Genomic DNA, 56,473 nt, shown 5'->3' with positions numbered 1-56,473 from the left:
ATTGAGCGAACCCACCACCAGCCCGGCGACCAGGAAGGCCAGCAGGACCAGCAGGCGAAGGATGTTCATGATGATCCGCTCTCCGGAGACGGCCGCCGGCAAGCTTAGCCGACGACGGGCGGATCGCGGGAGACGCTCAGGCGGCGTCCTGCGGCTCGGCCGGCGACGGGATCACCTCGCTGACCTTCTCGCGCAGTTCCTTGCCCGGCTTGAAATGCGGGACGTGCTTGCCCGGCAAAGCCACCGAATCGCCGGTCTTGGGATTGCGACCCAGGCGCGGCGGGCGGTAATGCAGGGAAAAGCTGCCGAAACCGCGGATCTCGATCCGCTCGCCCGAGGACAGCGCACCGGCCATCATCTCCAGCAGCGACTTGACGGCCAGGTCCACGTCCTCGGCCTTCAGGTGCGACTGGCGGCGGGCCAGGATCTCGATCAGTTCGGACTTGGTCATCTCGGGCGGCTGCGGCAGGACGATGCGCCACGGCGGCCCGGGATCCCGGGCCGCCGTGGTACCACTTCACACGACGGGTATTACTCGGACTTGTTGCCCAGCTGCGCGCGCAGCAGCGCACCCAGGCTGGTGGTGCCGGCGGCGGCCTCGGCGGCCGTCTTGTTGTACTCGGCCAGCGCCTCGGCGGTCTCGGCTTCGTCCTTGGCCTTAATCGACAGCTGCAGGCTGCGGCCCTTGCGGTCCATGCCCACGAACTTGGCTTCGACCTTGTCGCCGACCTTCAGGTGCTGGGTCGCATCGTCCACGCGGTCGTGGCTGATGTCGCGCGCCGAGACGTAGCCCTCGATGCCGTCGGCCAGCTCGATGACGGCGCCCTTGGCGTCGACTTCCTTGACCGTGCCCTCGACCTTGGAGCCCTTCGGATTAGCGGCCATGTACTGGCCGAACGGATCCTGCTCCATCTGCTTCAGGCCCAGGCTGATGCGCTCGCGCTCCGGATCGACCGCCAGCACGACCGCATCGAGGGTGTCACCCTTCTTGTAGTTGCGCAGGATGTCCTCGCCGGTGGTGTTCCAGCTGATGTCGGACAGGTGGACCAGGCCGTCGATGCCGCCGTCCAGGCCGATGAAGATGCCGAAGTCGGTGATCGACTTGATCTGGCCGGACACCTTGTCGTTCTTCTTGTGGATCGCGGCGAAGGTCTCCCACGGATTGGCGGCGACCTGCTTCATGCCCAGCGAGATGCGGCGGCGCTCCTCGTCCACGTCCAGGACCATGACCTCGACCTCGTCGCCGACCTGCACGACCTTGGACGGGTTGACGTTCTTGTTGGTCCAGTCCATCTCGGACACGTGCACCAGGCCCTCAACGCCCGGCTCGATCTCGACGAACGCGCCGTAGTCGGTGACGTTGGAGACCTTGCCGAACACGCGGCTGTTGGCCGGGTAGCGGCGGGCGATGTTGTCCCACGGATCCTCGCCCAGCTGCTTCAGGCCCAGCGAGACGCGGTTGCGCTCGCGGTCGAACTTCAGCACGCGCACGTCGAGCTCGTCGCCGACGTTGACCACCTCGGACGGATGGCGCACGCGCTTCCAGGCCATGTCGGTGATGTGCAGCAGGCCGTCGATGCCGCCCAGGTCCACGAACGCGCCGTAGTCGGTCAGGTTCTTGACCACGCCCTTCAGCACGGCGCCTTCCTGCAGCTTCTCCATCAGCTGCTCGCGCTCCTCGGAGTGCTCGCTCTCGACCACCGCGCGGCGGGAGACGACCACGTTGTTGCGCTTGCGGTCCAGCTTGATGAGCTTGAACTCAAGCTCCTTGCCTTCCAGGTAGGCCGGGTCGCGCACGGGGCGCACATCGACCAGCGAACCGGGCAGGAACGCGCGGACGTCCTTGATGTCGACGGTGAAACCACCCTTGACCTTGCCGCTGATGCGGCCGGTGATGGTCTCGTTCTTCTCGAGGGCTTCCTCCAGCTCGTCCCACACCATCGCGCGCTTGGCCTTCTCGCGCGACAGCACGGTCTCGCCGAAGCCGTTCTCGATGGAGTCGAGCGCGACCTTGACCTGGTCGCCCACGCCCACGTCGATCTCGCCGGCGTCATTCCGGAACTGCTCGATCGGCACGATGCCTTCGGACTTCAGGCCGGCGTTGATCACCACGACATCGCCGCGGACTTCCACGACGGTGCCGACGACGATCGCGCCCGGCTTCAGCTTGGCCAGGTTGGTCTGGCTCTGTTCGAACAGTTCGGCAAAAGATTCGGTCATTGTTGATTACTCGGTTGAACACACGGACGGGACGCCACCGGTCGGTGGCCTGGATTCCCGTCCCCCTGTCAGGCCCGTGCAGGCGCCTTGTGTGGTGGGTTGGAATTACCGCCGTGGTCGTCCACGACGGCGCCTTGGCGCCTGCGCGCCGTTCTGTACTGCGGTGTTGCCTGGCTGCTGCGTGCGATCGAACCGACCCGCGGCGGTCAGCCGGCGCGCGCGGGCACCAGGGCCAGCACGCGTTCGACCACCTGGTCGATGGACAGGCCGGTGGTGTCGATGAGGACGGCGTCTTCGGCCGGCTTCAGCGGCGCCACGGTGCGCTGGGCATCGCGGGCGTCGCGGGCGAGGATCTCCCGCAGCAGACCGTCAAATGTAACCGAAACCCCTTTTTCGCTCAACTGCTTATGGCGCCGGTGGGCACGCTCGTCGGCGCTGGCGGTCAGGAACACCTTGGCCGTGGCGTCGGGGAAGATCACCGTGCCCATGTCGCGGCCGTCGGCGACCAGGCCCGGGAGCCGGCGGAAGGCCCTCTGCCGCTCCTTCAGCGCCGCCCGGACCTCGGGGATGGCGGCGATCGCCGAGGCCACGGTGCCGGTGGTCTCCAGGCGCAGCTCGCCGGTCGCGTCGGTGCCGTTGACCAGGACCCGCAGGCCGTCGGCCTGCTCGCGGAACTCGACGGCGGTGTCGAAGGTGCAGCGGACCAGCGCCGCCGGGTCGGACAGGTCCAGGTCGGCCCAGCTGGCCGCCACTCCGACCGCCCGGTACAGGGCCCCCGAATCCAGGTAGTGCCAGCCCAGGCGGGACGCCACCAGCCGGCTGACGGTACCCTTGCCGGCGCCGGAGGGACCGTCGATGGTGAGGACCGGGATGGGGGACGACATGGACGGCTCCGGCGCGGTGAAGGCCGGCGATTGTAGCCGCCCGCCCCCGCCGCCCGCCGTGGTCCGCGCAACCACTTGAAACGGCAAAGGAAACCCCGCTAGAATGGCGGGCTCGTTTCCGCGCCTTGGCCAAGACGGCCCTGGCTTCCCATCCGTCGTCCTCCGAGGTGTGTCATGAAAGTCCTGTCCTCCCTGAAGTCGGCGAAGACCCGTCACCGCGACTGCAAGGTGGTCCGCCGCCGCGGCAAGGTCTTCGTGATCTGCAAGTCCAATCCGCGTTTCAAGGCCCGCCAGCGCTGATGCCGGCAGCCGGTCCACAGCGGGCCGCGGATTGACGGGAAGGCCGCAGCGATGCGGCCTTCCGCGTTTCCGGGCCCAGGCTTCGGTCCGCCACACAGCGGCCCCGGATCCCGCGACCGGCCATCCCTCCGCCCGCCCTTTCCGCCAGCGGCCGGAGCTTGACCGCGGCCACAGCGCACCGGGGCCGTTCTGCTTACAATCGCCGGCAGTTCACGGCCTCTTGGCCGCCGCGGCACCCACCACCCCCGGGGAGACACCACGATGAAGCACCGCCTCTACGTCCTGTCCCTGCTGGCCCTCTCGGGCCTGTCCGCCGCCGCCCAGGCCGACACCCTGCTGATCGAGCGGACCCAGGAACCCGCCGTCGCCCAGCCCGCCCGCGGCCTGAGCATGGCCGAGGTCGAGGCCCGGTTCGGCGCTCCGCAGCAGAAGCTGGATCCACGCGGCGGCCAGAAGCGCCAGTGGCCGACCATCAACCGCTGGGTCTACCCGGACTACGTGGTGTACTTCGAGAAGAACAAGGTCATCGACGTCGTCGCCACCAAGGCCAGCCCCAACGAGGTCGGTCCGAAGCCGCCGATCCGTTGATGATGACTGACAGCCTGCGTTTCCCCGCGGAATGGGAGCCCCAGTCCGCGATCCTGATCGCCTGGCCGCACGCCGGCACCGACTGGGCCGAGCGCCTGGGCGAGGTCGAGGAGACCTACATCGCCCTGGTCTCCGCCATCACCCGCTTCCAGCCGGTCTGGATCTGCGTGGCCGATGACGACCTGGAGACCTACGCCGAGGCGCGCCTGCGCTCGAACCGGATCGACATGGACAGGGTCCGTTTCGTCCCGTTCGACTACGACGACACCTGGCTGCGCGACTCCGGTCCGATCACCCTGCGCCAGGGCGAAGGCTTCCGCGTGCTCGACTTCCGCTTCACCGCCTGGGGCGGCAAGTTCGAGGCCGGGCGCGACGACCGCCTGGTCGAGAGCCTGGGCGAACAGGGCGTGTTCGGCGCCGCGCCGCGGCAGAGGATCGACTTCGCCCTGGAGGGCGGCGGCATCGAGACCGACGGCGCCGGCACCCTGCTGACCACCTGGCACTGCCTGCACGAGCGCCACCCGCAGGCCAGCCGCGAGGAACTGGACGCGAAGCTGCGCGGCTGGCTGGCTCAGGACCGGGTGCTGTGGCTGGACCACGGCTACCTGGAGGGCGACGACACCGACGCCCACATCGACACCCTCGCCCGCTTCGCCCCGGACGACGCGATCGTGTTCCAGGCCTGCGACGACCCGGCCGACAGCCACTACGCCGCGCTGCAGGCGATGGCCGCGCAGATCGCCGGCCTGCGCACCGCCGACGGCCGGCCGTACCGGTTGTTCCCCTTGCCATGGGCCGCACCGGTGCTGGACGGGGAGCGTCGCCTGGCCGCGTCCTACGCCAACTTCCTGATCGTCAACGGCGCGGTGCTGATGCCGGCCTACGGCGATCCTGCCGACGACCTGGCGGCCGCGGTGCTGGCGCAGGCCTTCCCCGGCCGCGAGATCGTGCAGGTGCCCTGCCGCCCGCTGATCTGGCAGAACGGCAGCCTGCACTGCATCACCATGCAGCTGCCCCGTGGGCTTTCCGGCTGAAGCCGGCAAGCCCCCCGAAGTTCGCTGCGCAAACTTCGGCCCCGACTTCGTTCTTCCAATCCCCATTCGTGCCATACGGCACGAATCGCCCCTTACCAAGGGGCTTATCCCCCTACAATCCCCCCCATGAAGACCAAGACCCTTACCGTCGCCCTGGTCCAGGAGCGCAACCACGGCGATGCCGAGGCCAACCTGGCGGTGATCGAATCGCGCGTGGCCGAGGCCGCCGCCCAGGGCGCGCAGCTGGTACTGCTGCAGGAACTGCACAACGGCGCCTATTTCTGCCAGCACGAGTCGGTGTGCGAGTTCGACCTGGCCGAACCGATCCCGGGCCCGAGCACCGAGCGCCTGGGCGCACTGGCGAAGAAGCACGGCGTGGTCATCGTCGGCTCGCTGTTCGAGCGCCGTGCCGCCGGCCTGTACCACAACACCGCCGTGGTCCTGGAGAAGGACGGCAGCCTGCTCGGCAAGTACCGCAAGATGCACATCCCGGACGACCCGGGCTTCTACGAGAAGTTCTACTTCACCCCGGGCGACCTCGGCTTCCGGCCGGTCGACACGTCGGTCGGCCGGCTCGGCGTGCTGGTGTGCTGGGACCAGTGGTATCCGGAGGCGGCGCGGCTGATGGCGCTGGCCGGCGCCGAGATGCTGCTCTACCCCACCGCGATCGGCTGGGACCGAGAAGACGCGCAGGACGAGCAGAACCGCCAGCGCGACGCCTGGGTGCTCAGCCACCGCGGCCACGCCGTGGCCAACGGCCTGCCGGTGCTGTCCTGCAACCGGGTCGGGCACGAATCCTCGCCCCTCGCTTCCGACAAGCACGTGGGTGCGTCGGGCATCCAGTTCTGGGGCAACAGCCACGTGCTCGGCCCGCAGGGCGAGTTCGTCGCCGAAGCCGGCGGCGAGCCGACCGTGCTGGTGTGCGAGGTCGACCTGCAGCGCAGCGAGCACGTGCGCCGGATCTGGCCGTTCCTGCGCGATCGCCGGATCGACGCCTACGGCGACCTGCTCAAGCGCTACATCGACTGATCCATGCGGCGCGGCCGTCCGGCTGCACGCAGCCGGGCCCCGCGTCCGCCACCGAAGCCGCCGCGGCCGATCCGGCCGCCGGCCGGCCATACCGAGTCCCTGCATGACCATCGACGACACCGCCCCTCCGTCCCCCGCCGAGACCGGCACGGTCGCGGCCGACCCGCTACACGGCCAGCCGCACCAGGTGGTCGAGCGCGACGGCGTGCGCTACACCCTGCTCGGTACCGCGCACGTATCGCGCGCCAGCGTGGACGCGGTGCGCGCGGCGGTGGCCAGCGGCGCCTACGACGCGGTCGCGGTCGAGCTGGATCCCGGACGGCTGCAGTCGATGACCGACCCGGACGTGCTGGCCAGGATGGACATCGTCCGCGTCCTGCGCGAGGGCAAGACCCACCTGTTCGCCGCCAACCTGGCCCTGTCGGCCTACCAGCGCCGGCTGGCCGAGCAACTGGACGTGGAGCCGGGTGCCGAACTGAAGGCGGCGGTACTGGACGCGCGCGAGCGCGGCCTGCCGGTGCAGCTGATCGACCGCGAGGTCGGCCTGACCTTCCGCCGCGCGATGCAGAGGCTGGGCTGGTGGGGTCGTGCCAAGACCGGCGCCGGGATCCTGGTGGCGATGTTCGGCGACGAGGAAGTGGGCGACGAGGAGATCGAGAAGCTCAAGCAGGGCGACATGCTCGAGGCCAGCTTCGGCGAGTTCGCCTCGCACAGCCCTGAGCTGTACGAGAGCGTGATCGCCGAGCGCGACCGCTACATGGCCGCGCGCCTGCGCCAGGAGGCCGGCGCGCCGCGCAACGTGCTGGCCGTGGTCGGCGCCGGCCACCTGCCCGGCCTGGCCCGGCACCTGGCCGCCGACACCGGTGCGCCGGCCGAGATCCTGGGCGAGCTGGAAACGGTGAAGGAGAAATCGCGCTTCCCGTGGATGGAGGCGATCATCGCCACCTTCCTGCTCGGCGGCTTCGCCTGGGGCTTCTGGCAGGGCGGCGTGGACGTGGGCTCGGACCTGATCGTGCAATGGGTGCTGGCCACCGGCGTGCTCGGCGCGCTGGGCTGCGCGATCGCCGGCGGCCATCCGCTCAGCATCCTGGCCGCGTTCATCGCCTCGCCGCTGACCCCGCTCCACCCGGCCCTGGCGTCGGGCACGGTCAGCGCCCTGGTCGAGGCCAGCCTGCGCAAGCCGACCTATGCGGACTTCATGGCCCTGCGCGACGACGTCCAGCACCTCAAGGGCTGGTGGCGCAACCGGGTCGCACGGACCCTGCTCAACTTCTTCCTCACCAGCCTGGGCACCGCGATCGGGGTGTGGACCGGCGGGCTGCGGATGCTGGGCAAGCTGATCGGCTGATCCCCTCGCGTCGTCCCGGCACAGGCCGGGACGACGGGCTGCACCCTCACTCCGGATGCAGCGCGGTCAGGCTGGCCGCGGCCGGCGCCGCCTCCTGGCCGCGGGCGCGGCGCAGCAGTCGCGCCGCGCCGTTGCGCAGGTCGTCCAGGATCGCGTAGATCGTCGGCAGGAACAGCAGGCTGACCGCGGTCGAGAACGCCAGGCCGCCGGCCACCGCGCGCGCCATGGGCGAATACTCCAGGCCGCCCAGGACCACGGTGTCGCTGAGCGAGATCGGCACCATCGCCAGGATCGCCGTGCCCATGGTCATCATGATCGGTCGCAGGCGCTCGCGGCTGCCTTCGACCAGCGCGTCGGTGCGCGACAGGCCACGGCGGCGCAGGTTGTTGATGTGCTCGACCATGATGATGCCGTTGTTGACCACCACGCCCATCAGCACCAGCACGCCGATGAAGGCCATCACCGTGAACGGGGTGCCGGTGATCCAGAACAGCCAGTACACCCCGAACACCGAGAACAGCACGCAGCTCATGATCGCCGAGGGGAACAGCAGCGATTCGAACACCGCCGCCATCAGCACGTAGATCATGACCAGGGCCAGCAGCAGGTTGAACATCATCTGCTTCATGCCCTCCTCGTCCTCCTGGAAGCCGGAGCCGTCGAACGAGTAGCCGTAACCGGGCGGGAACTGCACCGACTTCAGGGTCTCCTCCATGGCCTTGCGCGCGTCGGGCATGGTGGTGCCGTCGGTCAGGTTGGCCTGCAGGGTGATCATGGTCTGGCGGTTGTAGCGGCTGATCTGGTTGGCCGACGGCAGCACCGAGATGTCGACCATGCTCAGCAGCGGGATCGTGCGCCCGTCCTTGCTGCGGACCATGAAGCTGGAGATCTCCTCCAGGCCGTAGTGCTCGGCGCCGGAGAAGCGCACCCACACCGGCACCTCGGTCTGGCCGCGGCGGAACTCGCGCAGCTGGGCGCCGCGCAGGGCTAGGCCGATGAAGTTGGACACCTCCTGGGCGCTGAAGCCGTAGGCGGCCGCCCGCTCGCGGTCCACCCACACGTTCAGCTCGGTGTTCTTGTCGCCGCCTTCCACCCGCACGTCGCGCAGCTCCTTGCGCCCGGACAGCACCGGGATGATGCCGTCGGCCAGTTCGGCCAGGACCTGGGTGGAATCGCCGACCAGTTGCACCTGCACGTTCTGGCCCGGGCTGCCGCCGCCCTGGCCGCCGCCGCCCTCGACCCCGCGCACGCCCAGCATCGCCCGCGCCGACTTCGGCAGCTCCTTGCTGATCGCATCGCTCAGCGGCTTGGTGTCCTTGACCTTGTCGTCGAAGGTCACCATGGTCCCGGCCTCGCCGTCCTCGCCGAAGAACGAGTACACCTGCACGATCCGGAAGCGCTCGCGGTTGTCCTCGAGGAAGCGCTCGACCCGGGCGACCTCCTCCGACATCTGCGGCAGGCTGTAGCTACCGTTGAACTGGTACCAGACCTGGATCTCGCCGCTGTCGCCGCCGCCGAAGAAGTCGGTCTTGGTGTGCATCATCGGCACCACGCTTAGGGCGACCACCAGGACGATGCCGACCACGCTCCAGCCGCGGTGCTCCAGGCTCCAGCGCAGGATCCCGGCGTAGCGCCTCTGCAGGCGCGGGATCAGCCCGCGCGGGTTGTGCACGGCGGCGGGGGTCTTCATCCGCGCCGACAGCATCGGGATCAGGCTCACCGCCACCAGCCAGGAGGCCAGCAAAGAGACGGTGATGGTGATCGCCAGCTGCGACATGAAGATGGAGATGTTGTTGACCTCGCCCAGCAGGTTGGGCAGGAACACGATGCAATGCGCCAGGGTGCCGGCCGACAGCGCGATGGCGACGTGGCGGGTGCCCAGGATCGCCGCCAGGCGCGGCTTCTCCGGCATGCGCTCGCGCTCCTGGTAGATGCTCTCCACCACCACCACCGCGTTGTCCACCAGCATGCCCACGGCCAGCAGAAGGCCCATCAGGGTCAGCACGTTCAGGGTTACCCCGGCGAAGTGCATGAAGCCCAGGGTGACCACGAAGCAGATCGGGATCGCCAGGGTCACCATCAGGGTCGAGGGCCAGTGGCGCAGGAAGAAGAACAGCACCGCGATCGACAGCACCAAGCCGATGCCGCCGGCCTCGGCCAGTTCGGTCAGCGAGTCGGTGACCTCGTCGCCCATGTTCTGGATGACCTTGAAGTCGATGTCGTCCAGCCCGGGCTCCTTGCGGATCGCCTCCACCTCCTTGAGCACGTTGCGCGACACCTCCACCAGGTTGGCGTTGCGCTCCTTGAAGATGTCCAGGCCGACCGCGGTGCGCCCGTCCAGGCGGCGGCCGTAGGGCATCCGGCTCGGCTTCAGGCGCACGTCGGCCACGTCGCCCAGGCGCAGGCCGCTGGCGTTGAGGACCAGGTCGCGCAGCTGCTGCAGGTCGGTCAGCTCGCCCACCGGCTGCAGCCGCAGGCGGCGGCCGTTGTCCTCGATCTGCCCGGCCGAGACCGAGAAGTTGACCTGGCGCAGGCGCTCGGACAGCTCGTTCAGGCTCAGGTCGTGCGCGGTCAGGCGGTCCGGGTCGATCGCGATCTCGACCTCGTTCGGCGGCGCGCCGCTGATCTCCACCCGGGCCACGCCGGGAATGCGCTCGATCCGCCGCTTCATGTCGCGGTCGATCAGGTCGTAGGCGCCGGTCAGGTCCATGTCCGCGGCCAGGCGCACGCGCAGGACCGCCTCGTCGCTGGTGGACCACTTGAACACGTAGTAGCGCTGGAAGTCGTCCGGCAGGTCGTCGCGGATCGCGTCCAGGCGCTCGCGCGCTTCGGAGGCGGCGATCGAGATGTCGCGCTCCCAGTCGGAGAACTCGACGAAGATCCCGGCGCCCTCGGCGGTGGCATTGCTGCGCATCCGCTTGATCCCGGTCATCGTCGCCAGCGCTTCCTCGGCCGGGCGCAGGATGGTGCGTTCGACCTCCTCCGGGGTGGAGCCGGAGTACGGCAGCTGCACGAACATGAAGGGCGCCGACACGTCCGGCAGGGCCTCCAGCGGCAGGCGGAAGGCAGCGATCAGGCCGACCACGAACAGCGACACGAAGCACATGATCGTGGTGATCGGCCGCTTGATGCTGAACTCGGCGACGCTCATGCGCCCTCCAGGCCTTGTTCGCCGCCGGCCGGGCCGTCGTAGCCGTCATAACCCCCTTGGGCCTCGCTGGCGCGGCTGCGGCGGCCGCGCTCGACGTAGTAGGCGTCGGCACGGCGGTCCAGCAGGTCGTAGACCACCGGGATCACGAACAGGGTCAGCAGGGTCGACACCAGCAGGCCGCCGATCACGGTGATCGCCATCGGTGAGCGCACCTCGGCGCCGTCGCCCATCGCCACCGCCAGCGGCAGGAAGCCGAACAGGGTGGCCAGGGTGGTCATGGCAATCGGCCGCAGGCGCGAGCGCGCGCCCTCCACCAGCGCCTCGCGCTTGGCCACGCCGGCCTCGCGCAGCTGGTTGACCTTGTCGATCAGGATGATCGCGTTCTTGGTCACCAGGCCGACCATCAGGATCAGGCCGATGAACACCACCACCGAGATCGTGTTGCCGGTCAGCAGAAGGGCCAGCACCGCACCGACCATCGCCAGCGGGATGGTGAACAGGATCACGAACGGATGCAGCAATGACTCGAACTGCGAGGCCATCACCAGGTAGACCAGGAAGATCGCCAGGGCGAAGGCGAACAGCAGCGAGCGCACCGACTGCGCCAGTTCCTCGCCCTGGCCGCCGATGTGCAGGCCCAGGCCGGCGCCGAGCGGATCGGCCGCGACCATCGCCCGCACCTCCTCCATCGCCGAGCCCAGGTCGACCCCGCGCAGGTTGGCCGAGATCACCGCCACCCGCATCTGGTCGGCGCGGTGGATCTCGCTCGGGCCGGTGGTGGCGACCACGTCGGCGACCGCCGCCAGGCGCACCGCGCGGCCGTTGCCGGGATTGACGATCAGGTTGCGGATGTCCTCGACCGAGGCGCGGTCGGCCTCGCGGGCGCGGACCAGCACGTCGATCTTGCGGTCGCGGAAGTTGTAGCGGGTCGCCACTTCGCCGCGTACCTTCTTCACCACCGCGTCGGCGACCTGGCGGGTGGTCAGGCCCATCGCCCCGGCGCGCTCCTGGTCGAAGCGGATCTGGATCTCAGGGAAGCCCTGCTCCACCGTCGACTTGACGTCGGTGTAGTGCTCGTTGCCGCGCAGCATCTCGGCGAGCTTGTGCCCGGCCCGCTCCAGTTCTTCCAGGTCGTTGCCGCGCAGCTCGATCTCCAGCGGGGTGGAGAAGCTGAACAGCTGCGGCCGGCGGAAATCGACCTGGGCCTCGGGCCAGCGCGCCATGCTCTGGCGCATGCGGTCGCTCTGCTCGGCCTCGAACTCGCGGCTGCCGCCGCCGGCCATGACCACGGTCAGCTTGGCCACGTTCTCGCCGCTTTCGGTCGGGTTGGCGTCCAGGCGGGTGCCGGTGCCGCTGACCCCGTACAGGCTCTCCACCCCGGCGTCGCCGGCGTGGCGCTGCTGCAGGTCGCGGACCAGCAGGTCGGTCTCGCGCAAAGGCGTGCCCGGCGGCAGCTTGACCGTCATCTCGAAGCGGTCCTGGGCCAGCTGCGGGATCAGGTCGGTGCCCAGGAACGGCAGGGCGGCCAGCGACAGCACGAAGGCCAGCGCCGCGAACAGCATCACCCGGCCCGGCTTTTGCAGGGCGGCCGGCAACAGCGCCATGTAGCGGCGCTCGGCGCCGTTGTATGGCTTCATCGCCAGGTCGCTGAGCCGGCGCATCAACGGCGCGACCAGCGCCACCAGCCCGCGCCAGATCCGCACGAACAGCCAGGCGACCGCGAACAGCGCCCCGCGCACGCCCGCGCCGATGCCGCGGCCGGCCAGCGCCACCGGCTTCTGCAGCTTCGAGGACGGCTGCCAGCGCGGGTGCGCCTCCTCCTCCGGGAAGCCCAGCGGCGACTGCGCCTTCCAGGCCGACAGCATCGGGATCAGGGTCATCGCCACCACCAGCGACACGCCCACCGCGATCGCGATGGTCAGCGCCTGGTCGCGGAACAGCTGCCCGGCTACGCCCTCGACGAACACCAACGGCAGGAACACGGCGATCGTGGTCAGGGTCGAGGCGACCACCGCCATGCTCACCTCGCGGGTGCCCTCGATCGCCGCCTGGAGCACGCCCAGGCCGCGCTCGCGCGCCTTGGCGATGCTCTCCAGGACCACGATCGAATCGTCCACCACCAGGCCGGTGGCCAGGGCCAGGCCGCCGAGCGACATCACGTTCAGGCTCAGGTCCAGCTGGTCCATGAAGAAGAACGTGGCGATGATCGACACCGGCAAAGACAGGCTGATCACCAGCGTGCTCCAGCCGTTGCGCAGGAACAGGAAGATCACCAGCACCGCCAGGATGCCGCCCAGCACCGCGTCCTTCTTCACGTCGGAGATCGCGCTGCGGATGAACTTGGACTGGTCGTCGATGACGGTCAGCTCCATGTCCGCGGGGAACTGCTGGCGGATCTGCTCCAGCCGCGCCTGGACCGCGTCGGCGGTGGCCACGGTGTTGGCGTCGCCTTCCTTGTAGATCGCCAGCTCGACCGCTTCCCGGCCGCCCAGGCGGATGATCGCCTCGCGCTCCTTGTAGCCCTGGCGCACGTCGGCCACGTCCTTCAGCCGCACCGGCATGCCGCCGGCCACCGCGCTGGAGCTGCCCGAGGACGCGCTCTGGACCGAGGCGGCCGCGGCCAGCACGCTGGCGTTGCCGGATGCCGCTGCAATAGCCGCCATCTGCTGCGCCGCCGAGGCCGCGGCGTTGTCGCCGCCGCTCTGGGTGGTGACCAGCATCTCGCGCATCTGCTCCACCGCGCTGAACTGGTTGACCGTGCGCACCAGGTAACGCTGGCTGCCCTGCTCCAGGCGGCCGCCGGACAGGTTGATGTTCTCCTGCTGCAGGCGCTGGATGACGGTATCGATCGGCAGGTTGAGCTGGGCCAGCTTCTGCTGGTCGATGTCGACCTGGACCTCGTCCTCCAGGCCGCCGCCGACCTTGACCGCGGCCACGCCGGCGACCGGCTCGAGCTTCTTCTTCAGGTCGTCGTCGGCGTAGCGGCGCAACGCGGTGAGCTGGCGCACCGACTCGGCCGGGTCGCCGGCGGCGGCCTTGGCCGACAGGGCCAGGCGCATGACCGGCTCGGTCGAGGGATTGAAGCGCAAGAGCACCGGGGCCTTGGCCTCCAGCGGCAGCTGCAGCGCCTCCATCTTGTCGCGCACCTCCAGGCTGGCCTGGTCCATGTCGGTGCCCCAGGCGAACTCGAGCACCACGTCGCTCTGCCCGGTGCGCGAGACCGACTTGAGCTTGCGCAGGCCCTTGGCCACGCCCACGGCTTCCTCGACCGGCTCGGTGATCAGGGTCTCGATCTCGGCCGGGGCGGCGCCGGTGTACTCGGTGCGCACGGTCAGGGTCGGATAGCTCAGGTCCGGCAGCAGGTTGACCTTCAGCCCGCCCAGGGCGAGCAGGCCGAACAAGACCAGGGTGACGGTGCACATCGCGACCGTGACCCGGCGGCGCACGGCGAAGCCGACCAGGCCGCCGCGGACCGCGTCCTGCCAGCCGTGGCCGTGGCCGTCGGCTTGTCCGTGCCCGGAAGATGGAGGCGTGTCGGCGCCGCTCACTGCTTGGCGCCCGCGCTGGCGGCGTCGGCGGCGGCGACCTTCTTCGCCGGCGCCTGGCCGATCGCCTGGACCGCGCTGCCGTCGCGCAGGGCGACCTTGCCGGCGGTGACCACCTTGTCGCCTTCCTTCAGGCCCTCGCGGACCTCGGTCCACTCGCCGTCGGTATAGCCCAGCTTGACCGGCACCCGCACTGCCTTGCCTTCGCGCACGGCGTACACCGCCGGGTCGTCCTGGTCGTCGAGCAGGGCGATGCGCGGCACCACCAGGGCGTCGGCGCGCTGGTCGTAGTCGATCCGCAGGCGGCCGAACATGCCTGGCTGCAGCAGGTCGCCGCCGGAGAAGGCCGCGACCACGCGGAAGGTGCCGCTGCCCGAATCCACCACCGGCGCGACCCGGTCGACCACGCCGGTGAACTCCTTGCCCGGCACCGCGTCGGCCAGCATCAGCACCGGCTGGCCGGCCTTCATCACCGCCAGCTCGCGCTCGGGCACGTTGAGGGTGGCCTCCAGGCGCGAGTCGTCGACGATGCGGATGATCGGGGTGTTGATCTGGACGAAGTTGCCCGGCTTGATCGAACGGCTGGCAACCACCCCGGAGATCGGCGCCACCACCGTGGCATAGGACAGCTCCAGCCGCGCCAGGTTGTGGACGGCGCGGGCGTTCTCCAGGTCGTAGCGCATCTGGTCGACCTCGCCGGCGCTGATCAGCTGCTGGGCGACCAGCTGCTGGGCGCGGCGGTAGTTGTTCTCCAGCTTGCGCAGCTGGGCCTCGCTCTGGGCCAGGGCCAGGCGTGCGCGGTCCGGATCGAGCCGGACCAGCGGCTGGCCGGCCTTGACCACCTGGCCTTCCTCGACCAGCACCTCCAGGGCCACGCCCGAGGTCTTGGCCACCACCTGCGACTCGGCCCGCGGCTCCAGCGCGGCGGTACCGGTGTAGCTGGCGGCGATGGCGCGGCGGCTGGCGGCGGCCACTTCCACCGGGATCGCATCGGCGGCCTTGTCGGCCGGCTTGGCCTGGGCCTCGCCCGGGTTGCCGCCCTTGCAGGCGGCCAGCAGGGCGGCGGCGAGCAGGGCCGAGGCGGCCAGGCGCAGGCCGGGGTGGAAGGGGCGGGAAAGGGAGCGATCCATGACGGTGTCCATGCGCGAGGGCGGTTCCAGGGGGCGTGCTGCGGTGTTGTATTCAAGTAAATCACCAACACAACGACCCGCCATGCGCCGAAGGTCATGGTGACCGCGGTCAGCGGAGCCGCAGGCGGCGGGTTCCCGTGGCCTGCCACGGACCAGCGCGACGATGCATGGGGCCTCTCCCGATACACGCCGATTGATCCGGCGCATGGACACGAGTTTCCGGTTGTGATGGGCCGCGGCTATACTGCGGCGGTTTCGTGTCCGGAGGGGTTGACCGGGCACGACCGAATCCAACACGCCGATCCGGACCACAGAATGATGCGCCGCCCGCTGCCGCTAGCCGCCTGCCTTGCCCTGGTCACCGCCCTGCCCCTCGCCACCGCCCTCGCCCAGGACGCCGCCCCGCCGGCCGCCCCGGACGCGGCGCAGCCGGCCCCTGCCGCCACCGCGGCCCCGGCCGCCGTCACCGGCAACGCCGAAACCGGCCGCCAGCTGACCTACACCTGCCAGGGTTGCCACGGCATCACCGGCTACAAGAACGCCTATCCGAGCTTCAAGGTGCCCAAGATCGGCGGCCAGTCGGCCGAGTACCTGTCCCAGGCGCTGCACGAATACCGCGATGGCCAGCGCAAGCACCCGACGATGCGCGCCCAGGCCGAGAGCTTCTCGGACCAGGACATCGCCGACATCGCCGCCTTCCTGTCCACCCTCAAGTAAGCAGCCCCCGCCAATGACGACAGCCGTGTACGCCCAGCGTCTCGCCATCGCCCTGACCGCCCTCCTGGCCCTGGCGGCCTGCTCCGGAAAGGAAGATTCCCACGCCGCCGAAGGCGAAGGCCATGCCGCCGCCAGTTCCTCGGCCGGCCTGCCCGCCGGCCGGATCGCCGTCGGCGAGCAGCTGGCCAACGCCAAGGGCAAGGCCACCGGCCAGAGCTGCATCGACTGCCACGGCCCGGACGGCAACGCCCCGATCGACGCGACCTATCCCAAGCTCGGCGGCCAGTACGCCGACTACCTCGCCCACGCCCTGCAGGAGTACCGCAAGGGCGATCGTCAGCACGCGCTGATGACCCCGCAGGCCGCCGACCTGAGCGACCAGGACATCGCCGACCTGGGCGCATTCTTCGGCTCCCGCGCCTCGCAGCTGCGCGACCTGCACGGCGCGCACTGACGCCCGGCGCCCTGGCGCCGATCAGGTAATGCGAAGGCCCGCGCAAGCGGGCCTTCGTTCGTACGGCACAATGCGGCCATGGCCGCTTCCCCGTCCGCACCGCCCAAGCCGCGCCGCGAGCGCGCCAGTCCCAGCCTGCGCGAGCGCTTCGACGCCATGCGCAACCTGCCGCCGTTCCTGCGCCAGATCTGGGCCACCAGTCCCGGCCTGACCCTGACCAGCCTGGGCCTGCGCCTGGTCCGCTCCCTGCTGCCGGTGGCCACCCTCTACATCGGCAAGTTGATCATCGACGAGGCCATCCGCCTGGTCGGCCTCGGCCTGCAGTTCGACGGCCTCGGCGAGGCCCTGCGCGGCGGCCAGCTCTCCCACCTGCTCAGCCTGCTCGCCCTGGAACTGGCCCTGGCGGTCGGCTCCGACCTGCTCGGCCGCCTGGTCAGCTACGCCGACGGCCTGCTCTCGGAGCTGTTCACCAACGCCAGCAGCGTGCGCCTGATGGAGCACGCCGCCACCCTCGACCTGGAGGACTTCGAGGATCCCGACCTGCAGGACAAGCTCGACCGCGCCCGGCGCCAGACCATGAGCCGGATGAACCTGATGAGCCAGCTGTTCGGCCAGGTCCAGGACGCGATCACCGTGGCCAGCTTCGCCATCGGCCTGCTGGTCTACGCGCCCTGGCTGATCGTGCTGCTGGCGGTGGCCCTGGTGCCGGCCTTCGTCGGCGAGTCGCACTTCAACGCCCTGGGCTACTCGCTCAACCACCAGTGGACGCCCGAGCGCCGCCAGCTCGAGTACCTGCGCCAGACCGGCGCCAGCGTGGAGACGGCCAAGGAGGTGAAGATATTCAACCTCCATCGCTTCCTGATCGACCGCTACAAGGTCCTGGCCGAGAAGTTCTACCTGGCCAACCGCGCCCTGGCCCGGCGCCGGGCCCTGTGGGGCACCCTGCTGGCCGCGCTGGGCACCCTGGGCTACTACGTCGCCTACGCCTACATCGCCTGGCGCACGGTCAGGGGCGATTTCTCAATCGGCGACCTGACCTTCCTGGCCGGCAGCTTCCTGCGCCTGCGCCAGCTGCTGGAAGGGCTGCTGATCGGCTTCTCCCAGGTCGCCGGACAGGCCCTGTACCTGGACGACCTGTTCTCGTTCTTCGAGATCGAACCGGAGATCGCCTCCCGGCCGGACGCCTTGCCGGTGCCGCGGCCGATCGCGGCCGGGTTCGCGTTCGAGAACGTCGGTTTCCGCTATCCGGGGGCCGAGCACTGGGCCTTGCGCGGACTGGAGTTCGAGCTGCGCGCCGGCGAGGTGCTGGCCCTGGTTGGCGAGAACGGGGCCGGCAAGACCACCCTGGTCAAGCTGCTGGCGCGGCTGTACGACCCGGACGAGGGCCGGATCCTGCTCGACGGCCGCGACCTGCGCGACTATGACCTGGACGACCTGCGCGCCAACACCGGGGTGATCTTCCAGGACTTCGTCCGCTACCACCTCAGCGCCGGCGAGAACATCGGCGTGGGCCGGATCGAGGCGATGGACGACCGCGCGCGGATCGCCGATGCCGCCCGCCGCGGCATGGCCGAAGAGGTGGTCGCCGCCCTGCCCCTCGGCTACGACCAGCTGATCGGCCGCCGCTTCAAGACCGGGGTGGACCTGTCCGGCGGGCAATGGCAGAAGCTGGCCATCGCCCGCGCCTGGATGCGCGACGCCCAGGTGATGATCCTGGACGAGCCGACCGCGGCGCTGGATGCGCGCAGCGAATTCGAGGTGTTCCAGCGCTTCAAGGAACTGTCGCGCGGCCGCACCGCGGTGCTGATCTCGCACCGTTTCTCCAGCGTGCGCATGGCCGACCGGATCCTGGTCCTGGCCGGCGGCAAGGTCGAGGCCAGCGGCACCCACGAGCAGTTGATGGCCCAGGGCGGCCGCTATGCCGAGTTGTTCGAACTGCAGGCCGCCGGCTATCGTTGACGGCCCATCGCCCGCCAAGGAAACCGACGCATGCGCCTCGCACGTGCCGCCCTCAGCCTCGCCCTGATCGCCGCCTTGGCCGCATGCAAGCCCGGTGCGGATACGACCGCCGCGCCCGGCCCGGCCAAGGCCGAACCGGCGCGCGAGATCGCCAGCGAACAGGGCCAGGCCCGGCTCACGGTGATCGCCCGCGGGCTGTCGCATCCCTGGGCGGTGGCGCCCTTGCCGGAAGGCGGCTTCCTGGTCACCGAGCGCGGCGGCACGTTGCGCCGGGTCGGCGCCGACGGCGAGGTCTCCGCGCCGCTGGCCGGGGTGCCGGCGGTCTCCGCGCGTGGCCAGGGCGGACTGCTCGACGTGGTCCTGGCGCCGGACTTCGCCCGCAGCCGCCGCATCTACCTCAGCTACGCCGAGCCCGACGGCCAGGGCCTGTCCGGTACCACGGCCGCCTACGCCACCCTCGGCGAGGCCGGCCTGTCCGAGGTGACCGTGTTCTACCGCCAGGAACCGAAGGTGGACACCGAGAACCACTACGGCTCCCGCTTCGCCTTCGACGGCCAGGGCCACGTGTTCATCAGCCAGGGCGAACGCACCCTGCGGCCGCTGGCGCAGGAACTGGACAAGCTGCAGGGCAAGCTGGTCCGGCTGGACCTGGACGGCGGCGTGCCCGAGGACAACCCCTTCGTCGGCCAGGCCGGCGCCCGCCCGGAGATCTGGAGCTACGGCCACCGCAATTCGCAGGGCCTGGCCTTCGACCCGCGCACCGGACGGCTGTGGGAGAGCGAGCACGGCCCGCGCGGCGGCGACGAGGTCAACCTGCCGCAGCCCGGGAAGAACTACGGCTGGCCGATCGTCACCCACGGCATCAACTACTCCGGCCAGCCGATCCCCGAGGCGGTGGGCAAGGAGCAGGAAGGCATGCAGCCGGCGCACTACGTGTTCGAGGTCTCGCCCGGCCTGTCGGGCATGGCCTTCTACACCGGCCGCCCCGGCAAGCCCTGGAACGACAGCCTGTTCCTCGGCGCCCTGGCCCAGCGCCAGCTGATCCGGCTGCAGCTGGAGGGCGACCGCGTGGTCGGCGAGGAACGCCTGCTGCAGGACTTCGGCGAGCGCATCCGCGACGTGCGCGCGGGCGCCGACGGCAACCTCTACCTGGTCACCGACGAGGGCGACGGCAAGCTGCTGCGGCTGGAGCCGCCGCAGGGCTGAGCGGGGCGCGGCGAAGGCGCGCCCGTCTTGATGAGATCAATTCTCATCGGGACGGGCTACAATAGGCGCCTCCCCCCTCCCGCCGCCGCCGTCCGAATGTCCTCCGCCTACGGCACCGAAACGGTGCTTGATGTCCGTCACTGGACCGACGCCTACTTCAGCTTCACCACCACCCGCGACGACGGTTTCCGCTTCGAGAACGGCCAGTTCGTGATGATCGGCCTGCCCACCGAGAGCGGCAAGCCGATCCTGCGCGCCTACTCGATCGCCAGCGCCAACTGGGAAGAACAGCTGGAGTTCTTCTCGATCAAGGTCCAGGACGGGCCGCTGACCTCGCGCCTGCAGCACATCAAGCCCGGCGACAGCATCCTGATCGGGCGCAAGCCCACCGGCACCCTGCTGATCAGCGACCTGCATCCCGGCCGCAACCTGTACCTGCTGGGCACCGGCACCGGCCTGGCGCCGTGGCTGTCGGTGATCAAGGACCCGGAGACCTACGAGCGCTTCGAGCGCGTGGTCCTGTGCCACGGCGTGCGCAACGCCGAGGACCTGGCCTACCGCGACTACTTCGAGAAGGAGCTACCGCAGCACGAGATCCTCGGCGAGCTGATCCGCGACAAGCTGCTGTACTACCCGGCGGTCAGCCGCGAGGACTTCCCCAACCGCGGCCGCCTGACCTCGTTGATGGAAAGCGGCGAGATGATGCGCAGCCTGGGCATAGAGGCCCTGGATCCGGAGCAGGACCGCGCCATGATCTGCGGCAGCCCGCAGATGCTGGCCGACTTCCGTACCCTGCTCGATGGCCGCGGCTTCACCGCCTCGCCGCGGATCGGCACCGCCGGCCAGTACGTGTTCGAGCGGGCGTTCGTCGAGAAGTAGAACCCCATGCCGTCGTCCCCGCGTAGGCGGGGACCCGGTGGCGTTGCCTGCTCCCCCTGCACGGCCCTGTCCCGTGCCGTTGGTCACGCCTCCCCGCGGCCGTTCGCTGGAGTACGCTTGACCGGTTCGTTTCCCCAGGAACAGTTGCAATGAAGAAGACCGGCCTCTGCCTGGCGCTCGCCGCCGCCCTTGGAATGACCATGACCGCCTGCAACCGCACCGACGCCCCCGCGGCCGGCGCCGCGGCCGAACAGCCGGCCACGCCCGCGACCCAGGACAACCCGTTCTTCGTCAAGAGCGACCTGCCGCTGGAATACCCGCACTTCGACCGGATCAAGGACAGCGACTTCGCCCCGGCCTTCGACGCCGGCATGGCCGAGCAGCTGAAGGAAGTGGAGGCGATCGCCGGCAACGCCGAGCCGGCGACCTTCGACAACACCATCGTCGCCCTGGAGAACAGCGGCCAGGTGCTCGAGCGCGCCCTGACCGTGTTCTTCAACCTGGTCGGGACCGACACCAACGACACCCGGCAGAAGCTCGAAGCCGACTACTCCGAGAAGCTGGCCGCGCACCAGGACGCGATCCGCCTCAACGGCAAGCTGTTCGAACGCATCCAGGCCCTGTACGACGGCCGCGAAGGCCTCGGCCTGGACGCCGAGGGCAAGCGCCTGGTCGAGCGCTACTACACCGACTTCGTCCGTGCCGGCGCCAAGCTGTCCGACGCCGACAAGGAAAGGCTGAAGGCGATGAACGCCGAGCTGGCCAAGCTCGGCACCCAGTTCGACCAGAACGTGCTCGGCGAGGTCAACGCCTCGGCGGTGACCTTCGACAGCGCGCAGGCCCTGGCCGGTTCCAGCGAGGCCCAGATCGCCGCCGCGGCCGACGAAGCCAAGAAGCGCGGGCTGGACGGCAAGTATGTGGTCACCCTGCTCAACACCACCGGCCAGCCGCCGCTGAGCTACCTGACCGACCGCGAGTCGCGGCGGAAGATCTTCGAGGCCTCGATGGCCCGCGGCAGCCGCGGCGGAGATTTCGACAACACCGGCCTGGTCGCCCAGGTGGTCAAGCTGCGCGCCGAGCGCGCCGCCCTGCTGGGCTACCCGAACTACGCCGCCTACGCCCTGGAGGACGCCACCGCCAAGACCCCGCAGGCGGTCAACGACATGCTCGGCAAGCTGGCCCCGGCCGCCGTGGCCAACGCCAAGCGTGAGGCCGCCGACCTGCAGAAAATGATCGACCAGGAGCAGGCGGCCAAGGGCGAGGCCAGCTTCAAGCTCGAGCCGTGGGACTGGGCCTTCTACAGCGAGAAGGTGCGCCAGGCCAAGTACGACTTCGACGAATCCCAGCTCAAGCCGTACTTCGAGATGAAGAACGTGCTGGAGAACGGCGTGTTCTTCGCCGCCAACCAGCTCTACGGGATCAGCTTCAAGGAACGCACCGACCTGCCCAAGTACCGCGACGACATCTGGACCTACGATGTCGTCGACGCCGACGGCAAGCCGCTGGCGATCTTCATCTTCGACCCCTATGCGCGCGAGTCCAAGCGCGGCGGCGCCTGGATGAACTCGTACGTGTCGCAGTCCAGGCTGCGCGGCACCCAGTCGGTGGTCGCCAACCACCTCAACATCCCCAAGCCGCCGGCCGGCGAGCCGACCCTGCTGACCTGGGACGAGGTGACCACCACCTTCCACGAGTTCGGCCACGCCCTGCACGGCATGTTCTCGGACGTGAACTATCCGTACTTCAGCGGCACCAACGTCCCGCGCGATTTCGTCGAGTTCCCGTCCCAGGTCAACGAGATGTGGGCCGACTGGCCGTCGATCCTGGCCAACTACGCCAAGCACCACCAGACCGGCGAGGCGATGCCGCAGGCGTTGCTGGACAAGGTCCTGGCCGCGGGCAAGTTCAACCAGGGCTTCGCCACCACCGAGTACCTGGGCGCGGCCATGCTCGACCAGCGCTGGCACCAGATCGGCGCCGACCAGGTGCCGGCCGCCGACGGCGTGATGAAGTTCGAGGCCGACGCCCTGGCCGCCGACGGCATCGCCTATCCGCCGGTGCCGCCGCGCTACCGCACCCCGTACTTCAGCCACATCATGGGCGGCTACGCGGCCGGCTACTACGCCTACATCTGGTCGGAGGTGCTGGACGCCAACACCCAGGAATGGATGCGCCAGCACGGCGGCCTGAAGCGCGAGAACGGCGACCGCTTCCGCGCCACCCTGCTCTCGCGCGGCGGCAGTAACGACGCGTTGCAGCTGTTCCGCGATTTCGCCGGCCACGAGCCGAAGATCGAGCCCCTGCTGGCCAAGCGCGGGCTGGACAGCGCCCCGCGCTGATCCGTCGCTCTCCATGCGTCGCCGACTTCGCCACCTTCCGGGTGGCGAAGTCGTTTACGGGGCCGGGATGACCCTGCCGGTGTCCGCACTATCCACAAGCGGTGTGGATGAGCGCTGCACGAAGCTGTGGATAAGCGCTGGCGACCCAGCAACGGCGGGGCTGTCAAGATGCGTGGCGGTTTTTTCGCCAGTGCCGGGCCGGGATTGCCGGCGGTGCAGTCAGCGCGGGGCGAGGTAGCCGCCAGGAACGCCGTGCGGCGACAGCACGATCTGCCACAGCTGCGAGCGCCGGCAGCGGAAGGTCGCCATCGCGCCGGCCAGGTAGAACCGCCACATCCGCCGGAAGCGCTCGTCGTAGCGCGCGTCCAGGCGCTCCCACGCGGCCTCGACGTTGTCGCGCCAGGCCTGCAGCGTGCGGTCATAGTCGGCCCCGAAGTTGTGCCAGTCCTCGATCACGAACAGCCCTTCGCAGGCCGCCGTCACCTGCGCCGCCGACGGCAGCATCGAGTTCGGGAAGATGTAGCGCGCGATCCACGGGTCGGTCCGCCGCACCGAGACGTTGCCGCCGATGCTGTGCAGCAGGAACAGCCCCGGCTCTGCGTCCGCCCGGGCCACCAGGCAGCGCCGCACCACCTCGAAGTACTCCCGGTAGTTGCGCACCCCCACGTGCTCGAACATCCCGATCGAGAACACCGCGTCGAACGGCTCGTCCAGCTCCCGGTAATCCTGCAGCCGGATCTCCACCGGCAGGCCCGCGCACAGCCGGCGCGCATGCGCGGCCTGCTCGGCCGAGATGGTCACGCCCACGCCCTCGATCCCGTAGCGCCTCGCCGCGTACTCCAGCGCCTCGCCCCAGCCGCAGCCGATGTCCAGCACGCGCATGCCGGGGCGCAGACGCAGCTTGCGGCAGACCAGGTCCAGCTTGGCCTCCTGGGCCGCATCCAGGTCGGCGGCCTGGCGCCAGTAGCCGCAGCTGTAGACCATCCTGCGGCCGAGCATGGCCGCGTACAGGTCGTTGCCCAGGTCGTAGTGGCGGCGGGCGACCTCGCGGCTGCGGCGCAGGCTCTGCGGGTTGGCCAGCCGCGCCAGCAGCACGTCGCGGATCTCGCCGATGCCGTGCACGCGCCGGTCCAGGCCGGCGCGCAAAAGCCGCACCATCAGCTCATCCAGCGCGCGCGCATCCCACCAGCCGTCCATGTAGGACTCGCCCAGGCCCAGCGAACCGCGCGCCAGCAGCCGCGCGTACAGCCGCCGGTCGTGGACCTGCAGGTCCCAGTCCCGCTCCCCGCCCGGGCGCACGTCCGCTTCCGCCAGCAACGCTTCGACGCGACGCTGCGGGAGCGGGACGCCCTTCATCGCCTAGGGCGAGAACAGCCCGCGGTAGTCCGGGGCCAGGTACGGCAGCAGCACCGCGGCCGGTACCTCCACGTACTGCACGCCGTCGGCATAGGGACCGACCTGGTAGGGCGGGAACACGAAGTGCAGGCCGGCCAGCTTGCCGTCGGCGCCCTTCACCGGCTCGAACTGGGAGAAGTTCTCGGGCTTGGGCTCGGTGCCCTCGTCGATCATCTTCAGGGCCACGGCCAGCAGGCGCTGGCGGTCGGCCGGCTCCAGCGACTCGTCGGCCGCGCGCACGTGGGCGGCGGTGCCCAGCTGCTCGCCGACATAATCGGCCACCTGCTGCCAGCCGGCCGGCGTGGCCAGCAGGCGCTCGGACGTCAGCATTTCCTGGCGCTGCGGCAACCAGACGAAACGCGCCACCAGCGGCTGGCCATGGGCGCCGCCGGTGTAGAGGCTGCCGTCGGCGGCCACCGCGATCACTTCCTGGGTTTCCAGCAGACTGCGGAAGCCCAGCGACAGTTCGTACGGCGCCGTCGGCGGCGCCTGCAGGCCGTCCAACGCCTGCTGCAGGTCGGCGCGGGCGGCCTGGGCGTAGTCGTGCAGCGCCCGGGCCAGGCCGGGCTGGGACGCGGCCGAGGGCGGATAGCTGATCCCGATCACGTAGCGCGGATCCTGCTCGATCACGTCCTCCAGGGACACGGTCGCGTCCGCACCGGCAGCGGCGGGCGCTTCGGTCACGGCCGCCGGCGCTTCCGGAACGCTGCCCGGGGTCGCGGCCGGTGGCGGCTCGCGCCCGCAGCCGGCGGCCAGCACGGCAGCCAGGCCGGCCGCCACGGCGATCATCCACTTTCCGTCAGGCTTCATTGCCGGCATCTCCGTTGCGCATCCTTCGCCCAGTCTAGCGCTGCCCCGCGGCATCTTCAGCCGGCCACCAGGTCGGCGAACTCGGGATGGCGCCCGGCCCAGACCGCCGCATAGGAACAGGCCGGGACCACCTTCCAGCCACGCCCGCGGGCGAGTTCGAACGCGGCCCGCACCAGCTGCGCGGCCACGCCGCGGCCGCCGATCTCGGCAGGGACGCCGGTGTGGTCGATCACCAGGGCGCTGTCCCCGGCCAGGTGGTAGGTCAGCTCGGCTTCGTGGCCTTCGAGACGGACCAGGAAACGCCGCGCGGCGGGATCGTGCTCGACGGCGGTCGGGGCGGCGGGGGAAGAGGCCATGGTCGGAGTCTCCGGATCGGCAAAAGGCGACGCTCAGCGTCACATTCTGGCGATCCGGCCGGCAAAGGGAAGTGAGGAAGGCCGGTGGCGCAAGGCATCGGGGACAGCGTGCGGCGATTGGCACGGGTCCTGCGACGGACATGGCACACACGGCCACAATGGATGGAGTCCGCCATGACCACCTTCGACCCGCATGCCGCCAACGATTGCGCCAGCGACGCCTCCCTGCTCGAGGGGCTGTACCAGCTGGTGGTCAGCGGCCATACCGACAGCTGGGAATTCGAACAGCTGACCAACGAGGTGTACGAGCGCCTCATGAGCACCTATTCGGTCGCCGCCTGACCGGTCTTCCGAAGGGGCGCACGGCGCCCCTTCGTCGCTTCCCCGCTGCGCATCCATCGAAGCCGCACGCGCCCCTCAACGGTGATCGCGCTTGCGCTGGTTGCGCCGGTCGTGGGTGCTGGCGCTGCCCTGGATCGCGCGCATCCGGCTCTCGCCGGCGTGCAGCTCCTGCGCCTTCGCGGCCGCCTCGGCCGATACGTGGCCCTCCACGTCCGCCGCATGCGGCGTTCCCTGCTCCTCCAGCAACCGCCAAGGCGGGGTCTGCCGTGCCTGCTCCTGCTGCGCCTGCAGCAGTTCGTGGGTCCTGGCCAGGGCCTGCTCCGGGGTCGGGCTGCGACGGCGGGGGCGGGAAGCGACCTTCTTCACGCTGGCCTTTTTCACCGCGGCCTTTTTCACCGCAGCCTTCTTCGCCGTGGCTTTGTTCACTGCGGTCTTCTTCGCTGCCGGCTTCCCTGCCGTCTTGCGGGCCGGGGACGGGTTGGCGGTGGCCTTGCCGGCCGTGCTTTTCCGAGCGGCGGACTTCTTCGCCACCGTTTTCTTCGCTGCCGTTTTCCGGACCGCAGCCTTCTTCGTCGAAGCCGTCCTGGCCGCGGACTTCTTCGTCACGGCCTTCTTCGCCGTGGTCTTCCTGGCCGTGGCCTTCTTCGCCGCGGACGCGGCCTTGGCCGGTTTCGCGCCGGCCTTGCCGGCCTTCGTCGCGGCATCTGCCGCGCGCTTGCGCGCGGTCGTGGACGTACCTGCCGGGGTCTTGCGTGCGGTTGCCATCTCCACCCTCCGTTTCAGGGACACGGGAGGCAGGCTGGCACGGGCCACATTCAGGCCCGGTGAGCGTGGCCGCTCAGCCGAAGCGCGGGTTCAGCAGCTGCTGGACGAACACCTGGGCCAGCCGCGGCTCCATCGCCAGCATGAACATCACCCCGAACGCGGCCCCGGCCAGGTGCGCGCTGTGGTTGATCCGGTCCCCGCCCTTGCGGTCCATCCAGATGCTGTAGCCGACGTAGAACACCGCGTACAGGATCGCCGGGGCCGGAATGAAGAACACGAAGATCAGCGACCACGGCGAGATCAGGATGAAGGCGAACAGCACCGCCGACACCGCGCCGGAGGCGCCGAGGCTGAAGTAGTTCGGGTTCTTCTGGTTCTTCAGGTAGCTGGGCAGGATCGAGACCGCCAGCGCGGCCAGGTAGAACAGCGGATAGGTCAGCAGGCTGCCGGTCACCTGCAGCATCACCTGCTCGATCAGCCGGCCGAAGAAGAACAGGGTGACCATGTTGAACAGCAGGTGCGGGAAATCGGCGTGCAGGAAGCCGTAGCTGACCAGCCGCCAGTATTCGCGCCTCTGCGAGACCGCCGGCGGCCACAGGATCGTCCGGTCGACGATCCGGCGGTCGTTGAACGCCAGCCAGGACACCAGCGCGGTGATGGCGATCAGGACGAGGGTGACGGGTGATTGCATCGGCTACGGATCTCAGGCGGCACGGTAGTTGTCGACCACCCGGTAGCTGCGCGCGTACAGCCCGAACACCAGCGCGGCCACCAGGGCGAAGACGGCGAAGAAGAACATCTGGAAGGCGGTGGTGCTCAAGCCGGTACTGGCGATGCTGCCGGTCACCGACTCGTTGCGCACCGCCGCGTTGGCCAGCAGCACCCACAGGTTGCCGATGGTGGTGGTCAGGTTCCAGAAGCTCATGACCACGCCCTTCATCGCCTGCGGCGCCTGGCTGTAGGCGAACTCCAGGCCGGTGGCCGAGACCAGCACCTCGCCGAAGGTCAGCAGCGCGTACGGCAGGACCTGCCAGACGATGGACATCGGCTCGCCGCCGTCCATCACCACCTGGATCCCGCCGACCACGATCCAGGCCAGGCCGCTGAAGGCGATGCCGGCGGTCATCCGGCGCAGCGCGGTCGGCTCCCAGCCGAAGCGGCGCAGGGCCGGGTACAGGACCAGGTTGTTGAACGGGATCAGGATCATCACCAGCGCCGGGTTCAGCGCCTGCATCTGCGAGGACACGAACCATTCGGGCTTGGCCATCGCGTTGCCCTGGATCACCCAGGTCGAGGCCTTCTGGTCGAACAGCGAGAAGAACGGCGTGGTCAGGGCGAAGATCACCAGCACCCGCAGCACGCTGCGCGCGCCGTCCACGGCCGCGTCCGGATGCACCCCGCGGGCGCGCTCCAGCTGCAGCCAGGCGCCGCCGCCGACCCCGGCCAGCAGCAGCACCAGGGCCACGCAGAAGGCGATCACGAAGCCCAGCGACGGAGTCAGCGCCAGCGCGGCCACGGCCAGGACCACGCCGGCCAGCGCGATCCACAGGCCCGCCCTGCCCTGCCCGGGCGCCTGCGCCAGCAAGGCGGTACGGATGATCCGCGAGAACGCGTGCGGGTCCTGGACCCGCGCCGGCGGCACCAGCACGTAGCGGCGGCGGCCCAGCCAGAACACCAGGGTGGCCACGAACATCAGCAGCCCGGGGATGCCGAACGCCACCGACGGCCCGAGGTTCTTCAGGAACAAAGGCATCAGCAAAGAGGCGAACAGCGAGCCGAAGTTGATGATCCAGTAGAAGGCGTCGAACACGATCCTGGCCAGGTGCTTGTTCGACTGGTCGAACTGGTCGCCCATGAACGAGGCCACCAGCGGCTTGATCCCGCCGGCGCCCAGCGCGATCAGGCCCAGGCCGGTGAAGAAGCCGAGCCGGTCGTGCTCGAACAGGGCCAGGCAGGCATGGCCGGCGCAGTACACCAGCGAGAACCAGAGGATGGTGTTGTACTTGCCGAAGAAGCGGTCGGCCAGCCAGCCGCCCAGCAAGGGGAAGAAGTACACCCCGATCATGAAGGTGTGCATCAGGTCCTTGGCCGCCAGTTCCCGCTCCTGCCCGGCCAGCACGTGCTGCAGCAGGGTCGAGGTGATCAGGAACTGCACCAGGATGTTGCGCATCCCGTAGAAGCTGAAGCGCTCGCAGGCCTCGTTGCCGATGATGAAGGGGATCTGGCGGGGCATGCGCCCGCGGGCGGCGGTGGTCGGGATGGCCATCGTCGGGTCCGTCACAAAAGAAACGGAGGGTACCCGATCGGGTGCGCCGCTGTCCGGACCGGGGCCAGCCGCTCCAGGGCGCTGGCATCATGGCCTCCTGCCCGTTCCCGCCCCGATGCCGATGACCCGTACCACGTTCCGCCCCGGCGGCCTGATCCTGCTCCTGGCCGGGCTGGCCGCGTTGCTGCCGGTGGCCGCTTCCGCCGCGCCCACGGCCAGCGAAACCCTGTCCACCGTGTCCGAACGCTCCGGCTTCCTGCGCACCGGCCGCTACGAGGAGGTCCCGGCACTGGCGGCCGCCTTCCAGGCGCGCTGGCCCGACCGGGTCCGTACCTGGAGCTTCGGCACCACGCCCGAGGGCCGGCCGATGCAGGTGCTGGCGGTCACCGCCAGCGGCGCCTTCGATCCCGCGCAGGCACGCCGCCGCGGCCTGCCGGTGGTGCTGGTCCAGGGCGGCATCCATGCCGGCGAGATCGACGGCAAGGACGCCGGCTTCCTCGCCCTGCGCCAGGTACTCGAAGGCCAGGCGGCGGCCGGCGCGCTGGACCGGCTGGTGCTGCTGTTCGTGCCGGTGTTCAACGTCGACGGCCACGAACGCTTCGGCGCCTGGAACCGGCCCAACCAGCGCGGCCCGGAGGAAATGGGCTGGCGCACCACCGCCCAGGGCTACAACCTCAACCGCGACTACCTGAAGGCCGATTCGGCCGAGATGCAGGCCATGCTGCGCCTGGTCCGCGACTGGGACCCGCTGGCGATGGTCGACCTGCACGCCACTGACGGCGCCCAGTTCGAGCACGACATCTCGATCCAGGTCGAGCCGCTGCACGCCGGCGACGAAGCCCTGCGCCGCGCCGGCCGCCAGTGGCGCGACGCCACCGTCGCCGACCTGGCCCGCCAGGGTTCCCTGCCCCTGGACTTCTATCCCTCGTTCGTGATCGAGGACGACCCGGCTTCCGGGTTCGAGGACGGGGTCTCGCCGCCGCGCTTCTCCAGCGGCTATTTCCTGCTGCGCAACCGCTTCGGCATGCTGGTGGAGACCCACTCCTGGAAGCCCTACCCCGAGCGCGTGCGGATCACCCGCAACGCGGTGGTCTCGGTGCTGGAGCAGATGGCCGCGCATGGCGCCCAGTGGCGCCGGCTGGCCGACGCCGCCGACGCCCGCGCCGCGGAGCTGGGCGGCACGACCCAGGCGCTGGACTGGAAGGCCACCGACCAGGCACGGACCGTCGACTTCCGCGGCTACGCCTATACCCGCACGCCCTCGGAAGTGTCCGGCGCGCTGATGACCCGCTACGACGAATCCACCCCGCAGGTCTGGCACCTGCCCCTGCGCGACCAGGTGGTGCCGGCGCTGGAGGTGACCGCCCCGCGCGCCGGCTACCTGGTGCCGCCGGCCTGGGCCGCGGTGGTGCGCCCGGCGCTGGAAGCCCACGGCGTGGCCTTCCGCCCGCTGGACGCGGACTGGGCGCAGGCGCCGGTGGCCGCGTTCCGCGCCACCGCCATGAAGTTCGCCGCCGCCCCGAGCGAGGGCCACCAGCGCGCCACCCTGGAGGGCGCCTGGGCCCCGGAACGGCGCGACATCGGCGCCGGCGCGCTGTACGTGCCGCTGGCCCAGCCGCTGGCGCGGCTGGCGCTGGCCCTGCTGGAACCGCAGGCGCCCGACTCGCTGGCCGCCTGGGGCGGGTTCAACAACGCCTTCGAGCGCAAGGAATACATGGAGGACTACGTCGCCGAGGACGTGGCCCGGCAGATGCTGGCCCGCGATCCGGCCTTGCGCGCGCAGTTCCAGCGGCGCCTGGAAACCGACCCGGACTTCGCCGCCGACCCGGCCGCGCGCCTGGATTTCTTCTACCGCCTGCATCCGGCCTGGGACGAGCGCTACGGCCTGTATCCGGTGCTGCGCCTGGACCAGCCGCCCCCTGGAGCGCGCTGATGCGGTCTTCGCCGACTCTCGCGCGAACGCTGCTGTCCTGCCTGCTGATCCTGGCCGCCAGCACCGCGGCGGCCGGACCGGCGCAGGACGCCGCCCAGGCACGGACCGCCGCCGACGTCGCCCCACAACCGGCTCCCGCGGCGCCGCATGCATCGCGTCAGCCGCCGGTGTCCGCCCCGCCGGAATCCACGGAGGCGTCTGCCCCGGTCGCGCCTGGATCCGCCACCGATGCCGCCGCGACCGGAGACGCGCCTGCCTCCGCCGGCTTCAGCCTGGTCACCCTCAACCTCTACCACGACCGCGACGACTGGCCGCGGCGGCGGATCCAGATCGTCGATACCCTGCGCCGGCTGCGGCCGGACGCGATCGCCCTGCAGGAGGTGCTGGAGGACGAGGGCCTGCCCAACCAGGCCGCATGGCTGGCCCGCGAGCTGGGCTATGCCTGGTACTTCGTCACCACCGACCCGCCCAGCCGCAGGCGCCGCTACGGCAATGCCATGCTGACCCGCCAGGTCGCGATCGAGGATGGCCAGACCCTGCTGCATCCGCTGGAGGACCACCGCGTCGCCGGCATGGTCCGGGTGCTGGCCGATGGCCATCCGCTCAACCTCTACGTCACCCACCTGCATTGGACGCCCGAGGGCGGCGCGATGCGCGCGCGCCAAGTCGAGGACCTGATGGCATGGATCGCCGCCACCGCCGACGGCGCCCCGAGCGTGGTCGCCGGCGACCTCAACGCCGAAGCCGACGCCCCGGAACTGGCCCCGCTGCGCGAAGGCCACGACGATGCCTGGCAGAGCCTGCATCCGGATGCGTCCGTGGCCGAGGGCAGCACCCTCAACCCGCACTATTTCGCCGCGCCGGCCCGGATCGACCACGTGTTCGTCGAGCGCGGCCGGCTGCAGCCGCTCGTGGCCAGCCTGCTGTTCACCGCACCGGATGACGAAGGCACCTGGGCCTCGGACCATCGCGGCCTGCTGGTGCGCCTGCGCCTGGCGGAAGAAGCCGCGCAAGCGGCGCCCTGAGGGCCCCCATCCGCCGCCAATGCGGGGCGTCGCCTTAATGATTCGCATACATCGCCTTCGCACCGGCCATGCATGCGGCGCCCTACCCTCGGCCGTTCCGAGCCACCCAGCCAAGGAGTCCCGCGCATGAGCCACCTCACCGGAAAACGCGTCGCCATCCTCGCCAGCAACGGCTTCGAGGAGTCCGAACTGCTCGAACCGATGCGCGCCCTGCGCGAGCACGGCGCCCAGGTCGACGTGGTCTCGCCGGAACAGGGTTCGATCCAGGGCATGCGCCATTTCGACAAGGGCCGCAGCGTGGACGTGGACCGCGACCTGGCCGGAGCCGATGCCGCCGACTACGACGCCCTGGTCATCCCCGGCGGCCTGTTCAACCCCGACGCCCTGCGCCACGACGACAACGCGATCCGCTTCGCCCGCGCGTTCTTCGAGGCCGGCAAGCCGGTCGGCGCGATCTGCCACGGCCCCTGGGTGCTGGTGGACGCCGGCGTGGTCGAACAGCGCGAGCTGACCTCGGTGCCCAACATCCACCGCGACCTGGAGAACGCCGGCGCGCGCTGGGTGGACCGCGAGGTGGTGGTCGACCAGGGCCTGGTCACCAGCCGCACGCCCAAGGACCTGCCGGCGTTCTGCGCCAAGCTGGTGGAGGAAATCGGCGAAGGCCGGCACCGCGGCCAGGAGCGCTCGGCGTGATGGGGCCGGATGCGCCGCGCGCTTCCGCAGAATCCCACCGTCCAGAGCGTCCCGCCTCCCGGGGCGGCGGCCTGCTGGCCGCAGCTGCCCTGGCACTGCTGCTCGCCGCCTGCGCCAAGGCGGGCGATCCCGCAGCGGCCGCCGCCATCGGCGAAACCGCCGAGCCGGCACCGCCGCCCCCCGCAGCGACCATCGTCGAGAGCCACTGGCAATGCGGAGAGCAGCGCATCGCCGCGCGTTTCGACCGCGACGCCGGCGATCTCACCCTGACCCACGACCGCGGCCAGCTGTTGCTGCCGCAGGTCGAGGCCGGCTCCGGTGCCCGCTATGCCGACGGCAACGGCAACGAGTTCTGGGACAAGGACGGCGCGGCCAGCCTGACCCTGTCAGGCCTGCCGGCGCGCGAATGCAGCCGGGTGCAGGCCGGGGGCTGATCCCCGCCGTACCGATCCGCCAGCGCTCAGACCTCGGTCGAGGCCCGCAGCGCGGCGATCCGCTCGGGCAGCGGCGGATGGCTGAGGAACAGCCGGCGCAGCCCCTGGCCCATGCCGCCGGCGATGCCGAAGGCCTCGACCTGGGCCGGCAAGGTGCTCTGGCCGTGGTTGAGCGAGAGCCTTTCCAGCGCGGCGATCATCTTCTCCCGGCCGGCCAGGCGGGCGCCGCCGGCGTCGGCGCGGAACTCGCGGTGGCGCGAGAACCACATCGCGATCATGGTCGCGAACAGGCCGAACACCATCTCCAGCACCATCACCACCGCGTAATAGGCCAGGCCGCGTCCGCCATTGCCCTCGCGGTTGCCGGACAAATAGCTGTCCACCACCCCGCCGACCACCCGCGCCAGTACGATCACGAAGGTGTTGAGCACGCCCTGCAACAGGGCCATGGTCACCATGTCGCCGTTGGCCACGTGCGCGACCTCGTGGCCGAGCACGGCTTCGGCCTCCTCAGCGCGCATGTTGCGCAAAAGGCCGGTGGACACCGCCACCAGCGCGTTGTTGCGGTTGGCGCCGGTGGCGAAGGCGTTGATCTCCGGCGCGTCGTAGACCGCGACCTCGGGCATGCCGATGCCGGCGGCCCGGGCCTGGCGCTGCACCGTGGCCAGCAGCCAGCGTTCGGTCTCGTTGCGCGGCTGGGTGATGACCTGGGCGCCGGTGGCGCGCTTGGCCATCCACTTGGACATCAGCAGCGAGACCAGCGAGCCGCCGAAGCCGAACAGCGCCGCCATCACCAGCAGCCCGCCCATCTGGTTCGGATTCACTCCGAGCAGGGACATCACGATGCCGGCCAGGAACAGGACGGCCAGGTTGGTGGCGAGGAACAGGGCGATGCGGCTGAACACGGGCAAGTCTCCGGGGGATTGGCTTGTCGGCTTGTCGGAAAGGGGAATGGGTACGCGCCGGCTTGAAATCAAGCCACGCCCGCCGCGACCATGCGGTGATGCCCGGATCGCCGCCCGTCCCGCCGCCACCGCCCTACCGCGGCCGCTTCGCCCCTTCGCCGACCGGCCCGCTGCACGCAGGGTCCCTGCTGGCGGCGCTCGGCAGCTGGCTGCTGGCGCGGCGCGCCGGCGGGCAATGGCTGGTGCGGATCGAGGATCTCGACCCGCCACGCGAGGTGCCCGGCGCCGCCGAGGCCCAGCTGGCGACCCTGGCCGCGTTCGGCCTGCTCTCCGACGCGCCGGTGGTCCGGCAGAGCGCACGCCACGACCTCTACCGGGCGGCGCTGGAGGGGCTGCTCGCCCAAGGCCTGGCCTTCTCCTGCTCCTGCAGCCGCAGCGAACTGGCCGCCCAGGGCGGCATCCACCGCCGCTGCGTGGCCGCCGCGCCGCGGCCGCGGCCGGCCATCCGCCTGCGGGTGGCCGACGGCAGCATGGTCGCGTTCGAGGACGGGCTGCAGGGCCGGGTGGTCCAGGACGTGGCGGCCGAGGTCGGAGACTTCGTCCTGCTGCGCGCCGACGGTTGCTGGGCCTACCAGCTGGCGGTGGTGGTCGACGATGCCGACCAGGGCATCACCGACGTGGTGCGCGGCGCCGACCTGCTCGACTCCACCCCGCGCCAGATCCTGCTACAGCGTGCGCTTGGCCTGCCGGTGCCGCGCTACCTGCACCTGCCCCTGCTGCTCGATGCCGATGGCCACAAGCTGTCCAAGTCCAGCGCCGCCCTGCCGGTGGACGCCGCGGATCCGGTCCCCGCATTGCAGCATTGCTGGACCCTGCTCGGCCAGGATCCGGCACCGTTGCAGGGCGCGAGAAGCCCCGACGCACTATTGCGGTGCGCGCTTTCGCACTTCGATGAAGCACGCCTGCCGGCACGCTTGCACTTTCATGAAGCGGCCTCTAAAACTGCAACGTCCACTACCTGAATAGACCAGCCCTGGGAGGGGCCGTCCCATGAGCAGCAGTCGCGTCGCACTCGTCACCGGCGGTACCGGCGGCATCGGCACCTCCATCTGCAAGCGCCTGGCCGACATGGGCCACAAGGTCGCCACCAACTACCGCAACGAGGAAAAGGCCAAGGCGTGGCAGGCGCAGATGAAGGCCGACGGCTATGACATCACCCTGGTCAAGGGCGACGTCACCTCGCCCGACGAGGCCGCGGCCATGGTCCGGGAGGTCGAGCAGAAGCTCGGCCCGGTCGAGATCCTGATCAACAACGCCGGCATCACCCGCGACGGCACCTTCCACAAGATGAAGGCCGAGCAGTGGAACGACGTGATCAACACCAACCTCAACTCGGTGTTCAACGTCACCCGACCGGTGATCGAGGGCATGCGTGACCGCAAGTGGGGGCGGATCATCCAGATCAGCTCGATCAACGGCCTCAAGGGCCAGTACGGCCAGGCCAACTACGCCGCGGCCAAGGCCGGCATGCACGGTTTCACCATCTCCCTGGCGCGCGAGAACGCCAAGCTGGGGATCACCGTCAACACCGTCTCGCCCGGCTACGTGGCCACCGACATGGTGATGGCGGTGCCGGAGGAAGTGCGCGCCAAGATCGCCGCCGACATCCCCACCGGGCGCCTGGGCAAGCCGGAGGAGATCGCCTACGCGGTCGGCTTCCTGGTCGACGACCAGGCGGCCTGGATCACCGGCTCGAACCTGGACATCAACGGCGGCCACCACATGGGCTGGTAACCGTCAAGCCCGCCGACGGCAGTTGCATGCACTGCTGCGGTGCGCCATGCTCGCGCCCACTTGAAGCCACGAGTGAGCGCTCTGCCGATGGCCGCCACACGCATCATCAAGAAGTACCCGAACCGCCGGCTGTACGACACCGAGATCTCCAGCTACATCACCATCGAGGACGTGCGCCAGCTGATCCTCGACGGCGAATCGTTCGAGGTGCGCGACGCCAAGAGCGGCGAGGACCTGACCCGCTCGGTGCTTCTGCAGATCATCGCCGAGCAGGAGCAGGACGGCGAGCCGATGCTCTCGACCCAGCTGCTGAGCCAGATCATCCGCTTCTACGGCGATTCGCTGCAGGGCTTCATGGGCAACTACCTGGAGCGCAGCATGCAGCTGTTCATGGAGCAGCAGCAGAGCTTCCGCCAGCAGATGGGCAACCTCCTCGGGCAGACCCCGTGGACGGCGATGAACCAGCTGACCGAGCGCAACCTGGAGATCTGGCAGGAGTTCCAGCGCGGCCTGACCGGCGGCGGCCTGGGCCGTCCGGCCGCACCGCCGCGCGGCGAACCCGAGCGCGGCGGCGGCACCGGCACCGGTACCGGCGGCAAGCCTCGCCGCTGAGGCGCGCGCCCTACTGCCTGCAGAACTTCTGCCGGTACTCCATCGCCTTGGGCATCAGCCCCTGCAGGGTCTGGATCCGGGTGCCCGGATTGGGGTGGGTGGAAGAGAACTCCGGCGGCGCCTCCCCGCCCGAGGACTCGCTCATCCGCTGCCACAGGCCGATGGCCTCGTTGGGGTCGTAGCAGGCCGCGGCGGCCAGCATCAGCCCGACCTCGTCGGCCTGGGTCTCGTGGCTGCGCGCGTACGGCAGCAGGTAGCCGTAGCCCATCGCCGCCATCACCATCTGCTGCTGTTGCGGGTCCATGCCGCTGGCCGCGCCGGCCATCTGCCCGATCTGCGCCAGCTTCTGCTGGCTCATCCGCTGCGCGCCGTGGCGCAGCAGCGCGTGGGCGATCTCGTGGCCCATCACCACCGCCATCGCGTCGGCGCTCCGGGCCACCGGGACCAGGCCGGTGTAGACCGCCATCTTGCCGCCGGGCAGGCAGAAGGCGTTGGCCTGCTCCGACGGGATCACGTTGACGTCCCACTCAAACTGGCGCCAGTGCTCCGGCGCGGCCATGCCGTGCTCGGCCGCCAGCTCGGCGGTGACCACGTCGACCTTGGCGATCAGCCGCCGGGCGATCTCGGTGATCTGCTGCGCGGTCGGGTCGGACTTCGGCAGGGGCCGCTCCTGGGACAGGATCTCCTTGTAGGCCTGCAAGCCCAGCGCGCGCTCCTGCTCCGGCCCGATCGAGCTGTCGATCAGCACCGTCTCGCCGGTGTACGGATCCTGGGTGCGGTTGGACAGGTAGTAGCAGCCGCCATAGGCCAGGAAACCGAGCAGCACCAGCCAGCGGATGTTGCCGAACAGGCCGCCGCCGCGGCGCCGCACCTGCTGGCCGTCGCCGCGGCCGAACGGATCGTTGCGCATGCTCCCCTTCCTCCTCAGATGCCGCGTACCAGCCGGAAGCCGACGCGCCCGTTAGTGATATCCGAATCCATCGAGCCCCGCCACGCCGACCGGGTCTGCGCCGGAGCACCGGCCCAGGAGCCGCCGCGGATCACCCGCGCCCTGCAGCCCGGGTTGAACCAGGGCGCGCCGTCGGCCGGGGCCCGCCGGTAGCTGGCGTGCCAGCAGTCGGCGACCCACTCGGAGACATTGCCGGCCAGATCGTGAAGGCCCCATGCATTGGCCTGGAAGCGCCCGGCCGGGGCCGGCCCCCAGTAGCCGTCGCCGTAGCCGACGAAGGCGTTGTTCCAGCCGCGGCCGTTGTGCGAGGCGTCGTTGCCGCCGGCGAAGTTGCCGCTGCCCGGCGGCGGGATGCCGGCATCGCCCCAGGGATAGCGGCCCTGGCCGCCGGCGCGCAGGGCGTATTCGAACTCGGCCTCGCTCGGCAGCCGGTAGTGGCGGCCGGTCTGCTCCGACATCCAGGCGGCGTAGGCCTCGGCGTCGCGCACGCTGACGTGCAGCACCGGATCGCTGGCCGTGGCCGGACGGCCGTCGTAGCCGGAGCGCCAGTCCACCCCGCTGCGGCGGACGAAGTTGCCGCTGCGCTCGTCGTAGACGGTGGAATTGCCGCGCCGGGTGGCGCGCGGGCGGGCGCCGGCGGCGGCCACGAAACGGCCGAATTCGGCCACCGTGACCTCGGTCAGGGACATGGCGAAGCCGCGGTCGAAACGCACGTAATGCGCCGGCTTCTCCGCCTCGGCCGCGCTGGCCTCGGAAGCCTCGGCGCCCATCCGGAACGCACCGTGCGGCACCACCACCATCTGCGGGCCGCGGCTGCCGTCGGCCAGGCCGTCGGTGAACACCTGGCCGGGGCGGAACACGCCGTAGTGGGTCACCAGGTCGATCCGCTCGCGCAGCTGCACCGCCACCGGGTCGCCGGGATCGGCGATGCGCAGGACCTCGGCCAGGCGGGCGCGGGCATCGCGCAGCCCGGTGGGCTGCAGCAGATCGTGCAGGGCGGCGTCGCGCAGGGCCGCGATCCGCCGCGCGCGCACGGCATCCACCCGCCGGCGTGCGTCGGCGACCGCCCCGGCCTCGTCCTCGCGCGCCGCATGGGCGTGCGCCAGCCAGCGCGAAGCCGTTTCGAAATCCAGCGCGTGGGCGGCGGCCTCGGCCCGGTCCAGCGCCGCGCTCTCCACCGCGGCCACGCCCTGGCGCGCACGCGCGTCTTCGGGCGCCAGCGCCAGCGCGTCGCGGAAATAGGCCAGCGCGCCGTTGCCCTGCTCGCCCAGGCGGCCACCGCGCAGGTCGTCCTCGCCGGCGGCATCCAGCGCCGCGACCCGGCGGGCGGCCTCCACCGCCTGCTGCAAGGCCTGCACCTGCGGATCGGCCGGGGCCAGGGTGCGCGCCACCGCGGCCAGCTGCATGGCCCGGACCAGCCCGGCGCCATCCTCGCCCGCCTCCTCCAGCGACTTCCGGGCCGCGGCCAGCACCGCCGCCCGGGTGCGCTCCAGGCCACGCTGCGCGGCACGGTCGTCCGGATCGGCGCGCAGCAACGCCAGATACAGCGGCGCGGCGGCGTTCGCATCCTCATACAGATGGCCCTGTTCCAGGGCCGCGGCCGCCTGCCGGCGCAGGGCCGCGCGGTCGGCGTCGGCGGCCGGCGCGGGCGGGATCCACACCTCGGCCACCGCATGGGCCTCGTCGCCGCTGACCGTCACCTGCGGCGTGGCGGCGGCGGGCTCGGCCTGCGATACCGATGCCGATGCCTGCGCCGGTGGGGGCGCGGGCGCACGGCCGCAGGCTGCCGCCAGCAGCAGGACCGTCCACAGCCATCTCCGGGCTTGCCCGCGCAAACCTCCTCCCTTCGTCTGCATCCGCACGAACCGGTTTGACGTTAGGCTATCGCAGCCCGCAGCGGCAACCGCAAACCCACCGGAACCCACGTGTCGCAACCCCTCTGGATCGACCAGCCCGCCGAACTCCTGCGCCGGCTGGAGAACGCCCCGCCCCTCGTCGGCCTGGACACCGAATTCATCCGCGAACGCACCTACTGGCCGAAACTGGCCCTGGTGCAGATGGCGATCGGCGAGGAGATCCTGCTGGTCGACCCGCTGGTGCCGGGCATGCCGCAGGCGATCGCCGCCTGGCTGGACGCGCCGCACGTGCTCAAGGTGATGCACAGCGCCAGCGAGGACCTGGTCACCTTCAAGTGCGCCTGCGGCACCCTGCCGCGACCGATGTACGACACCCAGACCGCCGCCGCGCTGGCCGGGATCGGCGCCGGCCTGGGTTACCAGAAGCTGGTCGAGCAGGTCACCGGCGTAGCCCTGGCCAAGGGCGAGACCCGCTCGGACTGGATGCGCCGCCCGCTCAGTCCCTCGCAGCTGGAGTACGCGGCCGACGACGTGCGCCACCTGGCCGCCCTGTACCGGGCCACCGGCATCCGCCTGCGCGAGCTCGGCCGCCAGGACTGGATGATCGAGGACATGGAGCGCACCCTGGCCAACGCGGCGCGCGACGAGGGCGAGCGCTGGCCGCACCTGTCGCTGCGCGCGGCCCAGTTCCTCGACCCCGGGGGCCAGCGCCGGCTTTTGCGCCTGCTGCGCTGGCGCGACCTGCACGCCCGCGAGAGCGACCATCCGCGCAGCTGGGTGCTGGACAACGAACTGGCCGTGACCCTGGCACGCGAGGCGCCGGCGGACCTGGCCGCCGTGCAGCAGCGCCTGGACGCCACCCCCAAGTCGCCGCGCAAGCTCGGCCCGGCGATCTGGCAGGCCCTGTCCACCCCGCTGGCCGATGAGGATGCGATGCCGGCGCCGGCGGCCGAGGCCGACCGTAATGCAGTCAAGCGCCTGCAGGACGCGGTCGTCCGGCGCAGCGCCGAACTGGGCCTGCCCGACGGCGTGCTCGCCTCGCGTCGCCACCTGGAAGCCCTGCTGGAAGGCGGCGACTGGCCGCCAGCCCTGCAGGGCTGGCGCCGGCGCGAACTTGAACCGGCGCTGGCGCCCCTGTTGGCAGCCGCGCCCACGGCAGGCTAGAATTCGCGCCGCGCGTCGGGGCGGAATACCGCCAGGTGGTCCAGAACACCGTCCGCGCGCCGTGGGGCCATAGCTCAGCTGGGAGAGCGCGTCGTTCGCAATGACGAGGTCGGGAGTTCGATCCTCCCTGGCTCCACCATCTATAAGTCCTAGGATATCCAGGACCACACTAAACCCCTGAGAAATCAGGGGTTTTTTGTTTTCCGGGCATCCGACTTCGTCCGGAGCCGTCCCTTGTAATCCGATACCCGCGGGGGCAACCTTGGGGGCAACTGGTCACCCGGCAAGGGAGTTGCCCCCAATGCTTACCGATCTGGCCATCCGCAGGGCCAAAGGTAATGGAAAGACCCAGCGTCTGTTCGATGCAGGCGGCCTGTACCTGGAGATCTCGCCCACCGGGGGCAAGTGGTGGCGCCTCAAGTATCGGCACGGGGGCAAGGAAAAGCGCCTGTCTTTGGGCACCTATCCCGAGGTCGGTCTCGCGGAGGCCCGCGACAAGCGGGCCGAGCACAGAAAGCTGCTCTCGGCGGGCGTCGATCCGGGGCAGCACCGTAGGGCCGCCACGGCTGCCGGAACGGAACGGGCGGCCAACAGCTTCGAAGTTGTGGCACGCGAATGGTTCGCCAAGCAGCAGGTCGGCTGGGCCTCCAGCCACGCCGACAAGGTCATTGCCCGGCTCGAGAACGACATCTTCCCATGGCTGGGAAGTCGCCCCATCGCCGAGATCACCGCACCCGAGCTACTGCGGCACCTGGATCGCATTGAAGGCCGTGGCGCGGTCGAAACCGCGCATCGTGCGCTGCAGAACTGCGGCCAGGTCTTCCGGTACGCCGTGCAGACCGGTCGTGCCGAGCGGGATCCCTCCTATGACCTGAAAGGCGCCCTCACCCCTCATCGCACCCAGCAGTACGCCCATGTGGTCGAGCCGGCCGAGATCGCCGTCCAGCTGCGGAAGATCCATGCCTGCAAGGGCACCTTCCCGGTGCTCTGCGCACTGCGCCTGGCGCCCCTGATGTTTGCCCGTACGGGTGAACTGCGGCACATGCGCTGGGCAGAGCTCGACCTCGAAGCTGGGCAATGGTGCTACATGGTCAGCAAGACCCGGCGGCAGCACATTGCCTCGCTCTCTTCTCAGGCCGTGACGATCCTGGCCGAGCTGAAGCCACTGACCGGCACCCACGAGTACGTGTTCCCCGGCAAGGGTCGTGACCGGAAAGAGCCGATCTCCAGCAACGCCATCCTCCAGGCCTTGCGCCGGGCCGGGATCACGAAGGAGGAGCAGACCATCCACGGCTACCGGCATACCGCCAGCGTGCGGCTCAACGAAATGAGCACCTGGAACCCGGATGCGATCGAGGCCGCCCTCACGCACAAGATGCCTGGCGTCCGAGGCGTGTACGCCGGTCGCGCCCAATACTTGGACGAGCGGCGGCGGATGATGCAGGCGTGGGCGGACTATCTGGACGCCCTTCGCATGGGAACCAATGTCGTCCCGATCAAACGCGAAGTGGCCTAGCCTCTCGCGGCGCGCCGGGATGAGCGGCTGACGCGCGGTAGTCACAACGATGCAGGGGCATCCTAGTCGTCCGTGAGACGTCGTCGTACCTCTATGGATTGACGGCCGGCCGCCGGCATGGCTAATCTGAAAGGGTCAGCGTCGCTGGCGGGCCCCGCTGAGGCCCAGATGGCCAGGTGCCTTATCAAGCAAAAGCGTGCAAATCGACAGTGATTTGTGCAATGCCGGCGTTTAGTCCGGCTCTTTTGTATGGGCTCTTGTTGCCATGAACAAATTCAAAAAATTTCCTGATTTTATTACACTCGACGATGATAGCGAGTTCATCCTGTCGATCGTTCAAGCGTTCCATTTCAGCTTTCCCGCCGATCTCCGCCAGTACGCTCGGCTCGACACGAGCGAGTTGGATACCAGCTTTCTGACGGAACCGCTTTCGATCCGCAACCTACTGAACGCGGCTTACGCTGGCGCTGCACCGCTGCCCGTCAGCCGCCGCCGCTTCTTCAAGAAGGCTGATTGGATCAACAGGCGGACCCCGGAAAATCCCCCCAAATTCCGGACCGACTCCGAAGCACGCGAGAACAGTGCAGCCAGTGAGTGGGGAATGAGTTTCGGGGAGCTGAAGCGGTTGTATAAGCATCTCGACACTCTTGCAAAGGACCTCACTGGCCTCGATTCGTTCGAAGATGTCTTCAAGTGCGACGATTACATCCTCGACGACCGGAGTGCATCGGCGCCGGAGAACCGAGAGGTTTACGTCCGAGGGCCCCTCTATCTCTGGGACTTCGCGAAGGCAGTCAAGGAGCACGGTCTCGACAACATGTGCTTCGGCACGTATCTCGACTGGGTCCTCTTCACTCACCTGGACAACGGCATTGTCTCCGGACTGGCACTTCAGCCCGCCGCGCTCCGCTTCGGAAACTTCGATGACAACCCCGTATTCGACATTGATCGTCGCCACCTGATCCCTAAACCATTCCCGATCATGGAGGTACCTGAGGACGTACGGGCGGCCTGCATGGAACTGGCGAACCGGAAATTTCCAGACCACCCCTTCGACTTCATGCCTCCGCCTCAGGTTGAATTGGGAGTCGAATACGGATCGAATTCGGTCACCTATGGCTTTGTCTGTACCAGAGCGGAGGCCTGACCCATGGAAGCCTCCCCAAACACTGTGCCCGGGCCTGGCACAGCGCTTTCTTTCGTTTCTTTCAGGAGCCAGCCCGAGGAAGAGCAGATCAAGCAGACGATCAAGCTGTTTGATCTACCTCCGGTGCTGAAAACCGCCAAGGTGATCGAAGTCACCGGTGACACCCGGACCAACTTCTACGCCAGGCAGGATCCGAAGGACGCCCTCTTCGATCCGACCTATCCCGAACCCATCGGCGGACGCCGCTCAGGTAGGACACCTCGCAGCTACTGGACCGTCGACATCCTCCGCTGGCGCATCCGCCAGGCGAGCCTGGGAAACCGGTGAGGTGCGCATGGACAAGTCAACACGCGCCTTCCCAGCCCCGATGCCAGGCTCAGCGGTCGCCGCGCCCCGGGAACTCAACACCTTCGCCCGAGCGGTCAAGCATACCCCGCAGATCAACTGGGTCAAAAGGATCGACCGCCGAAGCATCCAAGATCGCCACGGCCTCAAGGACGGGGCGCCCTTGGCATTCGCGATGTACACAGTTGCCGTCGAGTTCCATCAGCCGTTGAAGGACCGGACCCTTGGCCAGGAGGCGGTACTCCAGCACCTGCGCAAACTGGCCCCGGCTTCGGCCTTCCAACACAACTATGTGGCCCAGCAGGCGTTCAAACTCATCAATCCCCATGGGCATGGTGCGAACAGTCCCAGATTCAACGGTGAAGTGTTGGGGTGGTTCCGACAGGAGTACAAGGAGGACAGGCACCTGACCTCAGGCTTCATCCTGTTCCTGTGCGCGGCGAAATGGTGGACCCATGAGCAAGGGCGACGCTCGGTCACCTCTCGAATGAATCCGCTGACGACCTCGGACCTGGACGGAAAGCTGAAGTCCTACGGTTTCCTGGTCGGGGAGCGCGAGGCCATCTGTCGGGTGCTGAGACGCCGTCAGAGCTAGCCTGGACTGCAGCCAGTCACTTCCACTCAAGCCGCTCGCTCCCTGCGAGCGGCTTTTTTGTTTCACGATGACTCCAGCCCGGTAGTTCGCTGGACTGCGCCGTAGCTCGATACATCGAGTTTATCAATAGCTTACGCGCGTCCATCAAAGGACGTGGACAGGTATTCCTTTGGGTTGCTGCGATGAAGATCACAGCGGGCTCTGCCGGAACGGCGGTCGCGGGTGTCCTTGTTGAAGGGTCTATCAAGGCCCCCCCTAATTGTTGGCATCTGCTTGATTGCAATAGCGGCGTTACTTTCGCTCTTCGAGCGAAGATTAGATTCTCTTAATGCATCAGCCAGGCAGCGAGAGAAGTCTCAGGCGCCGCCGACCTGAGGCCGCTCATACCAACCTCGGCTTCGGTTGACGATGTGGACCACCGATAGCATCACAGGCACCTCGATCAGCACGCCGACGATCGTCGCGAGTGTGGCGCCAGAATGGATGCCAAACACGCTGACCGCGGTGGCCACGGCCAGCTCGAAGAAGTTGCTTGCGCCGATCAGGGCAGATGGGCCGGCCACGCTGTGGGTGACACGGAGCTGGCGATTGAGAAGGTAGGCCAGGCCCGAATTGAAGTAGACCTGGATGAGGATGGGTACCGCCAGCATGGCGATGATCAGTGGCTGCGCCAGGATCTGCTCGCCTTGGAAGCCGAACAGCAGCACCAGCATCAGCAACAGGGCTGCCAGGGAGAGCGGCCCGAGCTTGGCCAGCCAGACATCCAGTCGTGCTTGACCGCCGCTACGCATCAGCCAAGCGCGCAGCAGCGTGGCAATGACGACGGGGACCACGATGTACAGTCCGACCGAGATCGCCAGTGTGGCCCATGGCACAGTGATGGACGAGATGCCCAGCAAGAGCGCAACCAGTGGCGCGAAGGCGACGACCATGATCGCGTCGTTCAGTGCCACTTGGCTCAACGTGAAGGCCGCATCGCCGCGGCACAGGTTGCTCCAGACGAAGACCATCGCCGTGCATGGGGCCGCGGCCAGCAGGATCAGGCCTGCAATGTAGGAGTCGACCTGGTCCGCCGGCAGCCACGGCGCGAAGACATGGCGCAGGAAGAACCAGCCCAGCAGCGCCATCGAGAAGGGTTTCACCGCCCAGTTGATGAACAGCGTGGTCCCGATGCCGCGCCAGTGCTGGCCGACCTGGCGCAAAGCGCCGAAGTCGATCTTCATCAGCATCGGCACGATCATCACCCAGATCAGCAACGCGACTGGAAGATTGACTTGGGCCCACTCGATGCTGCCCAGTTGAGCAAACGCTGCCGGGAACTGGTGACCCAAGGTGGTGCCCGCCACGATGCACAGCGTGACCCACAAGGTCAGGTACCGCTCGAAGAACCCCATGCGCGGGGCAGCCTCATTCACTGTCGGCATCCTCGGCGTCGACGAAGCCTATCTTGTCCAAGGCCGTCTTGAGTTGCCCTCGATCCTCCCATGCCGCAGCTGGCAGTGCGAGGAAGGCCATCAAGCGAGCCTGGATAGTCCGATGGGCTTGCCGGAACGCCTCCGCTCGGTCGGCATCGCTGCCTTCGGCCGCTGCGGGGTCAGGCAATCCCCAATGTATCCGCAGGAAATCTCCGAACACGACCGGGCAGGTTTCGGCAGCTGCTGCATCGCAGACGGTCACGACCAGGTCCATGCGCGGAGCATCCGCGGTCGTGAACTCGTCCCACGACTTGCTCCGAAGCCCGGCCGTGGAGATGCCCTCGGCCTGCAGCTGGGCCAAGGCGAATGGGTTCACCGTACCGGTGGGCTGGCTGCCGGCGCTGAACACCTTGAAGCGGTTGCCGGCCCATGCGCGCAGCGTGGCTTCGGCCAGGACGCTGCGAGCACTGTTACCGGTGCACAAGAAGAGGACGTTGTGGGTCATGGCGATGGCTTCGTGGGTGGAGGGCATGCAGGAGGGCAGCCGTTCGATCAGCAGCCGCAGGCCGGGTCGGTGGTCGGCGCGCATTCGGCGCTGGTCGAACCGGCGCAACAGTTGTGTGTGAGGTACTCGATCAGGCCATGAATGGCCTGGAAGTTCGCGCGGTAGCAGACGTAGCGGCCTTGGCTTTCGCTCTCCACCAGGCCGGCATGCACGAGCTCCTTCAGATGGAAGGACAGCGTCGCGCCGGGGACGCCCAGTGCTTCACCGATGTCGCCTGCCATGCGGCCGGCGGGGCCCGCCTCAACCAGCAAGCGGAAGGCGGCCAGCCGGGTTGCGTGGCCCAGTGCGGTCAGGGAGGTGATTGCATCTTTCGTTTCCATATTTATAGAATACTCGAGTGAATAGATCCCAACAATCCCCCTTCGACCTTCCCGCCCACCTGGACGCTGACTTGCTCCCAATGCCCCAACGCGACGTGCTGGGCGCCGGCGGCATGCACCCGCCACGGATCCTGCTTCTGTACGGCTCGCTGCGGCCGCAGTCGTTCAGCCGCAAGCTTGCGCTGGAGGCAGAGCGCATCCTGCGCCACCTCGGCGCCGAAACGCGGGTGTTCGATCCGCACGACCTGCCGATGCTCGACAGCGTCGACAAGAGCCACCCCAAGGTCCAACAGCTTCGCGAATGGTCCCAATGGTCGGAAGGCCAAGTGTGGGTGTCGCCCGAGCGACACGGCACCATCACCGGCGTGTTCAAGAATCAGATCGACTGGCTGCCACTGGAAGATGGCAGCGTTCGCCCGACGCAGGGCAGAACACTAGCGGTGATGCAGGTTTGCGGTGGGTCGCAGTCGTTCAACGTGGTCAACACGCTGCGCGTGCTGGGGCGCTGGATGCGGATGGTCACCATCCCGAACCAGTCGTCGGTGGCCAAGGCTTGGCAGGAATTTGATGAAAGCGGCCGCATGAGGCCCTCGTCCTACTACGACCGCGTCGTGGACGTGATGGAGGAGCTGATGAAGTTCACTCTGATGGTCCGCGGGCGCAGCGACCACCTGGTCGATCGATACAGCGAGCGAAAGGGCGCCGAGGAGGCGCGTCGTGTCTCGGCAGCTGCCGGGGTCGCTGAGTAATCCCGGAATCAGACCCATCCAGGTGTCCAATTCACTGGCGGCGGTGTCCAGTTGGCTGGCTGTTTGTACCCTTCCCAAGCAGGATGTGCTCGGCCACCGAGACGTCATTGCCGAACCTCCTGGGCGCCCCACGGCGCTTGCCCTTGGGCTGTCGCGGAGGCTGCCCCTTGCGCAGGTTCTTGCCAAATGACTCTGGCAGAAGGAAGTGACAGTCCGTCAGCGTCAGGTAGCGAATCGCTTCCCGGACGCCTGTCAACGCTCCCTGATCGGCATAGTGGACGTGGCCGATCCCTGCGAACAGATACTGGTGTTTGCGCAGGTAGCAATTGAAGCCCGACGCCAGCTCCGGGGATCCCACACACTCCTGGATCCAGTATTCCTTGACGATTTCAGCCAAGGCGTACGACTTGCAGTGCTTGGCACCGTCAACGATCACCATCAGGTGTAAGTGAATGCCCCGGTCGTAGGAGTCCTCCCGCCTGACGATGTATCCGATGACGTCGGGAATGATGCGATCCTCCCTGAGGTTTCGGATGAACTTCTCCTCGGCTTGCCCGAGTAACCCATCCCTCGCTGCCGTCTTCGCCTCCCGTTCAAGGTAAAGGTCGACCCGTAGCACGAGAGGCCTGGCGTGCGTACGCAGGATGTCCACGAAGTACTTGCAGCAGGACTCGAAGTTCTCACGCTGCTTTCGATCCAGTCCCTCGATCCGACGCCTGAAGTCCTGGTGGGTGCACACGCGCCTGATGACGCGGAAGATGTGCCCGAGCACACGGCGCGGGTACTCCTCAGATAGAACAAGATTGTTCTCACATATGTACCACTTCAGCCTCGGCACCCACTTCCGTGCCAGGTGCACACCGACGTTGAGATAGGGATGCATCCCACGCTCCCTCCCCCACACTTTGTGTATCCGGTCCACCTGGTTAAATTCCAACCACAACCGCCTTGCCTCCTTTGACATGACATATCGGGACTTCCCCCCGCGGCTATTCATGGTCCATGGTGGGATATCGCTGCATGCAACTCTCCTTACCTCTTCCCGCAGTCGATCAAGGTAGTCGACCGCCGACTTGTTCGTGCCGACGTCGTACTGTTCAACATACTGGTCACTGTCATCCCTGTACTGCAATGGGATCACAACCCCGGATGAGACAAGGTTGTGGAATCGCTCGCGAAGAACTGGGTTGGCATCGTTCATCTGCGTCTGCATGGACTCTTTACTCTTTCGAACACGTGTGAACAGGCCGCTAATCGATCTGACCTGATCAATTTAAATGAAGCTAACAAGTAATTAACAAAAGCAAAGAATACGTTCCGGAATTGAAGGTCAATCACCCTTCCGTAGGCGCGCTATCACTGGCTCCTGAATCTCCGGCAGAAGGCTCTTTCTTTCATTCAGAGCTCGATGTCGAGATAACTCCGTACAGCACCTCCCCAAGGTCCGTTAGAACCGGACCCATTGCTCATCGAGAACAATCCGATTCACACCAGGCCGTCGGCCGTCATGCTTCGACATGGCCGTGTCACAGCCCCACGACGTGAGAACCTGCCTAGGCAGATTGCATCGGTGCACGCACGCCGTCAGGCCGGCGTTTCTGGGTTTGTCCGATCACAATCACGTACCCCTTCGGGATTCGTCGGCCAATCAATGGCTTGTGACTGATGTGCGGGGACATAAAGTCAGCCGACCGTTCCTCGATGATCCTGTGCACTGCAGCGCAGCGTCAGGTTGATCACGGCAACCTGACGCAGGAAGGATTTTTTCCAATGCCGGATGAATCCCTAACAGGATCCATAGGTTGAGGTAACTCGACACCAAAAAAGAAAAACTCCCCCCCTGTGCACGGACGGCCTGTCACTCCGCAGGCCACCACCAGATCCTGACTTCACGCTCGCGCATCTGATTGTTTCTGCGACGTATTCGGGCGCATTCCGGGCCTGTCCAGATCGAAGTCAGGATTTCCCCAGGTACGGCACAACCGTCGACATGGAATGCTCACGCCGGGCCAACGAGGACCACCAGCGGTCGTCGCCAGGAGCGGCGCTTCTTTTGCTTACTGAAGCCTGCCAAAGCGCCCAGCCCCGACAAGAGCCCCAAGGAGAAGGCACGTGGCCATACACATGTTCAGTACGACCTACAACCCGATTCACCTGTCACCGCCGACAGACACCTGGTCCACCTTTGAATTCCGTGACCCGCTGCATTCATTGCCGCCCCGAGTCACCGGCGCGATCCTGGAGGTCCACAACAAGACCGGTGCCCCCGTCGAAATCGTCACCCTCGTTGCGCTGTCAGCGATGTCGACCGCGCTGCATGGCTACACGATCCGGCCACCCAACGGCCGCTTGATGCCGATGTCCCTGTACTGCATGGGGATCGGCCCACCGGTGTGCGGGAAGTCGGCCGCCATGCGGGAGTTCTATAGGGCCATCCGCGAGTTCGACGCCAACTTGGAAGCGCGTCGTGCGCGCAATCCCGAACAGAGCGATCACCCGGCGCTGCGCGACCTGCTGCAGAGGGACGTCACCTGGTCCTCCCTTCTGGAGGTGCTGGACGGCAAGGACAATGGAGTGACCCTTGAGGACGATGACTGCATTGATCAACTGAAGAGCGATTTCATGAAGAAGCGGGGAAAGCTCAACCGGTTCTTCGACGGTCCGGTCAAGGAGTCACTGATCCGGCGCGACCAGGACCCACTGGCGGCCTACAACCCTTCGATCGGGATCTGTTTCCTGACCCAACCTGAGATCCACTCCGAGCATCAGGTCGCGATCCGTTACATAGAACGCAAGTCAGGGCTCGCCTCACGGTTCCTGTACGCGCACACCCTGGCCGGCCGTGGCCCGGAGCGCCCTCTACTGCCAACCCCCAATCTCGACGGGATCCAGCGGTTGGTCACCTGGTTTCTCGAGCAGCGGGTTCAACGCCGTCTGGCGGGGAACAGCCAACGCATCGAGCTGACCCTGTCACCGGAAGCACAGTGGCGCTGGGAGGAGCTGAAGCGCAGTCTCGACCAGCGCCTGCATGGCGACCTCCAGCCGGTCCAGGACTCGGCCGCACGCGCCACGGAAAAGACGTGGCGCATCGCTGCTGCCTTGCACTGCTTCAATGCCGTGGCCCCTCCCGAACACCCACACCAACCGCTTCCCCCGATACCACCTATTCCGCCCGACGCCATTGATGCGGCGTGGGCCTACGTCGAATGCTCACTGGCACAGTTCCATAAGGTGTTCCCGCCACCAGAACCCAAGCCACCCAGGCCATCACGTGTCAGGGAGCGCCAGCTTGAGGAATTGCGGGTGGCCAAAGGGCACCTGCACGACTACCTGCGCCGTCGGTGCTGCGACACGATGTCCTGGAGCCAGGCCCTGGAGCTGTCGTGGTTAAGCGAGCACAAGTTCAAGACGGTCGTTGCGCACATGAAGAGCATGGATCAGGTGGAGCTACTTGGGGGCAAGGACCGGATCCTCCGGTTCTCGTCGCACTTCTTTGCCGAGATGGGATTTGAACGGTCTATCGCATCGCAATTCCAGCTGTAGACGGACCTGCATGGCGTGTCGGTGTAGGAAATTTCCCACGGTTTATTGCGGTGGTTCCCGATAGTGACCATCGCCAAGAACGCCGATCCAGAGCACGCCAGCAACGCGTGGTGCCGACTATTGCAGTCTAGGCTCAATGATCCATGCGGCCCCGCATCGCTGCGGGGCGGCTGGCACCCCCTCCATGGCACGTGGCGCGTCTCATCTGGTGAAGCCAACGGCTGGCACAATGGCCCCATGATCGACGACAACGCTGACTCCCCCGTGCACGCTCCGGCCTATGGCCTACTGATGGGACACACGGCCTGCCACTACTGCCAGGCCCAGACCCCCACCGTTGCACTGTGGGTGCCGTCGTATGCGGATCCCGAGGAGAACGGCCCGGGCGAAGGCAGCGCGCTGCTCCAGTACATCAGCGACCTGGACGTAGCCGCCAAAGACTTCCTGCTCGGGCATGCCCATTGGCTGCGCCAGGCCCATACGCGTACCGCGGACCAGCACTACTTCGCACACCACTGCACGAACTGCGGCGCGCTCCAGGGTGACCACTATGTCTTTTCATTCGGCGGCCCCTACTGGCCGCAAGACGACGCTGCGCTGTCGCGCCTGACCTACATCGAAGGCCTTGGCACGCTGACAGCCTGGGCTACCGCCGCGCAGAGCGGCTGGATGGATCGTGTCCCCCATGTCTGTCGACGAGCGTAAGAGCCGAACTATGGCGTTTTGAACGTCCTGGACGCTGCGTCCTTTCACCGTCACCACCGGCGCAGGGGGGGACCCCAGCTTGGCCGGATCGGCTTGGGCGTGTCCTGCCATCAACGCCAGCGCCAACGCGCCGGCCCATACACGGAGCTTCATCCCTGCCCCCTTTTTCGGACCCAAGGCCCGTTCCCCGGCCCAGTTTACGGGCGCCAGCGTGCCCGTGGGCGCTCTAACGGGCTGAGACGGCGCCCCAGCATGTAGGGCGAGACCAGGTATTACCGCAAGAGCCCATGCCATTTACCATGGGACAGCCGGATCTCGCGGTCTGAAACGCCGGCATTCCAGGGGAAAGGTGGGACAAGGAATGGCAAAGGAATGGGCCCCGTCGTGGCTGGGCCAGCACTTAACGGGATCATCGGATTGGCGCTTGCGCCTGGAGGGCTTGGAGCTCGCCTTGACACTGGAGGGCCGGACCCACCGGGTCAACGTCGAAGACGAGGCAACTTACCGTGTCCACACCGGCACGTTCTGGACGGATATTACTTTCCACACCGGGCGCGGCCAGGAGGTGAAAGCCGACGGGCTGCCCAACGCCCAAGGCGCCGCCCTTGCCCACGCGTTGAACCTGGCTTTAGCGGACAAGCGACTCCGAGAAGACGTGGCATTCCTGGAGTCCGAACGCCAACCCCTTGAACGGTGGCTGGCACTCATGGCCAGTGAGGAAGAGCGCTGCGCCCAACAGCGTCGCTGGTTCACCCACGAAGAACAAGCTGCGGTCATTGCCGCGCGTCCCACCGTTGATTCTCAAGGGATGCGTGCTCGCCTTAAGAAGCCCGGCGTGCAGATGCGGTTGGGGCCGACAGCAAAGGAGATCGAGCGATCCATGGCTTCCTGGGAAGGAGACCATCGGCAAGCCTGGGCGGCGCTCAACACCGCCCACGTGGAACGCGAATTGGTGGCCTGCAAAGACTTGCTGGACCGGGTGGAGAGCAAACCGCTCACGCCGGAACAGGCAAGGGCCGTGGTGTGCTTCGACAATCGTGTGCAGGTGGTGGCCTCGGCCGGCTCGGGCAAGACCTCCACGATGGTGGCCAAGGCGGCTTACGCTATCCACCGCGGGTTCGTGGATCACAAGCGGATTGTTCTGTTGGCCTTCAACAAGCAGGCCGCTGAAGAGCTCAAGGAACGCGCTGCCAAGGCCTTCGAGCGACTGGGCATGGCGGATGTGCCGGTAGAGGCATCCACCTTCCACGCCTTGGGCCTGCGCATCATCGGCAAGGCCACCGGCGAGAAGCCCGACATCCCGGACTGGGCCACTGATGCGGCTGGTGGGGTGCGCAAGCTCGCCGAGATCGTGGACCAACTGAAGGACCGTTCCTCCGAATTCCGCAATCAGTGGGACCTGTTCCGCTTCGTCTTCGGCAAAGACTTACCTGCCTTCGGCGCTTCAGAGTCGGCCGACGTCTGGGATGCCCAGGGCAAGGGCGCGCTCGTCACCACAAAGGGCGAGCGTGTCAGAAGCCAAGAGGAGGTGATGATCGCCAACTTCCTCTTCTTGAACGGCGTCGATTACCAATACGAGCCCGCCTACCAGCACCGCACCGCCGATGAGCTTCACCGCCAATACAAGCCCGATTTCTACTACCCCGAGCTGGACCTCTACCACGAACATTTCGCACTCAATGCCCAAGGCCTTCCCCCACCGCAGTTCGAAGGCTATCTGGAGGGCGTCCAGTGGAAGCGGCAGTTGCACAAGGACATGGGCACCGCGCTGTTCGAAACCACCTCCCACGGCCTGCGCACCAAAGTTGATCTCCCTCGCCTTGAGGCCGAACTGACGTCCCGCGGGGTGGTGATGGATCCAAACCCCGAGCGGGAGATCCCCCAGGGCGGGCAGAAGCCCATGGATTCCGTGGAGCTCATCGGGCTTGTGCGCACGTTCATGAGCCACGCCAAGAGCAATGGCCTCACCGTTTCGGCGCTCCACCAACGGCTGAGTTCACTTCCTGCCGATGCCTTTAAGCAACGCTACGAGATGTTCCTCGACATAGCCGCTCCCATCATGGACGCTTGGGACAAGGCGTTGGCCGCAGAGGATGGAATCGATTTCGAGGACATGCTCAACCAGGCCGCCGAGCACCTGGAGAGCGGCCGCGTGGAATCGCCTTACGAATTGGTGATGGCCGATGAGTTCCAGGACGCATCACGGGCGCGGGCCCGGTTGTGCCGTGCCCTGGTCCAAGCCCCAGGCCGCTTCTTCTTCGCCGTGGGCGACGACTGGCAGTCCATCAACCGGTTTGCCGGCGCCGACGTGTCGGTGATGACGGGCTTCCGGCAATGGCTTGGCCATGGACAGGTGTTGAAGCTAGAGCAAACGTTCCGTTGCCCGCAGGCGTTGTGCGACGCGTCCAGCGCGTTCGTCTCCAAGAACCCCACCCAGATCGCCAAGCGCGTGCATTCGACAACCCCCGGCCACGGCCCGGTGCTCCAGGCGTTCCAGGTGGACAGCAAGGACAAACTGGCCGATGCAATCGACCGCTTCGTGGTGAATTTGGCCGAGGGCGTGCGAGATGGCACGATCCCACCGGGGCGCAACGGCAAGGTGTCGGTTTACGTGTTGGGGCGATACAACGCCGATCGCCAGTATGTGCCACTGAGGCAGGGCCGGTTCAACCGCTGGGTGGACGTCTCGTTCCTGACCATCCACCGCTCCAAGGGCAGCGAAGCCGACTACGTCATCCTGCCTGAGATGCTTTCCGTCTTGAAAGGGCGCAGCTTCCCCAACACCCGCACCGACGATCCGGTGCTCGCCTTGGCCATGCCCGAGGGAGACACCTTTCCCCTGGGCGAGGAACGCCGGCTGTTCTACGTCGCCCTGACCCGTGCCCGTCGAAGCGTGGCGATGTTCACCGCCAAGGGCCAATGCTCGACGTTCCTTCGGGAGCTCGAACAAGACGGCGCAGTGGTGCTCACCGGCACTGACGGAAAGGCGGTCCATGAAGATGCCTGCCCGGCCTGCAAGCAGGGCGTGCTGGTGCTGCGCACGGGACCCTACGGGGATTTTCGCTCGTGCTCCAACTTCCCTTTGTGCGGCTACAAGCCGCCAAAACCCCATCACCGGATAAAGCAGGCCCAATACCCATCGCGGGCACGGAGGAGGTAGCTGATGGCCCAGCCACGCGCGAAGCGCGACGGGGTGAAGTATTGGCGGGCGGTAGATGCCATTGCCGAACTGGGGAGCGCCACTCTGGCCGAGGTTGAAGCCTGGGACCGCGCCCACTTTCCCCATGACCCATTGGGCAACGCCCGCGCGGACCTAGAACTCTTCACGGTGAACAGTGCCAGCCGTGCCCATCACAACTACGCACGAACGAACTGGCGAAGCGATCAGGATCATCCCCACGACCGTCTCTTCAAGGTGGTGGAAATGGGCCCACCGCGACGCACCCGCTACGTGCTGTTCAACCCGGCCCAGCATGGCCACTGGGATCTGATCCCGATCGCCGAAAGGAAGTGGCAAGCGGTGGCCTTGGCCCTGGACGACCAAGCCAGGGTGGAATCCGAGGCGCAGACCGATGCATTTAACACCCCACTGAACAGCGCCCACGACGCTCGCGTTTGGGCGATGCGCGCGGTGGCCCAGCGCCGTGGTCAACCGCTCTTCCGAGCCAAGCTCTTGGACGCCTATGGCGGACGCTGCGCAGTCACCGGGTGTTCCGCCGTAGAGGTGCTGGAAGCGGCGCACGTGCTCCCCTACAAGGGCGAGCACACCAACCGGTTGGACAACGGCCTGCTCCTGCGCACCGACCTCCACACGCTCTTCGATTGCGGGCTGCTCTGGATCACCCCCGAGCACACCGTGGCGTTGGCACCCTCGTTGCTCGCTACCGATTACGCAGCCCTGCTGGGCAAGTCCCTGGCCCTGCCCTCCGCGCTGGCCCATCGGCCCAACCCTGCTCATCTTGCCGAGCATGCAGAAGCGTGCGTGGCGCGGCATCCAGCCCCACGGCCCCAGGGCAAGGAAGATCATGCTGATTAGAAACAGCACACCGGCAAGCTGTTTCGGGCTGGCCGGCTGCGATGAGAACGCCGGCACGGCTGCCTTCGGTTGGTGCCTGGACCATGTGCCCGCGCTGCGCCAAGAGTTGCTTACAGCATTGGCTTGCGACCCGAAGACAGAGTTGGTGGTGGCCAGCCAGGTATTTGCTGAAGATCGAGGTTTCACCGACCTTGAATTGATTTCGGGCACGGTTCTGCATGCCATCTTCGAAGCCAAGTTGGGATGGCGGGTGCCCACACGGGGCCAGCTGGAACGTTACCTCCCTCGCCTCCTTCGCTCACCCGCCCAGGTCAAGGTTCTGGTGTCGGTCAGCGCCGCCGACTCGACATGGGCCCGACGACACCTACCTCGCGATCTCGACGGAGTGCCAATCATCCACTTGTCCTGGTCGGATCTCCAGGCGATGGCGCAGCGCGCCCACAACGCCACCCGCAGCCCGATCGACCGGGTCTGGCTCACCCAGCTGATTCACCATCTCCAGGAATACGGCATGACCTCCAACGTCTTCGATTCGCGAGCCTACGTGGTCTCGCTCAATCGCTCGCGCATCCAGCCATCGGACCCGTTGACCTGGATTGATGTGGTCGTCGAACAAGGGAAGTATTTCCACCCCGTGGGCGGCAGCGATCGCAGCGGGTGGCCCGTCATCCCGCCGTCCTACATCGGCTTCCGCTACCTCTCTGAATTCCGCAGTGTCCACTTCATCGAGCGTGTGGACGTGACCGATCACCTGCATGAAGTGGATCCAAGATGGCCGGAGACTAGCGTGCCGAATTTCGTCTACACGTTAGGTCCTGCGATGACGCCTGCTAAGCCGATGCCGCTGGGAGCCATCCACCCGAGCATGCGCAACTGGGTGGCACTGGACCTGCTGTTGAGTGGAAAGGCCTCCGATTACAAAGACGCAATCGATCGGATGCGCGAACGTGTCCAACTGCAGGGCGGGTGAAACAAAGCCCCTCACGGGGGCTTCGGTCGTCGGCGCTTGAGTGGGGATTCTCGCCCCCGTCCCCCGTTGCCGGGTGAAGTGGCCAGGACGACAAGGTCATGATCGACTGGCCAACACCACGGCGCCATCGGTGCCGTCGGAATCAGTCCGTCAGATTTCTTCCCGTTCCGCCTCGGACTTCTCTGCCAGCCATTGCTCCACCGTCTTGCCCGGTAATCCCCCCGCTTTTAGCGGTCGCCAGAAGTGGAGTTACGCGGCCATCGCAAGCTTCATGGCTGGCGTGATGCCGCCGAGCGCCATGTTGGGGCGCTCGTGGTTGTACGTCCAGAGCCGGCGCGTAGCCGTGTCCTGCACCTGATCGATGGTGTCGAACAGGGTTCGGGCCAGCCAGGCGTAGCGGACGGTACGGTTGTAGCGTTCGACGTAGGCGTTCTGCTGCGGCTTGCCCGGCTGGATGTGCTCGACCCGGATGCCATGCCGCTGCG

At 68.0% G+C, this 56,473-nt stretch carries 51 protein-coding genes and 1 tRNA gene (1 of these 52 cut by a window edge); 31 read left to right on the top strand and 21 right to left on the bottom strand.

The window, feature by feature from the left end; genetic code table 11:
• From CSC62_RS06905 to cmk, 4 genes are all read right to left on the bottom strand, one after another.
• Positions 1-69: the start of a hypothetical protein gene (locus tag CSC62_RS06905; protein ID WP_162405437.1), read on the bottom strand. Its footprint begins 222 nt before the window's first position; the window shows 69 of its 291 coding nt (coding positions 1-69); its start codon is at positions 67-69; its stop codon lies off the left edge, out of view.
• Positions 70-136: 67 nt separating this feature from the next.
• A complete protein-coding gene (locus tag CSC62_RS06900; protein WP_162405436.1) occupies positions 137-451 on the bottom strand; it encodes an integration host factor subunit beta in 315 nt (104 codons plus the stop codon).
• 80 nt (positions 452-531) lie between these two features.
• The gene (rpsA, locus tag CSC62_RS06895; RefSeq protein WP_162405435.1) at positions 532-2,220 is read right to left on the bottom strand and encodes a 30S ribosomal protein S1; all 1,689 of its coding nucleotides are present in this window, start codon (positions 2,218-2,220) and stop codon (positions 532-534) included.
• Positions 2,221-2,426: 206 nt separating this feature from the next.
• Positions 2,427-3,104, bottom strand: a complete 678-nt coding sequence (cmk, locus tag CSC62_RS06890; RefSeq protein ID WP_162405434.1) for a (d)CMP kinase — start codon at positions 3,102-3,104, stop codon at positions 2,427-2,429.
• A gap of 174 nt (positions 3,105-3,278) precedes the next feature.
• Here cmk and ykgO point away from each other — a divergent pair, with 174 nt between their 5' ends.
• The 5 genes from ykgO (at position 3,279) to CSC62_RS06865 (ending at position 7,403) form a co-directional block, all read left to right on the top strand.
• Complete coding sequence (gene ykgO / locus CSC62_RS06885) at positions 3,279-3,404, top strand: type B 50S ribosomal protein L36 (protein ID WP_005913193.1); 126 nt, start codon at positions 3,279-3,281, stop codon at positions 3,402-3,404.
• 261 nt (positions 3,405-3,665) lie between these two features.
• Positions 3,666-3,992 (top strand): hypothetical protein, encoded by a 327-nt coding sequence (locus CSC62_RS06880; RefSeq protein ID WP_162405433.1) that lies wholly within the window; start codon positions 3,666-3,668, stop codon positions 3,990-3,992.
• A gap of 2 nt (positions 3,993-3,994) precedes the next feature.
• Positions 3,995-5,026, top strand: a complete 1,032-nt coding sequence (locus CSC62_RS06875) for an agmatine deiminase family protein (protein ID WP_162405500.1) — start codon at positions 3,995-3,997, stop codon at positions 5,024-5,026.
• Positions 5,027-5,152: 126 nt separating this feature from the next.
• Positions 5,153-6,055 carry a carbon-nitrogen hydrolase gene (locus tag CSC62_RS06870; protein ID WP_162405432.1) on the top strand — a complete coding sequence of 301 codons (903 nt, stop codon included), beginning with the start codon at positions 5,153-5,155 and terminating at the stop codon, positions 6,053-6,055.
• A gap of 103 nt (positions 6,056-6,158) precedes the next feature.
• Entirely contained in the window at positions 6,159-7,403 is a 1,245-nt protein-coding gene (locus tag CSC62_RS06865) for a TraB/GumN family protein (RefSeq protein WP_162405431.1), read from the top strand.
• A 46-nt stretch (positions 7,404-7,449) separates the two neighbouring features.
• Here CSC62_RS06865 and CSC62_RS06860 read toward each other — a convergent pair whose 3' ends face one another.
• The 3 genes from CSC62_RS06860 to CSC62_RS06850 all read right to left on the bottom strand — a co-directional run bounded on the left by CSC62_RS06860 (position 7,450) and on the right by CSC62_RS06850 (position 15,229).
• Positions 7,450-10,554: an efflux RND transporter permease subunit gene (locus CSC62_RS06860; RefSeq protein WP_162405430.1), complete on the bottom strand. Its 3,105-nt coding sequence runs from the start codon at positions 10,552-10,554 to the stop codon at positions 7,450-7,452.
• On the bottom strand, positions 10,551-14,015 hold the full coding sequence (locus tag CSC62_RS06855; protein ID WP_246194268.1) for an efflux RND transporter permease subunit: 3,465 nt from the start codon (positions 14,013-14,015) through the stop codon (positions 10,551-10,553). The genes CSC62_RS06860 and CSC62_RS06855 overlap by 4 nt, the downstream gene beginning before the upstream one ends.
• 83 nt (positions 14,016-14,098) lie before the next feature.
• Positions 14,099-15,229, bottom strand: a complete 1,131-nt coding sequence (locus tag CSC62_RS06850; RefSeq protein ID WP_162405429.1) for an efflux RND transporter periplasmic adaptor subunit — start codon at positions 15,227-15,229, stop codon at positions 14,099-14,101.
• 315 nt (positions 15,230-15,544) lie between these two features.
• On the opposite strand from CSC62_RS06850, the gene CSC62_RS06845 reads away from it, so the two are divergent.
• The 6 genes from CSC62_RS06845 to CSC62_RS06820 all read left to right on the top strand — a co-directional run bounded on the left by CSC62_RS06845 (position 15,545) and on the right by CSC62_RS06820 (position 22,783).
• Entirely contained in the window at positions 15,545-15,946 is a 402-nt protein-coding gene (locus tag CSC62_RS06845; RefSeq protein WP_162405428.1) for a c-type cytochrome, read from the top strand.
• Positions 15,947-15,959: 13 nt separating this feature from the next.
• Positions 15,960-16,400 (top strand): c-type cytochrome, encoded by a 441-nt coding sequence (locus CSC62_RS06840; RefSeq protein ID WP_162405427.1) that lies wholly within the window; start codon positions 15,960-15,962, stop codon positions 16,398-16,400.
• A gap of 78 nt (positions 16,401-16,478) precedes the next feature.
• Positions 16,479-18,359 carry an ABC transporter ATP-binding protein gene (locus tag CSC62_RS06835; protein WP_162405426.1) on the top strand — a complete coding sequence of 627 codons (1,881 nt, stop codon included), beginning with the start codon at positions 16,479-16,481 and terminating at the stop codon, positions 18,357-18,359.
• Between the two features lie 30 nt (positions 18,360-18,389).
• Positions 18,390-19,565 carry a PQQ-dependent sugar dehydrogenase gene (locus tag CSC62_RS06830; RefSeq protein ID WP_162405425.1) on the top strand — a complete coding sequence of 392 codons (1,176 nt, stop codon included), beginning with the start codon at positions 18,390-18,392 and terminating at the stop codon, positions 19,563-19,565.
• 96 nt (positions 19,566-19,661) lie between these two features.
• Positions 19,662-20,444, top strand: a complete 783-nt coding sequence (locus CSC62_RS06825) for a ferredoxin--NADP reductase (RefSeq protein ID WP_162405424.1) — start codon at positions 19,662-19,664, stop codon at positions 20,442-20,444.
• A gap of 149 nt (positions 20,445-20,593) precedes the next feature.
• Entirely contained in the window at positions 20,594-22,783 is a 2,190-nt protein-coding gene (locus CSC62_RS06820; protein ID WP_162405423.1) for a M3 family metallopeptidase, read from the top strand.
• Positions 22,784-23,002: 219 nt separating this feature from the next.
• Here the strand turns inward: CSC62_RS06820 and cfa are convergent, their stop codons facing one another.
• Genes cfa through CSC62_RS06805 form a run of 3 tightly spaced genes read right to left on the bottom strand, consistent with a single transcriptional unit; the run spans position 23,003 to position 25,344 of the window.
• A complete protein-coding gene (cfa, locus tag CSC62_RS06815; RefSeq protein ID WP_162405422.1) occupies positions 23,003-24,139 on the bottom strand; it encodes a cyclopropane fatty acyl phospholipid synthase in 1,137 nt (378 codons plus the stop codon).
• 3 nt (positions 24,140-24,142) lie between these two features.
• A complete protein-coding gene (locus tag CSC62_RS06810) occupies positions 24,143-24,988 on the bottom strand; it encodes a DUF3298 and DUF4163 domain-containing protein (RefSeq protein WP_246194256.1) in 846 nt (281 codons plus the stop codon).
• A 56-nt stretch (positions 24,989-25,044) separates the two neighbouring features.
• Entirely contained in the window at positions 25,045-25,344 is a 300-nt protein-coding gene (locus CSC62_RS06805) for a GNAT family N-acetyltransferase (RefSeq protein ID WP_162405421.1), read from the bottom strand.
• 174 nt (positions 25,345-25,518) lie between these two features.
• Between CSC62_RS06805 and CSC62_RS17770 the strand changes: the two genes are divergently transcribed.
• A complete protein-coding gene (locus tag CSC62_RS17770) occupies positions 25,519-25,686 on the top strand; it encodes a hypothetical protein (RefSeq protein WP_170298357.1) in 168 nt (55 codons plus the stop codon).
• Positions 25,687-25,761: 75 nt separating this feature from the next.
• Here the strand turns inward: CSC62_RS17770 and CSC62_RS06800 are convergent, their stop codons facing one another.
• The 3 genes from CSC62_RS06800 to CSC62_RS06790 all read right to left on the bottom strand — a co-directional run bounded on the left by CSC62_RS06800 (position 25,762) and on the right by CSC62_RS06790 (position 28,717).
• Complete coding sequence (locus CSC62_RS06800; RefSeq protein ID WP_162405420.1) at positions 25,762-26,451, bottom strand: histone H1-like repetitive region-containing protein; 690 nt, start codon at positions 26,449-26,451, stop codon at positions 25,762-25,764.
• Between the two features lie 73 nt (positions 26,452-26,524).
• Positions 26,525-27,142 (bottom strand): rhomboid family intramembrane serine protease, encoded by a 618-nt coding sequence (locus CSC62_RS06795; RefSeq protein ID WP_162405419.1) that lies wholly within the window; start codon positions 27,140-27,142, stop codon positions 26,525-26,527.
• Between the two features lie 12 nt (positions 27,143-27,154).
• Entirely contained in the window at positions 27,155-28,717 is a 1,563-nt protein-coding gene (locus CSC62_RS06790; protein ID WP_162405418.1) for a POT-type proton-dependent oligopeptide transporter, read from the bottom strand.
• A 121-nt stretch (positions 28,718-28,838) separates the two neighbouring features.
• Here CSC62_RS06790 and CSC62_RS06785 point away from each other — a divergent pair, with 121 nt between their 5' ends.
• The 4 genes from CSC62_RS06785 to CSC62_RS06770 all read left to right on the top strand — a co-directional run bounded on the left by CSC62_RS06785 (position 28,839) and on the right by CSC62_RS06770 (position 32,802).
• On the top strand, positions 28,839-30,650 hold the full coding sequence (locus CSC62_RS06785) for a M14 family metallopeptidase (protein WP_162405417.1): 1,812 nt from the start codon (positions 28,839-28,841) through the stop codon (positions 30,648-30,650).
• Entirely contained in the window at positions 30,650-31,675 is a 1,026-nt protein-coding gene (locus CSC62_RS06780) for an endonuclease/exonuclease/phosphatase family protein (RefSeq protein WP_170298356.1), read from the top strand. Before CSC62_RS06785 ends, CSC62_RS06780 begins: the two co-directional genes overlap by 1 nt.
• Positions 31,676-31,801: 126 nt before the next feature.
• Positions 31,802-32,368: a type 1 glutamine amidotransferase domain-containing protein gene (locus CSC62_RS06775; protein ID WP_162405416.1), complete on the top strand. Its 567-nt coding sequence runs from the start codon at positions 31,802-31,804 to the stop codon at positions 32,366-32,368.
• Complete coding sequence (locus CSC62_RS06770; RefSeq protein WP_246194266.1) at positions 32,368-32,802, top strand: MliC family protein; 435 nt, start codon at positions 32,368-32,370, stop codon at positions 32,800-32,802. Before CSC62_RS06775 ends, CSC62_RS06770 begins: the two co-directional genes overlap by 1 nt.
• Before the next feature lie 26 nt (positions 32,803-32,828).
• Here CSC62_RS06770 and htpX read toward each other — a convergent pair whose 3' ends face one another.
• The gene (htpX, locus tag CSC62_RS06765) at positions 32,829-33,707 is read right to left on the bottom strand and encodes a protease HtpX (protein ID WP_162405414.1); all 879 of its coding nucleotides are present in this window, start codon (positions 33,705-33,707) and stop codon (positions 32,829-32,831) included.
• A 98-nt stretch (positions 33,708-33,805) separates the two neighbouring features.
• On the opposite strand from htpX, the gene gluQRS reads away from it, so the two are divergent.
• From gluQRS to phaR, 3 genes are all read left to right on the top strand, one after another.
• Positions 33,806-34,729 carry a tRNA glutamyl-Q(34) synthetase GluQRS gene (gene gluQRS, locus CSC62_RS06760; RefSeq protein ID WP_162405496.1) on the top strand — a complete coding sequence of 308 codons (924 nt, stop codon included), beginning with the start codon at positions 33,806-33,808 and terminating at the stop codon, positions 34,727-34,729.
• Between the two features lie 28 nt (positions 34,730-34,757).
• Positions 34,758-35,501, top strand: coding sequence for a beta-ketoacyl-ACP reductase (gene phbB, locus CSC62_RS06755; RefSeq protein WP_162405413.1), 744 nt, complete (start codon positions 34,758-34,760; stop codon positions 35,499-35,501).
• A gap of 87 nt (positions 35,502-35,588) precedes the next feature.
• Positions 35,589-36,113 (top strand): polyhydroxyalkanoate synthesis repressor PhaR, encoded by a 525-nt coding sequence (phaR, locus tag CSC62_RS06750; RefSeq protein WP_162405495.1) that lies wholly within the window; start codon positions 35,589-35,591, stop codon positions 36,111-36,113.
• A gap of 10 nt (positions 36,114-36,123) precedes the next feature.
• Here phaR and CSC62_RS06745 read toward each other — a convergent pair whose 3' ends face one another.
• On the bottom strand, positions 36,124-37,023 hold the full coding sequence (locus CSC62_RS06745) for a M48 family metallopeptidase (protein ID WP_162405412.1): 900 nt from the start codon (positions 37,021-37,023) through the stop codon (positions 36,124-36,126).
• A 14-nt stretch (positions 37,024-37,037) separates the two neighbouring features.
• Positions 37,038-38,918, bottom strand: coding sequence for a formylglycine-generating enzyme family protein (locus tag CSC62_RS06740; RefSeq protein ID WP_162405411.1), 1,881 nt, complete (start codon positions 38,916-38,918; stop codon positions 37,038-37,040).
• A gap of 69 nt (positions 38,919-38,987) precedes the next feature.
• On the opposite strand from CSC62_RS06740, the gene rnd reads away from it, so the two are divergent.
• The 6 genes from rnd to CSC62_RS06710 all read left to right on the top strand — a co-directional run bounded on the left by rnd (position 38,988) and on the right by CSC62_RS06710 (position 43,685).
• The gene (rnd, locus tag CSC62_RS06735) at positions 38,988-40,082 is read left to right on the top strand and encodes a ribonuclease D (RefSeq protein ID WP_162405410.1); all 1,095 of its coding nucleotides are present in this window, start codon (positions 38,988-38,990) and stop codon (positions 40,080-40,082) included.
• Positions 40,083-40,145: 63 nt separating this feature from the next.
• Positions 40,146-40,221 (top strand) — tRNA-Ala (locus tag CSC62_RS06730).
• Positions 40,222-40,383: 162 nt separating this feature from the next.
• Positions 40,384-41,598 carry a tyrosine-type recombinase/integrase gene (locus CSC62_RS06725; protein WP_425501996.1) on the top strand — a complete coding sequence of 405 codons (1,215 nt, stop codon included), beginning with the start codon at positions 40,384-40,386 and terminating at the stop codon, positions 41,596-41,598.
• 265 nt (positions 41,599-41,863) lie between these two features.
• On the top strand, positions 41,864-42,745 hold the full coding sequence (locus tag CSC62_RS06720; protein WP_162405408.1) for a hypothetical protein: 882 nt from the start codon (positions 41,864-41,866) through the stop codon (positions 42,743-42,745).
• Between the two features lie 3 nt (positions 42,746-42,748).
• Entirely contained in the window at positions 42,749-43,072 is a 324-nt protein-coding gene (locus tag CSC62_RS06715; protein ID WP_162405407.1) for a hypothetical protein, read from the top strand.
• A gap of 1 nt (position 43,073) precedes the next feature.
• Positions 43,074-43,685, top strand: coding sequence for a hypothetical protein (locus CSC62_RS06710; RefSeq protein WP_162405406.1), 612 nt, complete (start codon positions 43,074-43,076; stop codon positions 43,683-43,685).
• 356 nt (positions 43,686-44,041) lie between these two features.
• On the opposite strand, the gene arsB is transcribed toward CSC62_RS06710, so the two are convergent.
• Genes arsB through CSC62_RS06695 form a run of 3 tightly spaced genes read right to left on the bottom strand, consistent with a single transcriptional unit; the run spans position 44,042 to position 45,985 of the window.
• The gene (arsB, locus tag CSC62_RS06705; protein ID WP_162405494.1) at positions 44,042-45,079 is read right to left on the bottom strand and encodes an ACR3 family arsenite efflux transporter; all 1,038 of its coding nucleotides are present in this window, start codon (positions 45,077-45,079) and stop codon (positions 44,042-44,044) included.
• Between the two features lie 13 nt (positions 45,080-45,092).
• Complete coding sequence (locus CSC62_RS06700; RefSeq protein WP_162405493.1) at positions 45,093-45,605, bottom strand: arsenate reductase ArsC; 513 nt, start codon at positions 45,603-45,605, stop codon at positions 45,093-45,095.
• A 47-nt stretch (positions 45,606-45,652) separates the two neighbouring features.
• Complete coding sequence (locus CSC62_RS06695) at positions 45,653-45,985, bottom strand: ArsR/SmtB family transcription factor (protein WP_162405405.1); 333 nt, start codon at positions 45,983-45,985, stop codon at positions 45,653-45,655.
• A gap of 17 nt (positions 45,986-46,002) precedes the next feature.
• Between CSC62_RS06695 and arsH the strand changes: the two genes are divergently transcribed.
• Positions 46,003-46,734 (top strand): arsenical resistance protein ArsH, encoded by a 732-nt coding sequence (arsH, locus tag CSC62_RS06690; RefSeq protein ID WP_162405404.1) that lies wholly within the window; start codon positions 46,003-46,005, stop codon positions 46,732-46,734.
• Positions 46,735-46,765: 31 nt separating this feature from the next.
• Here the strand turns inward: arsH and CSC62_RS06685 are convergent, their stop codons facing one another.
• Positions 46,766-47,935 carry a YagK/YfjJ domain-containing protein gene (locus CSC62_RS06685; protein WP_162405403.1) on the bottom strand — a complete coding sequence of 390 codons (1,170 nt, stop codon included), beginning with the start codon at positions 47,933-47,935 and terminating at the stop codon, positions 46,766-46,768.
• A 923-nt stretch (positions 47,936-48,858) separates the two neighbouring features.
• On the opposite strand from CSC62_RS06685, the gene CSC62_RS06680 reads away from it, so the two are divergent.
• The 5 genes from CSC62_RS06680 to CSC62_RS06660 all read left to right on the top strand — a co-directional run bounded on the left by CSC62_RS06680 (position 48,859) and on the right by CSC62_RS06660 (position 55,988).
• On the top strand, positions 48,859-50,277 hold the full coding sequence (locus CSC62_RS06680; protein ID WP_162405402.1) for a DUF3987 domain-containing protein: 1,419 nt from the start codon (positions 48,859-48,861) through the stop codon (positions 50,275-50,277).
• A gap of 237 nt (positions 50,278-50,514) precedes the next feature.
• Complete coding sequence (locus CSC62_RS06675) at positions 50,515-50,982, top strand: hypothetical protein (RefSeq protein ID WP_162405401.1); 468 nt, start codon at positions 50,515-50,517, stop codon at positions 50,980-50,982.
• Positions 50,983-51,343: 361 nt separating this feature from the next.
• Positions 51,344-54,142, top strand: a complete 2,799-nt coding sequence (locus CSC62_RS06670) for a UvrD-helicase domain-containing protein (RefSeq protein ID WP_162405400.1) — start codon at positions 51,344-51,346, stop codon at positions 54,140-54,142.
• Between the two features lie 3 nt (positions 54,143-54,145).
• Positions 54,146-55,018: an HNH endonuclease gene (locus tag CSC62_RS18025; RefSeq protein ID WP_246194253.1), complete on the top strand. Its 873-nt coding sequence runs from the start codon at positions 54,146-54,148 to the stop codon at positions 55,016-55,018.
• A complete protein-coding gene (locus tag CSC62_RS06660; RefSeq protein WP_162405399.1) occupies positions 55,008-55,988 on the top strand; it encodes a hypothetical protein in 981 nt (326 codons plus the stop codon). Before CSC62_RS18025 ends, CSC62_RS06660 begins: the two co-directional genes overlap by 11 nt.
• Before the next feature lie 249 nt (positions 55,989-56,237).
• Here CSC62_RS06660 and CSC62_RS06655 read toward each other — a convergent pair.
• A partial coding sequence (locus tag CSC62_RS06655) for an integrase core domain-containing protein (protein ID WP_162405398.1) occupies positions 56,238-56,473 on the bottom strand: 236 nt, incomplete at its 5' end.

It is taken from the genome of Pseudoxanthomonas jiangsuensis, from assembly GCF_010093185.1.
Classification (GTDB): domain Bacteria; phylum Pseudomonadota; class Gammaproteobacteria; order Xanthomonadales; family Xanthomonadaceae; genus Pseudoxanthomonas; species Pseudoxanthomonas jiangsuensis.
Note: the sequence above shows the minus strand (reverse complement) of the source record. Positions and strands in the feature narration are given on the sequence as shown.

Excerpts from the sequence above, each read along its gene's own strand:
- CSC62_RS06795 (WP_162405419.1), bottom strand. The coding sequence starts at position 27,142 with ATGCAATCACCCGTCACCCTCGTCCTGATCGCCATCACCGCGCTGGTG.
- phbB (WP_162405413.1), top strand. The coding sequence starts at position 34,758 with ATGAGCAGCAGTCGCGTCGCACTCGTCACCGGCGGTACCGGCGGCATC.
- CSC62_RS06825 (WP_162405424.1), top strand. The coding sequence starts at position 19,662 with ATGTCCTCCGCCTACGGCACCGAAACGGTGCTTGATGTCCGTCACTGG.
- CSC62_RS06820 (WP_162405423.1), top strand. The coding sequence starts at position 20,594 with ATGAAGAAGACCGGCCTCTGCCTGGCGCTCGCCGCCGCCCTTGGAATG.
- gluQRS (WP_162405496.1), top strand. The coding sequence starts at position 33,806 with ATGCCCGGATCGCCGCCCGTCCCGCCGCCACCGCCCTACCGCGGCCGC.
- CSC62_RS06740 (WP_162405411.1), bottom strand. The coding sequence starts at position 38,918 with ATGCAGACGAAGGGAGGAGGTTTGCGCGGGCAAGCCCGGAGATGGCTG.
- CSC62_RS06840 (WP_162405427.1), top strand. The coding sequence starts at position 15,960 with ATGACGACAGCCGTGTACGCCCAGCGTCTCGCCATCGCCCTGACCGCC.
- CSC62_RS06790 (WP_162405418.1), bottom strand. The coding sequence starts at position 28,717 with ATGGCCATCCCGACCACCGCCGCCCGCGGGCGCATGCCCCGCCAGATC.
- phaR (WP_162405495.1), top strand. The coding sequence starts at position 35,589 with ATGGCCGCCACACGCATCATCAAGAAGTACCCGAACCGCCGGCTGTAC.
- CSC62_RS18025 (WP_246194253.1), top strand. The coding sequence starts at position 54,146 with ATGGCCCAGCCACGCGCGAAGCGCGACGGGGTGAAGTATTGGCGGGCG.
- CSC62_RS06675 (WP_162405401.1), top strand. The coding sequence starts at position 50,515 with ATGATCGACGACAACGCTGACTCCCCCGTGCACGCTCCGGCCTATGGC.
- cmk (WP_162405434.1), bottom strand. The coding sequence starts at position 3,104 with ATGTCGTCCCCCATCCCGGTCCTCACCATCGACGGTCCCTCCGGCGCC.
- cfa (WP_162405422.1), bottom strand. The coding sequence starts at position 24,139 with ATGAAGGGCGTCCCGCTCCCGCAGCGTCGCGTCGAAGCGTTGCTGGCG.
- CSC62_RS06835 (WP_162405426.1), top strand. The coding sequence starts at position 16,479 with ATGGCCGCTTCCCCGTCCGCACCGCCCAAGCCGCGCCGCGAGCGCGCC.
- CSC62_RS06770 (WP_246194266.1), top strand. The coding sequence starts at position 32,368 with ATGGGGCCGGATGCGCCGCGCGCTTCCGCAGAATCCCACCGTCCAGAG.
- CSC62_RS06900 (WP_162405436.1), bottom strand. The coding sequence starts at position 451 with ATGACCAAGTCCGAACTGATCGAGATCCTGGCCCGCCGCCAGTCGCAC.
- CSC62_RS06780 (WP_170298356.1), top strand. The coding sequence starts at position 30,650 with ATGCGGTCTTCGCCGACTCTCGCGCGAACGCTGCTGTCCTGCCTGCTG.
- CSC62_RS06785 (WP_162405417.1), top strand. The coding sequence starts at position 28,839 with ATGACCCGTACCACGTTCCGCCCCGGCGGCCTGATCCTGCTCCTGGCC.
- CSC62_RS06745 (WP_162405412.1), bottom strand. The coding sequence starts at position 37,023 with ATGCGCAACGATCCGTTCGGCCGCGGCGACGGCCAGCAGGTGCGGCGC.
- CSC62_RS06695 (WP_162405405.1), bottom strand. The coding sequence starts at position 45,985 with ATGGAAACGAAAGATGCAATCACCTCCCTGACCGCACTGGGCCACGCA.
- arsB (WP_162405494.1), bottom strand. The coding sequence starts at position 45,079 with ATGGGGTTCTTCGAGCGGTACCTGACCTTGTGGGTCACGCTGTGCATC.
- CSC62_RS06845 (WP_162405428.1), top strand. The coding sequence starts at position 15,545 with ATGATGCGCCGCCCGCTGCCGCTAGCCGCCTGCCTTGCCCTGGTCACC.
- rpsA (WP_162405435.1), bottom strand. The coding sequence starts at position 2,220 with ATGACCGAATCTTTTGCCGAACTGTTCGAACAGAGCCAGACCAACCTG.
- CSC62_RS06660 (WP_162405399.1), top strand. The coding sequence starts at position 55,008 with ATGCTGATTAGAAACAGCACACCGGCAAGCTGTTTCGGGCTGGCCGGC.
- CSC62_RS06670 (WP_162405400.1), top strand. The coding sequence starts at position 51,344 with ATGGCAAAGGAATGGGCCCCGTCGTGGCTGGGCCAGCACTTAACGGGA.
- CSC62_RS06720 (WP_162405408.1), top strand. The coding sequence starts at position 41,864 with ATGAACAAATTCAAAAAATTTCCTGATTTTATTACACTCGACGATGAT.
- CSC62_RS06860 (WP_162405430.1), bottom strand. The coding sequence starts at position 10,554 with ATGAGCGTCGCCGAGTTCAGCATCAAGCGGCCGATCACCACGATCATG.
- CSC62_RS06830 (WP_162405425.1), top strand. The coding sequence starts at position 18,390 with ATGCGCCTCGCACGTGCCGCCCTCAGCCTCGCCCTGATCGCCGCCTTG.
- CSC62_RS06725 (WP_425501996.1), top strand. The coding sequence starts at position 40,384 with ATGCTTACCGATCTGGCCATCCGCAGGGCCAAAGGTAATGGAAAGACC.
- CSC62_RS06700 (WP_162405493.1), bottom strand. The coding sequence starts at position 45,605 with ATGACCCACAACGTCCTCTTCTTGTGCACCGGTAACAGTGCTCGCAGC.
- CSC62_RS06810 (WP_246194256.1), bottom strand. The coding sequence starts at position 24,988 with ATGAAGCCTGACGGAAAGTGGATGATCGCCGTGGCGGCCGGCCTGGCT.
- CSC62_RS06805 (WP_162405421.1), bottom strand. The coding sequence starts at position 25,344 with ATGGCCTCTTCCCCCGCCGCCCCGACCGCCGTCGAGCACGATCCCGCC.
- CSC62_RS17770 (WP_170298357.1), top strand. The coding sequence starts at position 25,519 with ATGACCACCTTCGACCCGCATGCCGCCAACGATTGCGCCAGCGACGCC.
- CSC62_RS06715 (WP_162405407.1), top strand. The coding sequence starts at position 42,749 with ATGGAAGCCTCCCCAAACACTGTGCCCGGGCCTGGCACAGCGCTTTCT.
- CSC62_RS06865 (WP_162405431.1), top strand. The coding sequence starts at position 6,159 with ATGACCATCGACGACACCGCCCCTCCGTCCCCCGCCGAGACCGGCACG.
- CSC62_RS06870 (WP_162405432.1), top strand. The coding sequence starts at position 5,153 with ATGAAGACCAAGACCCTTACCGTCGCCCTGGTCCAGGAGCGCAACCAC.
- CSC62_RS06800 (WP_162405420.1), bottom strand. The coding sequence starts at position 26,451 with ATGGCAACCGCACGCAAGACCCCGGCAGGTACGTCCACGACCGCGCGC.
- CSC62_RS06850 (WP_162405429.1), bottom strand. The coding sequence starts at position 15,229 with ATGGATCGCTCCCTTTCCCGCCCCTTCCACCCCGGCCTGCGCCTGGCC.
- ykgO (WP_005913193.1), top strand. The coding sequence starts at position 3,279 with ATGAAAGTCCTGTCCTCCCTGAAGTCGGCGAAGACCCGTCACCGCGAC.
- CSC62_RS06875 (WP_162405500.1), top strand. The coding sequence starts at position 3,995 with ATGACTGACAGCCTGCGTTTCCCCGCGGAATGGGAGCCCCAGTCCGCG.
- CSC62_RS06680 (WP_162405402.1), top strand. The coding sequence starts at position 48,859 with ATGTTCAGTACGACCTACAACCCGATTCACCTGTCACCGCCGACAGAC.
- CSC62_RS06775 (WP_162405416.1), top strand. The coding sequence starts at position 31,802 with ATGAGCCACCTCACCGGAAAACGCGTCGCCATCCTCGCCAGCAACGGC.
- CSC62_RS06685 (WP_162405403.1), bottom strand. The coding sequence starts at position 47,935 with ATGAACGATGCCAACCCAGTTCTTCGCGAGCGATTCCACAACCTTGTC.
- CSC62_RS06880 (WP_162405433.1), top strand. The coding sequence starts at position 3,666 with ATGAAGCACCGCCTCTACGTCCTGTCCCTGCTGGCCCTCTCGGGCCTG.